Origin of the sequence: Pedococcus sp. 2YAF34 (assembly GCF_052114585.1) — a bacterium.
Classification (GTDB): Bacteria; Actinomycetota; Actinomycetes; order Actinomycetales; family Dermatophilaceae; genus Pedococcus.
Window position 1 is genome coordinate 1 of record NZ_JBFRFA010000025.1, and the last position, 54,838, is coordinate 54,838.

The 54,838-nt window shown below is 72.2% G+C and carries 44 protein-coding genes; 31 read left to right on the plus strand and 13 right to left on the minus strand.

Annotated features, from left to right (window positions below; genetic code table 11):
• Positions 1–1,181 precede the first annotated feature (1,181 nt).
• From AB4Z02_RS13300 to AB4Z02_RS13315, 4 genes are all read left to right on the plus strand, one after another.
• Entirely contained in the window at positions 1,182–1,523 is a 342-nt protein-coding gene (locus tag AB4Z02_RS13300; protein ID WP_056881861.1) for a hypothetical protein, read from the plus strand.
• Positions 1,524–1,680: 157 nt separating this feature from the next.
• Complete coding sequence (locus tag AB4Z02_RS13305; RefSeq protein WP_441971484.1) at positions 1,681–3,801, plus strand: fibronectin type III domain-containing protein; 2,121 nt, start codon at positions 1,681–1,683, stop codon at positions 3,799–3,801.
• 56 nt (positions 3,802–3,857) lie between these two features.
• Entirely contained in the window at positions 3,858–5,375 is a 1,518-nt protein-coding gene (gene glmU / locus AB4Z02_RS13310; protein ID WP_441971486.1) for a bifunctional UDP-N-acetylglucosamine diphosphorylase/glucosamine-1-phosphate N-acetyltransferase GlmU, read from the plus strand.
• Entirely contained in the window at positions 5,372–6,352 is a 981-nt protein-coding gene (locus AB4Z02_RS13315) for a ribose-phosphate diphosphokinase (protein ID WP_056881859.1), read from the plus strand. Before glmU ends, AB4Z02_RS13315 begins: the two co-directional genes overlap by 4 nt.
• Before the next feature lie 56 nt (positions 6,353–6,408).
• Here the strand turns inward: AB4Z02_RS13315 and AB4Z02_RS13320 are convergent, their stop codons facing one another.
• Positions 6,409–6,960 (minus strand): CGNR zinc finger domain-containing protein, encoded by a 552-nt coding sequence (locus tag AB4Z02_RS13320; protein ID WP_441971488.1) that lies wholly within the window; start codon positions 6,958–6,960, stop codon positions 6,409–6,411.
• 115 nt (positions 6,961–7,075) lie between these two features.
• Between AB4Z02_RS13320 and AB4Z02_RS13325 the strand changes: the two genes are divergently transcribed.
• From AB4Z02_RS13325 to AB4Z02_RS13365, 9 genes are all read left to right on the plus strand, one after another.
• Positions 7,076–8,050, plus strand: coding sequence for an EamA family transporter (locus AB4Z02_RS13325; RefSeq protein ID WP_441971490.1), 975 nt, complete (start codon positions 7,076–7,078; stop codon positions 8,048–8,050).
• A 133-nt stretch (positions 8,051–8,183) separates the two neighbouring features.
• Positions 8,184–8,864, plus strand: a complete 681-nt coding sequence (locus AB4Z02_RS13330; RefSeq protein WP_441971492.1) for a 50S ribosomal protein L25/general stress protein Ctc — start codon at positions 8,184–8,186, stop codon at positions 8,862–8,864.
• 80 nt (positions 8,865–8,944) lie between these two features.
• Positions 8,945–9,547 carry an aminoacyl-tRNA hydrolase gene (gene pth, locus AB4Z02_RS13335; protein ID WP_441971493.1) on the plus strand — a complete coding sequence of 201 codons (603 nt, stop codon included), beginning with the start codon at positions 8,945–8,947 and terminating at the stop codon, positions 9,545–9,547.
• Between the two features lie 253 nt (positions 9,548–9,800).
• Positions 9,801–11,495: a sugar transferase gene (locus AB4Z02_RS13340; RefSeq protein WP_441971495.1), complete on the plus strand. Its 1,695-nt coding sequence runs from the start codon at positions 9,801–9,803 to the stop codon at positions 11,493–11,495.
• Complete coding sequence (locus AB4Z02_RS13345; RefSeq protein WP_056881853.1) at positions 11,495–12,307, plus strand: 3'(2'),5'-bisphosphate nucleotidase CysQ; 813 nt, start codon at positions 11,495–11,497, stop codon at positions 12,305–12,307. The genes AB4Z02_RS13340 and AB4Z02_RS13345 overlap by 1 nt, the downstream gene beginning before the upstream one ends.
• The gene (gene cysD, locus AB4Z02_RS13350; protein WP_056881852.1) at positions 12,304–13,221 is read left to right on the plus strand and encodes a sulfate adenylyltransferase subunit CysD; all 918 of its coding nucleotides are present in this window, start codon (positions 12,304–12,306) and stop codon (positions 13,219–13,221) included. The genes AB4Z02_RS13345 and cysD overlap by 4 nt, the downstream gene beginning before the upstream one ends.
• A 1-nt stretch (position 13,222) precedes the next feature.
• Positions 13,223–14,479: a sulfate adenylyltransferase subunit CysN gene (gene cysN / locus AB4Z02_RS13355; RefSeq protein WP_056881851.1), complete on the plus strand. Its 1,257-nt coding sequence runs from the start codon at positions 13,223–13,225 to the stop codon at positions 14,477–14,479.
• 7 nt (positions 14,480–14,486) lie between these two features.
• Positions 14,487–15,746 (plus strand): glycosyltransferase family 4 protein, encoded by a 1,260-nt coding sequence (locus AB4Z02_RS13360; protein ID WP_441971497.1) that lies wholly within the window; start codon positions 14,487–14,489, stop codon positions 15,744–15,746.
• On the plus strand, positions 15,743–18,103 hold the full coding sequence (locus tag AB4Z02_RS13365; protein ID WP_441971498.1) for a delta-60 repeat domain-containing protein: 2,361 nt from the start codon (positions 15,743–15,745) through the stop codon (positions 18,101–18,103). Before AB4Z02_RS13360 ends, AB4Z02_RS13365 begins: the two co-directional genes overlap by 4 nt.
• Before the next feature lie 131 nt (positions 18,104–18,234).
• Here the strand turns inward: AB4Z02_RS13365 and AB4Z02_RS13370 are convergent, their stop codons facing one another.
• From AB4Z02_RS13370 to AB4Z02_RS13380, 3 genes are read right to left on the minus strand one after another with little or no spacing between them, the layout of a single operon-like run.
• Complete coding sequence (locus tag AB4Z02_RS13370; RefSeq protein ID WP_441971500.1) at positions 18,235–19,143, minus strand: sulfotransferase family protein; 909 nt, start codon at positions 19,141–19,143, stop codon at positions 18,235–18,237.
• Positions 19,144–19,154: 11 nt separating this feature from the next.
• Positions 19,155–20,177 (minus strand): sulfotransferase, encoded by a 1,023-nt coding sequence (locus AB4Z02_RS13375; protein ID WP_441971501.1) that lies wholly within the window; start codon positions 20,175–20,177, stop codon positions 19,155–19,157.
• A complete protein-coding gene (locus AB4Z02_RS13380; RefSeq protein ID WP_441971503.1) occupies positions 20,174–21,448 on the minus strand; it encodes a glycosyltransferase in 1,275 nt (424 codons plus the stop codon). Before AB4Z02_RS13380 ends, AB4Z02_RS13375 begins: the two co-directional genes overlap by 4 nt.
• Before the next feature lie 197 nt (positions 21,449–21,645).
• Here AB4Z02_RS13380 and AB4Z02_RS13385 point away from each other — a divergent pair, with 197 nt between their 5' ends.
• The 6 genes from AB4Z02_RS13385 to AB4Z02_RS13410 are packed head-to-tail and all read left to right on the plus strand — an operon-like array spanning position 21,646 to position 27,956.
• Entirely contained in the window at positions 21,646–22,386 is a 741-nt protein-coding gene (locus tag AB4Z02_RS13385; RefSeq protein WP_441971505.1) for a hypothetical protein, read from the plus strand.
• Between the two features lies 1 nt (position 22,387).
• Complete coding sequence (locus AB4Z02_RS13390; protein WP_441971507.1) at positions 22,388–23,368, plus strand: sulfotransferase family protein; 981 nt, start codon at positions 22,388–22,390, stop codon at positions 23,366–23,368.
• Entirely contained in the window at positions 23,365–24,870 is a 1,506-nt protein-coding gene (locus AB4Z02_RS13395; RefSeq protein WP_441971509.1) for a hypothetical protein, read from the plus strand. The genes AB4Z02_RS13390 and AB4Z02_RS13395 overlap by 4 nt, the downstream gene beginning before the upstream one ends.
• Complete coding sequence (locus AB4Z02_RS13400; RefSeq protein WP_441971511.1) at positions 24,867–25,721, plus strand: sulfotransferase family protein; 855 nt, start codon at positions 24,867–24,869, stop codon at positions 25,719–25,721. Before AB4Z02_RS13395 ends, AB4Z02_RS13400 begins: the two co-directional genes overlap by 4 nt.
• A gap of 14 nt (positions 25,722–25,735) precedes the next feature.
• Positions 25,736–26,896, plus strand: coding sequence for a hypothetical protein (locus AB4Z02_RS13405; protein WP_441971512.1), 1,161 nt, complete (start codon positions 25,736–25,738; stop codon positions 26,894–26,896).
• Positions 26,897–26,942: 46 nt separating this feature from the next.
• Positions 26,943–27,956: an alkaline phosphatase family protein gene (locus AB4Z02_RS13410; protein WP_441971514.1), complete on the plus strand. Its 1,014-nt coding sequence runs from the start codon at positions 26,943–26,945 to the stop codon at positions 27,954–27,956.
• A gap of 126 nt (positions 27,957–28,082) precedes the next feature.
• Here the strand turns inward: AB4Z02_RS13410 and AB4Z02_RS13415 are convergent, their stop codons facing one another.
• Genes AB4Z02_RS13415 through AB4Z02_RS13425 form a run of 3 tightly spaced genes read right to left on the minus strand, consistent with a single transcriptional unit; the run spans position 28,083 to position 30,991 of the window.
• Entirely contained in the window at positions 28,083–28,904 is an 822-nt protein-coding gene (locus tag AB4Z02_RS13415) for a sulfotransferase family protein (RefSeq protein WP_441971516.1), read from the minus strand.
• A gap of 12 nt (positions 28,905–28,916) precedes the next feature.
• Complete coding sequence (locus AB4Z02_RS13420) at positions 28,917–30,143, minus strand: hypothetical protein (RefSeq protein WP_056881838.1); 1,227 nt, start codon at positions 30,141–30,143, stop codon at positions 28,917–28,919.
• 2 nt (positions 30,144–30,145) lie between these two features.
• Positions 30,146–30,991: a sulfotransferase family protein gene (locus tag AB4Z02_RS13425; protein ID WP_162253873.1), complete on the minus strand. Its 846-nt coding sequence runs from the start codon at positions 30,989–30,991 to the stop codon at positions 30,146–30,148.
• Positions 30,992–31,241: 250 nt separating this feature from the next.
• On the opposite strand from AB4Z02_RS13425, the gene AB4Z02_RS13430 reads away from it, so the two are divergent.
• Positions 31,242–31,922 (plus strand): hypothetical protein, encoded by a 681-nt coding sequence (locus AB4Z02_RS13430; RefSeq protein ID WP_056881836.1) that lies wholly within the window; start codon positions 31,242–31,244, stop codon positions 31,920–31,922.
• A 46-nt stretch (positions 31,923–31,968) separates the two neighbouring features.
• On the opposite strand, the gene AB4Z02_RS13435 is transcribed toward AB4Z02_RS13430, so the two are convergent.
• The 4 genes from AB4Z02_RS13435 to cysC are packed head-to-tail and all read right to left on the minus strand — an operon-like array spanning position 31,969 to position 37,425.
• Entirely contained in the window at positions 31,969–33,513 is a 1,545-nt protein-coding gene (locus AB4Z02_RS13435; RefSeq protein WP_441971519.1) for a flippase, read from the minus strand.
• Entirely contained in the window at positions 33,510–35,042 is a 1,533-nt protein-coding gene (locus tag AB4Z02_RS13440; protein ID WP_441971521.1) for an O-antigen ligase family protein, read from the minus strand. The genes AB4Z02_RS13435 and AB4Z02_RS13440 overlap by 4 nt, the downstream gene beginning before the upstream one ends.
• On the minus strand, positions 35,039–35,995 hold the full coding sequence (locus AB4Z02_RS13445) for a sulfite exporter TauE/SafE family protein (protein WP_056881833.1): 957 nt from the start codon (positions 35,993–35,995) through the stop codon (positions 35,039–35,041). Before AB4Z02_RS13445 ends, AB4Z02_RS13440 begins: the two co-directional genes overlap by 4 nt.
• Positions 35,992–37,425, minus strand: a complete 1,434-nt coding sequence (gene cysC, locus AB4Z02_RS13450; RefSeq protein ID WP_441971522.1) for an adenylyl-sulfate kinase — start codon at positions 37,423–37,425, stop codon at positions 35,992–35,994. The genes AB4Z02_RS13445 and cysC overlap by 4 nt, the downstream gene beginning before the upstream one ends.
• A gap of 416 nt (positions 37,426–37,841) precedes the next feature.
• On the opposite strand from cysC, the gene mfd reads away from it, so the two are divergent.
• Genes mfd through AB4Z02_RS13465 form a run of 3 tightly spaced genes read left to right on the plus strand, consistent with a single transcriptional unit; the run spans position 37,842 to position 42,988 of the window.
• Positions 37,842–41,438: a transcription-repair coupling factor gene (mfd, locus tag AB4Z02_RS13455; protein ID WP_056881831.1), complete on the plus strand. Its 3,597-nt coding sequence runs from the start codon at positions 37,842–37,844 to the stop codon at positions 41,436–41,438.
• A 46-nt stretch (positions 41,439–41,484) separates the two neighbouring features.
• Complete coding sequence (locus tag AB4Z02_RS13460; RefSeq protein ID WP_441971524.1) at positions 41,485–41,994, plus strand: hypothetical protein; 510 nt, start codon at positions 41,485–41,487, stop codon at positions 41,992–41,994.
• 7 nt (positions 41,995–42,001) lie between these two features.
• Complete coding sequence (locus AB4Z02_RS13465) at positions 42,002–42,988, plus strand: MazG family protein (RefSeq protein WP_441971526.1); 987 nt, start codon at positions 42,002–42,004, stop codon at positions 42,986–42,988.
• On the opposite strand, the gene AB4Z02_RS13470 is transcribed toward AB4Z02_RS13465, so the two are convergent.
• Entirely contained in the window at positions 42,970–47,193 is a 4,224-nt protein-coding gene (locus AB4Z02_RS13470) for an nSTAND1 domain-containing NTPase (RefSeq protein WP_441971528.1), read from the minus strand. The genes AB4Z02_RS13465 and AB4Z02_RS13470 overlap by 19 nt on opposite strands.
• Positions 47,194–47,505: 312 nt before the next feature.
• On the opposite strand from AB4Z02_RS13470, the gene AB4Z02_RS13475 reads away from it, so the two are divergent.
• On the plus strand, positions 47,506–47,826 hold the full coding sequence (locus AB4Z02_RS13475) for a hypothetical protein (RefSeq protein ID WP_056881827.1): 321 nt from the start codon (positions 47,506–47,508) through the stop codon (positions 47,824–47,826).
• A 94-nt stretch (positions 47,827–47,920) separates the two neighbouring features.
• Here the strand turns inward: AB4Z02_RS13475 and AB4Z02_RS13480 are convergent, their stop codons facing one another.
• Positions 47,921–48,445 (minus strand): 2'-5' RNA ligase family protein, encoded by a 525-nt coding sequence (locus tag AB4Z02_RS13480; RefSeq protein ID WP_441971530.1) that lies wholly within the window; start codon positions 48,443–48,445, stop codon positions 47,921–47,923.
• A 74-nt stretch (positions 48,446–48,519) separates the two neighbouring features.
• Here AB4Z02_RS13480 and AB4Z02_RS13485 point away from each other — a divergent pair, with 74 nt between their 5' ends.
• The 7 genes from AB4Z02_RS13485 to AB4Z02_RS13515 all read left to right on the plus strand — a co-directional run.
• The gene (locus AB4Z02_RS13485) at positions 48,520–49,653 is read left to right on the plus strand and encodes a PfkB family carbohydrate kinase (RefSeq protein WP_441971532.1); all 1,134 of its coding nucleotides are present in this window, start codon (positions 48,520–48,522) and stop codon (positions 49,651–49,653) included.
• A gap of 104 nt (positions 49,654–49,757) precedes the next feature.
• Complete coding sequence (locus tag AB4Z02_RS13490; protein ID WP_441971533.1) at positions 49,758–50,681, plus strand: pseudouridine-5'-phosphate glycosidase; 924 nt, start codon at positions 49,758–49,760, stop codon at positions 50,679–50,681.
• Positions 50,682–50,789: 108 nt separating this feature from the next.
• On the plus strand, positions 50,790–52,079 hold the full coding sequence (gene eno, locus AB4Z02_RS13495; protein ID WP_441971535.1) for a phosphopyruvate hydratase: 1,290 nt from the start codon (positions 50,790–50,792) through the stop codon (positions 52,077–52,079).
• 41 nt (positions 52,080–52,120) lie between these two features.
• Complete coding sequence (locus AB4Z02_RS13500) at positions 52,121–52,723, plus strand: FtsB family cell division protein (RefSeq protein ID WP_082589817.1); 603 nt, start codon at positions 52,121–52,123, stop codon at positions 52,721–52,723.
• Positions 52,720–53,253: a DUF501 domain-containing protein gene (locus tag AB4Z02_RS13505; protein ID WP_441971538.1), complete on the plus strand. Its 534-nt coding sequence runs from the start codon at positions 52,720–52,722 to the stop codon at positions 53,251–53,253. Before AB4Z02_RS13500 ends, AB4Z02_RS13505 begins: the two co-directional genes overlap by 4 nt.
• Before the next feature lie 17 nt (positions 53,254–53,270).
• Positions 53,271–54,248 carry a Ppx/GppA phosphatase family protein gene (locus tag AB4Z02_RS13510; protein ID WP_441971541.1) on the plus strand — a complete coding sequence of 326 codons (978 nt, stop codon included), beginning with the start codon at positions 53,271–53,273 and terminating at the stop codon, positions 54,246–54,248.
• A gap of 86 nt (positions 54,249–54,334) precedes the next feature.
• On the plus strand, positions 54,335–54,838 hold a 504-nt coding region (locus AB4Z02_RS13515; RefSeq protein ID WP_441971540.1), incomplete at its 3' end, for an MlaD family protein.

Here is a 54,838-nt window from a genome sequence, read left to right on the forward strand (position 1 = left end):
CCCCGCGCTGCGGGCGGCGCTGGCGCGCCGTCCTCGCGCACCCCACCGCACCCCGGCATTTCCAGTGGCATCGCCGACGTTCGAAGAGAATTCAGAACCGCACTCAAGGAATGGCTGCCACCTAGGGGAAGGATCCATCGGGCGTCCGCTGCGCAGATGCGTGCAGCAACGTCCTTGAGCCCAGTGGCGTCTTCAAGTCGACATAGCCCTGGGCAGTCCGCAGGCTGGACTGACAGTTGCTGCCGCCCTTGACCACTCGCGTCGTCGCCGTCAGGGTCACCGTCTTCGCTGACTCCTCCACGACTACCCCAGCACTCTCGGAGCACGGGTCGCCGAGCGCATAATCGATGAACAGTCTGCGCCCGTCAGCATCCATTCCAATCAGGGTCCACCCCTCGCTGTGGGTGCCCGCCGCCATGCGAGCAGCTAGCGGAGCAGCAGGCACGGAACCACTCACGCTGGTCGTGGCGGTCAGCGGATCCGGTTCGCCCGATGGGACGGACGAGCACGAGGCAAGGAAGAAAGCCTCAGTGCAGATCAACGTTGCCGCCGCAAGCCGGCACCCGGCTGTGACCAGCTGCGGCCCCGCTGCCGCCTGCCCGGTCCCCATTCTCCGAGGATAGGGCGGAGGGCGGTCGAGACGTACATCTTTGGCTTCCTCCGAGCCGCCGACCCGGCGCGGCAGCATCCGGCACGCGCTCCGAGCCGGTCAAGCCCTCGCTCCCAGCCCGGTCCAAGTGCACACTCCGTGTGCCCCGCACCACCTTGGGTGCAGCAGAGGGCCCGACAGTCTCTCCGGCCTGCCTACTTGCTCCGCTATGGGTCGGTGGCTCTCCCTGGTCTACCGCAGGGCGTCCTTGCTAACAGATTTGCTAACCAACGGGTCTCCGACGGCGGACCCCGGCGGAATGAAATCCGTTCTCCTGAGCACGAATCAAAGACAACCGGAACCCAGAATCGGGGCCGGAGCGATCTTTGAATCAGGACAAGCGACGTAGGTTCGATTCCTACCCGGGGAGCCGAGCGAGCCGGCGCCCGACACCATCACTTCGCCGAGACCCTTGACGGGGCGGCTGCGGCTTCTCAGGATGGGAAGTGCCGTCGAGCAGTGTGCGGCCAGCGCGACTGCTCTGGCCCGGGGGCAGTCGGCTGGGTAGCTACTCGGGTGACCGGGAGCAGCCATGAGCACGACCCACTCCACCCCGCGTGACACGCCCGCGCACCCCGCGCCCGAACGCGCCGCCGACGGGACGACACCGCACCAGCCCGTCGAGCGGGCGCCGCTGAAGAACCTCACCGTCCGCGAGCTCCTGGGGCAGCTGACGCTGGTCGAGGACGAGCTGCGGGCGACGCCGTTCTGGATCAGCCCCGAGGGGAACCGCAGGGTCAACCCCGAGGTCGCCCAGCTGCTCGCCCGTCAGCGCGCCGTCGCCGAGCAGCTGCGCGCCAGGCGGGTCTCGTGGGCGTCGGCGGAGGGCAGTCGCCACCAGTCGGCGGCCTGGCCGCGGCCGCCCTGGGTGTGAGCCACCCGGGTGTGAGCCGACCGGGTGTGAGCCGACCGGGTACGTGCCGCCACCTCCACCACCTGGTGTAGTCCGCGCTCCCACGGAGGTCTGGACCGGTGGCCCGGCTCCAGGAGTCGAATGGTGCCCACACGCGGGTTCTCGAGAGGTGCCGGACATGAGGTCGACGACGTCGTCAAGGATGCGGCACCTGGCTGCCGGGGTGGTCATGGGCCTGCTCGTGGTCGCGCAGGGGCTGGTGGCGTCCACCAGTGCTGAGGCCGCCCTGCTGGACACCCCGGCGCGCACCTGGGGCGTGGGTCCGGCCGGCCCGACCGCGGCCACGGACGGGAGCCCGCGGGTCCTCGCGATCCTGCCGGTGGGCGACCGGATCGTGGTGGCGGGCACGTTCGACAGCGTCATCGACCCGGCGGGCAAGCTCTACCCGGCCAAGAACATCGCCGTCTTCTCCGCCAGTACTGGTGCCGCCGACCTGACCTTCGCCGGGTCCGCCAACAACACGGTGACGAGCCTGGCCACCGACGGCACGAGCACCGTGTACCTCGGCGGCACCTTCGGCACGGTCAACGGTGAGGTCCGCAAGGGGCTGGCCGCGCTCGACCTGAACGCCGGCGGGCAGCTCCTGGGGTGGGCGCCGGCGATCGTGGCCCCCGGGCAGGTCGACTCGCTCACCTATGCCGGCGGTGCGGTGTTCGCAGGGGGCAACTTCGCGGGCATCACGAGCACGGTCGCCGGCACGTCGGCCACCTCGCGCCCCTACCTCGCCAAGGTCGACGGGGTGACCGGAGCGGTGGCCGGCAGCTGGGTCCCCACCCCCAACGACCGGGTACGCAGCGTCACGCCTGCCGTGGACGGCACCGGCCGCCTCTTCGTCGGCGGCGACTTCACGACGGTCTCGGGGCGCGCCTCGACCAACAAGATCGCGGCCGTGGCGCAGGCGGGGACCGGTGCGCTCGACCCGACCTTCAAGGCCGTGGCGAACAACCAGAAGACCTACTCGCCGGTCTACGACCTCGTCTCCGACGGCACGCGCCTCTACTCGGCCGTCGGCGGCAGCGGCGGGGCGTGCACGGCCATGAGCGCCACCACGGGTGCCCTGGCGTGGAGCGACCGCAGCAACGGCAACCTGCAGTCGGTGCGCCTCTCCGGCGGCCTGCTGTACTGCGGCGGCCACTTCAGCGGCACCGGCTCCTTCGCGGGGCAGGCGCGCCAGAAGCTCGCAGCGGTGACCCCGGCGACGGGTGCCCTGACCGCCTTCGCCCCCAACATCAACAGCAGCCAGGGTGTCTGGGCCATGGCCTCGGACGCGACCCGCGTCTACATCGGCGGCGACTTCAGCTCGGTCTCGGGGACGCCCCAGCCGCACTTCGCCATGTTCATCGACTCCGCGGCCCAGACCGCGCCGCAGGCGCCGGCCGGGGTGGTCGCCGCCGGGGGTGACGCGGTGGTCCACCTGTCGTGGTCGCCGCCGTCGAGCGACGGAGGGTCGGCGCTGACGAAGTACCGCCTGTACCGGGCCACGACCCCCGGCGGGGAGAACCTCACCAAGACACCTCTGGCCAGCCTGTCGAAGACGACGCTGGCCTACGACGACCTCGCCGTGACCAACGGGACCACCTACTACTACGTGCTCGTCGCGACCAACGCGCTGGGGACCAGTCCGACCTCACCAGAGGTCGTCGCCAACCCGCACCAGGCTGTGGTCCTCACCGCCCCCGGTGCGCCGACGGGAGTGACGGCAGCCGCGGCACCCGGGTCGGTCAACGTGAGCTGGTCGCCCCCGGCGAGCACCGGCGGCACCTCGATCACGCAGTACCGCGTCTACCGCGGCACGACCGCCGGTGGTGAGGACCTCGCCACCCCCGTCGCGACGACGACGGGCACGACGGTCGACGTCCCGACCAGCACCGCGGGCCAGACGTACTGGTACGTCGTCACGGCGGTCAACGCGGTGGGCGAGGGGCCGGCCTCGGCCGAGGCGAGCGCGGTGTCCCAGGCCGGGGGGCCGGGGGAGTGCCAGATGTCGGGCAGCATCGACCCGACGGGGGCGCCGGTGCTCACGTGGACGATCCCCGCGGACGGCGGCTCGCCCATCACCAAGTACGTCGTCCTGCGCGACTCGGTGCGACTCGTCACCCTCTCGGCGACGCCGACCGGGCCCACGACCTACACGGACACGACGCTCACGCCGGGGTCCACCGGCGTCTACCAGGTCAAGGCCGTCAACGCCGTCGGCAGCGGCCCGCTGTCCTCGAAGGTGACGCTGACGGCTCCCTGAACGGCTCGGGCGGCCCGCGACGGCGAGCGTCGGGGCACCCGCGACCGGCGGGTAGCATGAGCCGACCGCCGCACCCGACCAGATCTCTGGAGCCCTCGCGCGTGAACGCCCCCCACGGCACTCCCGGACTCGCCGCCGTCATCGTCCTCGCCGCTGGTGAGGGCACCCGGATGAAGTCCTCCACCCCCAAGGTCCTGCACCGGATCGGCGGACGGACCCTCGTCGGCCACGCCATCGCCGCTGCCCGGGCCGCCGGCCCCGAGCACCTCGCCGTCGTCGTGCGCCACGAGCGCGACCTCGTCGCCGCCCACGTGGCCGAGGTCGACTCCGGCGCCGTCATCGCCGACCAGGACGACGTCAAGGGCACCGGCCGCGCCACCGAGTGCGCGCTCGCGGTGCTCCCCGAGCTCGAGGGCACCGTGCTGGTGACGTACGGCGACGTGCCCCTGCTCGCCGGCGACACCCTGCTCGCCCTGCTCGACGAGCACGTGCGCAGCAGCAGCGCGGTCACCGTCATCACCGCCCACCTCGACGACCCGACCGGGTACGGCAGGATCCTGCGCGACGCCGACGGTGGTGTGGCGGGCATCGTGGAGCAGAAGGACGCCAGCGACGAGCAGCGCGCCATCACCGAGATCAACTCCGGCATCTACGCCTTCGACGCCTCGGTCCTGCGCACCGCGCTCGACGAGGTCGGCACCGACAACGCCCAGGGCGAGAAGTACCTCACCGACGTGCTGGCCATCGCCCGCGAGGCCGGCGGACACGTCAGCGCCCACGTCGTCGACGACCTCTGGCAGACCGAGGGCGTCAACGACCGCGTGCAGCTCGCCCGCCTCGGCAAGGAGCTCAACCGCCGCACCACCGAGCGCTGGATGCGCGAGGGCGTGACCATCGTCGACCCCGACACCACGTGGATCGACTCCGACGTCACCCTCGGCCGCGACACCACGATCCTGCCCGGCACCCAGCTCCTGGGCGCGACGACGGTGGGCGCCGAGGCCGTGATCGGCCCGGACACGACCCTCACCGACACCGAGGTGGGTGACGGGGCCGAGGTCAAGCGCACCGAGGCGCTGCTGGCCGTCATCGGCGCCGGTGCGACGGTCGGGCCGTTCAGCTACCTGCGACCCGGCACCGAGCTCGGTGCGAAGGGCAAGGTCGGCGGCTTCGTCGAGACCAAGAACGCCAAGATCGCCGACGGCGCGAAGGTCCCGCACCTCACGTACGCCGGCGACGTCACCATCGGCGAGGGCGCCAACATCGGCGCCGGCACGATCTTCGCCAACTACGACGGCGTCGCCAAGCACCACACCACCGTCGGCAAGCACAGCTTCGTCGGTTCCAACTCGGTGCTCGTCGCACCCGTCACCGTGGCCGACGGGGCCTACGTCGGCGCCGGCTCGGCGGTGACCGAGGACGTGGAGCCCGGCCAGATCGCGGTGGCCCGCGGCCGCCAGCGCAACATCGACGGCTGGGTCGCCAGGGCCCGCGCCGGCACGAAGACCGCCGAGGCCGCCGCCGCGGCCCCGCGCCACACCGAAGACTCCACCGAAGGGCAGGGCCAGGCGTGACCGGCATCCTCAAGACCACCGAGAAGAACCTCATGGTCTTCTCGGGTCGCGCGCACCCGGAGCTCGCGCAGGAGGTCGCCGCGATGCTCAAGACCGAGCTCGTGCCGACCAGCGCCTACGACTTCGCCAACGGCGAGATCTACGTGCGCTACGAGGAGTCGGTGCGCGGGTCGGACGCCTTCGTCATCCAGAGCCACACCGCCCCGCTCAACGAGGCGATCATGGAGCAGCTCATCATGATCGACGCGCTCAAGCGCGCCTCGGCCAAGCGCATCACCGTGGTGCTGCCCTTCTACGGCTACGCCCGCCAGGACAAGAAGCACCGCGGTCGCGAGCCGATCTCGGCCCGCCTGATGGCCGACCTGTTCAAGACCGCCGGGGCCAACCGCCTCATGGCCGTCGACCTGCACACCGCGCAGATCCAGGGCTTCTTCGACGGCCCGGTCGACCACCTCATGGCGCTGCCGATCCTGTCGGAGTACGTGCGCGAGAAGTACGGCCACGAGCAGCTCGCGGTCGTCTCGCCGGACGCCGGCCGGATCAAGGTCGCCGAGCAGTGGTCCGAGCGGCTCGGCGGTGCACCGCTGGCGTTCATCCACAAGACCCGAGACATCAACCGGCCCAACGAGACCGTCGCCAACCGCGTCGTCGGTGAGGTCGAGGGCCGCATCTGCGTGCTGGTCGACGACATGATCGACACGGCCGGCACCATCACCAAGGCCGCCGACGCGCTCATGGCCGACGGAGCCGCCGGGGTGGTCATCGCCGCGACCCACGCGATCCTCTCGGGACCCGCGATCGACCGGCTCAAGGCGTGCACGGCCAGCGAGGTCATCGTCACCAACACGCTGCCGATCGACGAGGCGCACGACTTCGACAAGCTGACGACGCTGTCGATCGCTCCGCTCATCAGCCGGGCGATCCAGGAGGTCTTCGAGGACGGCTCGGTGACGAGCCTGTTCGACGGCCACGCCTGAGCACAGGGACGGCCACGCCTGAGCACAGGGACGGCCACGCCTGAGGCGAGGACGCCTCAGGCCGTGGCGGCCTTGCGGGCGCGGTAGGCGGCCACGTTGGTGCGGTTGCCGCAGCCCCCGTCGCAGTAGCGCTTCGAGCGGTTCTTCGACAGGTCGACCACGACGTCCTCGCAGTCCTCGGCGGCGCAGACGCCGAGCCGTCCGAGCTCGTCGGCCCGGATGACGTCCACCATCGCCATCGCGGCCTCCACCGCCATCCGCGTCGCCAGGGGTGCCTCCGGCGGCGTGGCGTGCAGGTGCCAGGACCACTCGTCGTGCCGCACGAGCTGGGGGAGTGCGCGGGCCTCGGCCAGCAGGGTGTTGACCACCTCCACGGCGCGGTCGGTGTCGGCGGTCCAGAGCTCGCGCAGCCGGGGCCGCAGCGCCCGTACGGCGTCGAGCTCGGCCTCGTCGTGCGCCCGGGAGCCCGTCCACTGCCACTCGCACGCGAACGTGTCGAGGTCGTCGGCGGTCGCCAGGTCGTCGGTGTCGGTGGGCAGGGTGGCGGCGGTGTTGACCAGTGCCGCCATGCCGCGCAGCGCTGTCTCGGTGTCATGGGCGAACAGCATCTTGACTCCTGACGAGGTAGGTCGCTAGCGTCATGAGTATAAGACGTTTGACTCATGACGAGCGCTTGGGGCGCCAGCTGCGGCGACGGCCCCCGGAAGAAGGACGAGGGCGGCCATGGTGACACGGTCCAAGGGGTTCGGCCTCTGGTTGGCGCTGGCCTCGGCGGCGACCTTCGGCAGCAGCGGCCCCTTCGCCAAGTCGCTGCTCGTCGAGGGCTGGAGCTCGGGCGCCATCGTCCTGCTGCGCGTCACCGGCGCCAGCCTCGTGCTCGCCGTGCCGGCGGTGCTCGCCCTGCGGGGTCGCTGGTCCCTGGTCCGCGAGCACCTCGCCACCGTCCTCGCGTACGGCGCCGTGGCCGTCGCCGGGTGCCAGGTCGCCTACTTCTACGCCGTGCAGCGGCTCGACGTCGGGGTCGCCCTGCTGCTCGAGTACCTCGGGGTGGTGCTCGTCGTGCTCGTCGTGTGGGTGCGCACCCGCCGCGCGCCGAGCGCGCTCACGGGGCTCGGCATCGTGCTCGCCCTCGTGGGGCTCGTGCTGGTGCTCGACCTCGGTGGTGCCGTCCGGCCGGACCTGGTCGGCGTCGCCTGGGGACTGGTCGCCGCCGCGGGCCTGGCCACCTTCTTCGTGCTCGCCGCTGAGGACAGCCACCTGCCGCCGGTCGCGCTGGCCGGGCTCGGCATGGGCGCCGGGGCCGTCGTGCTCGCCGTCCTCGGTCTGGTGCACGTGCTGCCCATGCACTTCGTCGCCACCGACGTCACGCTGCTGGGTGGCCAGGCACCCTGGTGGGCCGCGGTCGGCGAGCTCGCGCTCGTGGCCGCCGCGGCGGCATACCTGCTGGGCGTGACCGCTGCGCGGGTCCTGGGCTCGACGGTCGCCTCGTTCGTGGGCCTCACCGAGGTCCTGTTCGCGGTGCTCTTCGCGTGGCTGCTCCTCGGGGAGCTGCCCGGCCTCGTGCAGCTGCTCGGAGGTGTCGGCATCGTGGCCGGCGTCGTCGCCGTACGGCTCGGGGAGCTCCGGCGCGAGCGCGCCGACAGGGCGACCGCCGCGGCGGACGAGGCGGATTTCCCTCTGCCCTCGGGCGTCGCCTAGACTCTCGGGGTTGCCTCGGCGAGGGACACCGTACGGCGCAGGCCGACGAGTCCGTGATTCGACGCGGTGTGGTCTCCGTGCTGCGCCCCGCGTCGAGGCCCACCGCATCCTCGAGTTCCCACAGGAGTCCCCCGTGTCTGACCACGACCTCAAGCTCGTCGCCGAGAAGCGCACCCAGTTCGGCAAGGGTGCCGCGCGCAAGATCCGCCGCGACCACAAGATCCCCGCCGTCATGTACGGCCACGGCGCCGAGCCCGTGCACATCACGCTGCCCGGCCACGACACCATGATGGCGCTCAAGACCGCCAACGCCCTGCTCACCATCGTCGTCGACGGTGACGAGCAGCTGGCCCTGGCCAAGGACGTCCAGCGCGACCCGATCAAGCCGGTCATCGAGCACGTCGACCTCGTCATCGTCCGCAAGGGCGAGAAGGTCACCGTGGACGTGCCCGTGCACCTCGAGGGCGAGGCCGCCCCCGAGACGGTCGTCACCCTCGACGCCCAGACCCTGCAGCTCGAGGTCGAGGCCACCCACATCCCCGAGAACCTCGTCGTCTCCGTCGAGGGCCTCGAGGCCGGCACCCAGATCAAGGCGTCCGACGTCGAGCTGCCCCGCGGCGCCGCGCTGGTCGTCGACGAGGAGACCCTCGTCGTCAACGTCACCCAGCAGATCTCGCAGGAGGAGCTGGAGTCCGAGCTCGCCGAGGCCGAGGAAGAGGCCGGTATCGAGCGCGAGGAGTCCGAGGAGGCTGCCGAGGGCGGCGAGGCCGCGGAGTCCACCGAGGCTGCCGAGGGCGAGTCCGCGGAGGCCTGAGCCACCACGCACCGCACCACTGCTCCACACCGGAAGGCCGGGTCCACGACGGACCCGGCCTTCCGGCATACTTGCCGCCCGTGAGTGCAGACGGAACCTGGCTGGTCGTCGGGCTGGGCAACCCCGGTCCCAAGTACGCCGGGAACCGCCACAACGTCGGCGCCATGGTCGTCGACGAGCTCGCCTCGCGCGGCTCGACGTCGCTGACCACCCACAAGGCGCGGGCGCTGGCCGCCACGATGCGGATCGGCACGCTGCCGGGCGGCGCACCCGGGCCCCGGGCCGTGCTCGGCGTGCCGCTCTCGTACATGAACGAGTCCGGCGGACCCGTCAAGGCGCTGATGTCGTTCTTCTCCGTCGAGCCCGACCACCTCGTCGTGGTCCACGACGAGCTCGACATCCCGGCCGGCGACGTCCGCCTCAAGCAGGGCGGCGGCGAGGGCGGCCACAACGGCCTGCGGTCGATCAGCTCCTCGCTCGGCACCAAGGACTACATCCGGGTGCGGGTCGGCATCGGCCGGCCCCCGGGCCGCATGGACGCAGCCGACTTCGTGCTGCGCGACTTCTCCGCGACCGAGCGCAAGGAGCTGCCGTTCCTGCTCGGTGACGCCGCCGACGCCGCCGAGATGGTCGTCACCCACGGGCTGCTCGCCGCGCAGCAGCGCTTCCACAGCCCCGTCTGACGCGGCCGACAGCTCCCTCCGGCGCGGCCAGGAGCCCCGCTCGAGGCCCTCACCTGCAGCGCTGTGCTCTCCGCCGACCGTGTCTAGGCCGAAGACATGAGTGGTCTACGACGCAGGACGTAGTCCGCGTGTCCTGTCCTGACCTCCCTCTCCTCCTGTACCTGTCGCATCCCCTGCGCTGAAAGCATTTCGGTCAACCGGACGGTGAACGCAAGCCGAACGGTGGGGGACCAGCGCAGCACAGGGGAGCGACATGACGGATCTTGCAGGGTCGGACGGAGTTCCTTCGCCGCAGGCTGAGACCGCCCGCTCCGCGCAGGAGCCGTCGGCGGTCGAGGCGCCGGCCGAAGGCGTGGCCAGTGGGTCGGAGCTCCAGTCGGGGCTCGAGCCAGGACTGGAGCCGGGGCTCGAGGCAGGGCTCGAGCCAGAGCTGGACTCGGGGCTCGACTCGGGGCTCGAGTCAAGGGACGAGTCGACGCAGGACCCGGTGCCGGAGTCCGCCCTGGACTCGGTGGCCGGGATCGGCACCGAGGGTGCGCGGCGTCCGTGGCACGTGAGCTACACCCGCCACGCCATCGCCGTCGACGCCGTGGCTGCCCTGGTGGCCGGGGTGATCGGCTCCCTCGTGCCCGTGACCCGGTCCTCGGTCGAGACACGCGTGCTCGTCACCCTCGCCCTGCCCCTGCTCTACGTGCTGGCGGTGCTGCTGGCCCACGGCTACGAGCGGCGCTACCTCGGCACCACCGCCAACGAGTACCGCGCCGTGGTGCGGGCGGCACTGGGACTGGTCGGTACAGCCGCCGGGCTGTCGTGGATGTTGCAGGCCGAGTTCACCCGCGGTCTCGTGGTCACCGTGACGCCCGCCCTGCTCCTGCTCGGCCTCTCGGCGCGCCACCTCCTGCGGCGACGGCTCCTGGCACGGCGCATGGCCGGGCGGGACACGGCACGGACGCTGGTGATCGGTGACGTCCGCACCGTGGGCCCGATGATCCGCCAGCTGCGCCGCGCACAGGGCGCCGGGATGGAGGTCGTCGGGGCCTGCGTCTCCGGCATCGTCACCGGCACCGACCGCAGCAGCCTCGTCGAGGGTGTGCCGGTCTTCGGCTACCCCGAGGAGGCGATGGAGGCCATCTCGCTGCTGGAGGCGGAGGTCGTGGCGGTCTCCAGCGACCCGGAGCTGAGTGGCGCCGGCCTGCGCCGCCTCGCCTGGAGCCTCGAGGAGCGCAAGGTCGACCTCGTCATCGCCCCCGGCCTGTTCGAGGTGGCCGGTCCCCGCCTGAGCATCCGCCCGACAGCGGGTATGCCGCTGCTGCACGTCGAGCGGCCGGCGATGTCCGGGGCCCGCCGGGCGTGCAAGCGGGTGGTCGACGTCTGCGCGGCGAGCGCGTTCCTCCTGCTGACCTTCCCGCTGACCCTCGCCATCGCCCTCCTCATCCGGTGGGACTCCCCGGGGCCGGTGATCTTCCGCCAGACCCGGGTCGGGGCGAAGGGCAGGACGTTCAACATGCTCAAGTTCCGCACGATGTGCACCGACGCCGAGAAGAAGCGGGCCGAACTGCTCGCCTTCCAGGGCGCCGATGCGGGCAACGACATCCTCTTCAAGATGCGCCGCGACCCCAGGGTCACCCGCGTCGGTCGCGTCCTGCGGCGGTTCTCCGTCGACGAGGCGCCCCAGCTCGTCAACGTCCTGCGCGGCGAGATGTCGCTGGTGGGCCCGCGGCCACCGCTGCCGGAGGAGGTGGCCCGCTACGAGCCCGACGCGGCCCGCCGGCTCCACGTCCAGCCCGGGCTGACGGGGCTGTGGCAGGTCAGCGGCCGCAGCGACCTGCCGTGGGACGAGTCGCTGCGCCTGGACCTCTGGTACGTCGACAACTGGTCGCTCGTGCTCGACCTGCAGATCCTGACCCGCACCCTCCGAGCCGTCCTCAAGGGACAAGGGGCCTACTGATGACCGCACTGACCGACCACGGCGTGACCGCGCTGGCCGCGCTCGACGACCACCGGCTCGCGAGGGCCCTGGCCGACGCCGCCGGTGAGGTCCTGCTGGCCCTGCGCAGCCGCGCCGACGACGGGGTCGACCCCGCGCAGCTCAAGGCCGACGGTGACCGGCAGTCGCACCTGTTCCTCATGGACCAGCTGGCGGCCGCCCGGCCCGACGACGCGGTGCTCAGCGAGGAGGGCAAGGACGACCCGGTCCGCCTCCGCGCCGAGCGCGTCTGGATCATCGACCCGCTGGACGGCACCCGCGAGTTCGGCGAGGTGCCGCGCGACGACTGGGCCGTGCACGTCGCCCTCTGGGAGCGAGGCGACCTCGTCGCCGGTGCGGTCGCGCGTCCCGCTCGGGGAAGCACCCTGGCCACCGACGACCTGCCCGGGCCACCGGGCCCCGGCGTGCAGCCGTCCGGTCGGCTGCGCCTGGCTGTGAGCCGCAGCCGCCCGCCGGCCTTCGTGGCCCGGCTGGCCGAGCGCCTCGACGCCGAGCTGGTGCCCATGGGCTCGGCCGGCATCAAGGCCACCGCCGTCGTCGACGGCACCGTCGACGCGTACGTGCACGCAGGTGGCCAGTACGAGTGGGACTCCGCGGCCCCGGTGGCGGTGGCGCGGGCCGCGGGCCTGCACACGAGCCGGATCGACGGGTCGCCGCTCGAGTACAACCGCGAGGACCCGCTGCTGCCGGACCTCCTGATCTGCCGGCCCGAGGTGGCCGACCACCTGCTCACCGTCATCAGCGAGCTGAACAACGAGGGGAACTTGACGTGAACACCAGCACCGGCCCGGACTACCAGCTGAGCCAGCTCGACATCCTCGAGTCCGAGGCGATCCACATCATGCGTGAGGTCGTGTCGGAGTTCGAGCAGCCCGTCCTGCTGTTCTCGGGGGGCAAGGACTCGATCGTCATGCTGCGCCTGGCGCAGAAGGCCTTCTTCCCGGCGCGCATCCCGTTCCCGGTGCTGCACGTCGACACCGGCCACAACTTCGAGGAGGTGCTGGCCTTCCGCGACAAGCGCGTCAAGGAGCTCAGCCTGCAGCTCATCGTCGCCAGCGTGCAGGAGGCCGTCGACAACGGCCGGGTGTGCCTGCCCCCGGACGGCACCCGCAACCGGGTGCAGACGCCGGTCCTGCTCGAGGCGCTCGACAAGCACCAGTTCACCGCGATCTTCGGCGGCGCCCGGCGCGACGAGGACAAGGCCAGGGCCAAGGAGAGGATCTTCTCTTTCCGCGACGACTTCGGCCAGTGGGACCCCAAGAACCAGCGACCGGAGATCTGGAACCTCTACAACAGCCGGATCCACGCGGGGGAGAGCATCCGCGTCTTCCCGCTCTCCAACTGGACCGAGCTCGACATCTGGCACTACATCAAGCGCGAGCAGATCGAGCTGCCGTCCATCTACTACGCGCATGAGCGCGACGTGTTCGAGCGCCAGGGCATGCTCTACGCCGTCCACGAGCACAAGGCGCCCAAGCCCCACGAGCAGGTGTTCCGGGCCAAGGTGCGCTACCGCACCGTCGGCGACGCCAGCCTCACCGCTGCGGTCCTCTCGGACGCCGACACCATCGACAAGGTCATCGCCGACGTGGCGTCCACGCGGATCACCGAGCGCGGGGCCACCCGTGGCGACGACAAGTTCAGCGAAGCAGCCATGGAGGACCGCAAGCGTGAGGGGTATTTCTAAGATGGACATCCTGAGATTCGCCACTGCAGGGTCGGTGGACGACGGCAAGAGCACCCTCATCGGCAGGCTGCTGTACGACACCAAGACGGTGTTCAGCGACCAGATCGACGCCGTGGAGCGGGTGAGCCGCGAGCACGGGGACGAGCACGTCAACCTCGCGCTGCTCACCGACGGCCTGCGCGCAGAGCGCGAGCAGGGCATCACCATCGACGTCGCCTACCGCTACTTCGCCACGCCCAAGCGGAAGTTCATCATCGCCGACACCCCGGGCCACGTGCAGTACACGCGCAACATGGTGACCGGGGCCTCGACGGCCGACCTCGCCCTCGTCCTCGTCGACGCCCGCAAGGGCGTCCTGGAGCAGAGCCGGCGCCACGCGTTCCTCGCCACCCTGCTGCAGGTGCCGCACATCGTCCTGTGCGTCAACAAGATGGACCTCGTCGACTACTCGCAGGAGGTCTACGACGAGATCAACGCCGACTTCACCGCGTTCGCCGCCAAGCTGCGGGTGCCGGACCTGACGATCATCCCGATGTCCGCCCTCGCCGGCGACAACGTCGTGACGAGGTCGACGAACATGCCCTGGTACGAGGGTGGCAGCCTTCTGCACCACCTCGAGAGCGTGCACGTCGCCAGCGACCGCAACCTCATCGACGTGCGCTTCCCGGTGCAGTACGTCATCCGCCCGCAGTCCGACGACTGGCACGACTACCGCGGCTACGCGGGCCAGGTCGCCGGTGGGGTGCTGCGCAAGGGCGACGAGGTCATGGTGCTGCCCTCCGGATTCACCAGCCGGATCAAGTCGGTCGAGACGGCCGACGGCGAGGTGGACGAGGCGTTCCCGCCGATGTCCGTCACGGTCCGGCTCGAGGACGACATCGACGTCTCGCGCGGTGACATGATCTGCCGCCCGACCAACATGCCGACGGCCTCCCAGGACATCGACGCGATGGTCTGCTGGATGGACGAGACGGCGCCGCTGCGGGTCGGTGGGAAGTACCACATCAAGCACACGACGCGGACGGCACGCACCATCGTCAAGGGCCTGAGCTACCGGCTCGACGTCAACACCCTCCACCGTGACGAGGAGGCGCAGACGTTGGGGCTCAACGACATCGGCCGTATCCAGCTGCGCACCACCCAGCCACTCATGTGCGACGCCTACGGCCGCAACCGGACCACCGGCGGGTTCATCCTCGTCGACGAGGCCACCAACCGGACCGTCGCCGCCGGCATGATCTCCGAACCCGCGATGTAGGAGTGACATGAACAGCCAGGGCAACGAGGCCCCGGTGGACAGCGGGGACCACATCGCGTGGTCCCCGCTGCACATCGCGATGGTGGGCCAGAAGGGGCTCCCCGCCACGTTCGGGGGTATCGAGCACCACGTCGAGAACATCGGCGCCCGCCTCGTCGAGCGCGGGCACCGCGTGACCGTCTACTGCCGCAGCACCTACTCCGAGGTCGTCGTGGAGGAGCACCGCGGCATGAAGCTGGTCGCCGCGCCGACGATCGGCACCAAGCACCTCGACGCGATCGTGCACAGCGCCACGTCGACGGGCAAGGCCCTGTCGGCAGGGGCGGACGTCGTGCACTACCACGGCATCGGCCCGGGCCTGCTCGCGCCGATCCCGCGGTTCCTGTCGCGGTCCTCGGTGGTGATGACCGTCCACGGGCTCGACCACCAGCGGGCCAAGTGGGGCACCGCCGCGCAGGCGGTCCTGGGTGCCGCGCACTGGATGAGCGGACGGGTGCCCGACGAGCTCGTCGTGGTCTCGCGCGACCTGGTGGAGCACTACCGCGGCCGCTCGGGCCTGGAGGCCACCTACGTGCCCAACGGCGTCGTGCCCCACCCGCGGGTGGGCGCCGACCTCCTCGAGCCGTTCGGCCTGCAGCCGGGCCGGTACGCCGTCTGCGTGGGCCGGCTCGTGCCGGAGAAGCGGGCGGACCTGCTGATCAAGGCTTTTCGGCAGGTGGAGGGCGACCACCGGCTCGCGATCGTGGGCGACTCCTCGTTCTCCGACGACTACTCGCGGCACCTGCGCGACCTCGCAGCCGACGACCCGCGCGTGGTCTTCACCGGCTTCGCCTACGGCGCCACCCTGGCGGCGCTCTACCAGCACGCAGGCGTCTTCGTGCAGCCGTCGGCCCTCGAGGGCCTGCCGCTCACGCTGCTGGAGGCGGTCTCCTACGACAGCCCTGTCCTGGTCTCCGACATCCCCCCGCACCTCGAGGTCGTGGGGAAGGGGTCCTCACGGCACCGGACGGTGCCGGTGGACGACCTCGAGGCGCTGACCACGGCCCTGCGCCAGATGCTCCTGGCGGACCGTGCGCCCGACCCCGTGGCCGACGAGCTCCGGTCGGCGGTGGTGTCGCACTACTCGTGGGACACCGCCGTCATCGAGCTCGAGCAGATCTACCTCAGGTCACTCGCGAAGCGCCGGGGCTCGCCCGGGCGCCACCACGGCCCCCACCAGGGGACCAGCCGTGCCGATGACATCGTCCTCCAGAAGGGATCCCGATGAAGAAGCACCAGCTCGTGGTGGGCCTGGCGGTCTCCGCCCTCACCGTGGCCGGCGCCGTCGCGCCGGCCGCTGCGTCCAGCCCCGCCGCCGTGACGTCCCTGGCCGCCGCGGCCCCGCCGCCGTCACTGACCTACACGCCGGCACCCGGTTGGTGGTCCACCAACGGCCGGGTCAACGACATCAAGGTCGTCGGCGGCCGGGTCTACCTCGCCGGCGGTTTCGACTACACCGGCCCGACCACCGGTCACGGGGTCGCCGTCAACCGCACCGACGGCACCGTGCTCCCGGCGTTCCCGAAGATCGACGGCGTCGTGCGCGCGGCGGTGCAGGACGGCAAGGGAGGCTGGTACCTCGGCGGCGACTTCGCCAAGGTCGGCTTCCGCGTCAGGGGAAACGTCGCCCACGTGCTCGCCGACGGCACGGTCGACGCGACCTTCGGACCCAAGGTCCAGGGCGGCACCGTCAACGCGCTGGCGCTCACCCCGACCGGCCTGGTGCTGGGCGGCACGTTCACCGGCATCGACGCGGTGGCGGCCACCCGGCTGGCCAAGGTCGACGCGGTCAGCGGTGCCCGGGTCACCTGGAACGCCTCTGCCAACAACACCGTCCGCGCCCTCGCCTCTGCAGACGGCAAGGTCTACGTCGGCGGCGACTTCACCACGCTGAGCGGCTCGACCCGGTCCCGGCTCGGCCGGGTCAGCGAGGCGACGGGTGCCATCGACACGACGTTCGCCGGCTCCGCCGGTGGCGTGGTCCGCGCCCTGGCCGTGGACACCACGAACGCACGGCTGGTCGCCGCCGGTGACTTCACGACCGCTGCTGGGGGAGGCTCCTCGACCACGCGCCAGCGCGTCGCCGCCTACGCCCTGTCCAACGGCGCCCTCAGCACCTTCACGGCCAACGCCAACGCCTCGGTGCAGGCGCTCGCGGTGGGACCGACCGGCCAGCTCTACCTCGGTGGTCTCTTCACCACCGTCGGCACGACCGCGCGCGGCTACCTCGCCGAGGTCTCGCCCACGGGTGTCGTCGGACCGCTGAACGGTGCCTTCACCGAGTGCAACGCCCCCCACTCCACCAAGTACGCGCACGGCATGGTGCCGTGCACGCCGGAGGTCTCGGCGCTGACGGTCGACGCCGGGGTGCTGTACGTGGGTGGCCGCTTCGGGAAGTCCGGCGGGCAGCCGCGCCACGACGCGGCCGCATACAGCCTCGACACCGGGGCGCTGAACAGCTGGAACCCCGTGGCCAGTGACCGCCCGCTCGCGATCTCCGCTGGTGCGGCTGGTGGCCCGGTCTTCGTCGGCGGTGAGCTGGTGAGCGTGAACGGCTTGGTGCGCAAGGGAATTGCTGCCCTCGACGCGCAGACGGGTGCTGGCATCAGCTCGTTCAACGCCGACACCGACGAGTTCGTGGAGGCCATGGTGCCGTCGACCGACGGCAGCCGGATCTACCTCGCCGGCCAGTTCACCACCGTCCAGGGACAGGCGCGGCCGAGCGTCGCCTCCATCATCACGGCGACCGGCCTGGTCGACCCCGCGTTCCACCCGGCGTTCAACAAGGGCGCGCTCACCCTCGCCTACGCCCAGGGCTCGCTCTGGGTGGGTGGCAAGTTCACCAAGGTGTCCAAGGTCGCCCGCGCCCGGGCGGTCAAGCTCGACGCGGCCACCGGTGCCGTCGACACCGCCTGGGTGGCCAACACCAGCGGCCCGTCGGGTGCGCTGCGGGCCAACGGGATGGTCCAGGGGATGGAGGTCTCGCTCGACGGGTCGACGGTCTTCATGGGTGGCCCGTTCACCACGGTCAACGGCACGACCGTCCCGGGTGGCCTCGCCGTCGTGAGCGGCACCACCGGCGCCCTCGGGCCCAAGCAGCTCGGCGGCGTCCAAGGGTGCGGCAGCGTCGGCCCGTGGATCAACCGGCTCTACCTCAGCGCGGACGGCCAGCGGCTGTACGGCGGGGACGTGTGCCCCGACTACATCTACCAGTGGGACGCGGTGAACCTGTCCAGTGCCACCAACCCCACCGGGCTGATCTGGCGCAACCTGTGCAACGGCGGCATGCAGGGCCGGTTCGAGGTCAACGGCCACTTCTACTACGGCACCCACGGCGGTGACCGCGGCAACGGCGGCCGCTGCCAGGCCTACCCGGGTGGCCCGAACGTGGCCCAGCAGCGCTACTTCGTCTTCGACTCCGCGACGGGCACGCTGCAGCCGGACGCCCCCGACTTCGACACCGCGATGGGCGTCTGGTCCTTCGCGGCCACCGACGCGGGGCTCCTGGTCGGCGGCGACTTCACCTTCGCCGGCAACCGCAACAACGTGCAGCAGGGCCTGGCGTTCTTCTCCGGGACCCCCTGAGGCGCCGGCCCCGCAGTCCACACCGAGGTGGTGGCAGACCGTCGACTTCCGCGAGGAAGAGGGCGATCTGCCACCACCTCGGTGACTGTGGCGGCGTCACCCCGCTTCGTGCGGGGTCGGCGAACCGGGGTTTAGAGCGAGTAGCCCCAGCGGGCGAGGGGCTCGGCCAGGACGTCCTCGACGTCGGAGAGCTGCTTGGGAGTGAGCTCCTCCCGGTACGCCTGGCTGCGGCCGGAGGTGATCTGCTGGCGCTCGAACCCGGCCTGGAACTCGGGGCTCCAGTCCAGGCCGAGGAACTCGAGCATCTGCTTGCAGGTGGCCACAGGGTCGAGCAGGAAGTCCTCGTAGCGCACGTCGAGCCACTGGTCGGCAGGCGTGAGGGCGCGGGCGTCCTCGTAGGCCGCCATCAACATCTTCCACGCCAGCGCCGCGAGGACGGGGAAGGACCGTCGGTGGTCCACCCACTCCTGCTGCAGGTCAGCGGGCAGCGGGCCGTAGATCCACTTGTCGGGACCCTTCCAGCCGTCCCACCAGCCCATCTGGAGCCATGAGCTCGCGACGGCGCGTCCGTCCCTCACGACGTTGACGACCTTGAGGTCGGGCACGGCCTCCCGCAGGAAGCCGACGCGCGGCCAGCCGGTGAGGTGCTGCACCATCACGTCGCAGCCCTGCGCCCCCTTGCGGTGCTCGAAGAAGTCGACGACGCGCGGTCGCAGGTGGGGGGTCATGTCCTCGGCCAGCAGGTCACGACACGGGGTCGAGAAGCCCGACATCACGTGGCGGTCGAAGAGCTGGTAGCCCTCCGACGGCGCCACCCGCATCCGGCCGCGCTGGAACAGCGCTCCCTCGGCGAGGGCACGCATGCCCGCCGGGCGCTGGCCGCCGAGCCGGTAGAGGCGGCCGTTGTGGCGACCGCGGAGGTTGAGCCGGGGCAGCTTGTCGTCGATCCCGGAGATGAAGCCGGTCGCGGGATGGCGCGACAGCGTCTCCTGGACCAGTGTCGTGCCACTGCGGCCGGTACCGGTGACCAGAGCCAGCATGATGTCCTTTCTCAGCGCGCCCGGCCCGCCGAGGTGGCCGAGCGGCTCACCACACGACGGACCGTCCGCGGGCGCGGCGGGGTACGGGTGTCGAGCGGGTAGCGGAACCGGCGCAGGCCGGGAGCCGTGAGGAGGGTGACGACCGCACGGTCCCGCCGCGACATGGCCGTGCGCCACTGGTCGTCGGCCCGCAGCGTGATCTCGCCCGTGTCGTGGCGGTTGGGGTTGCCGGCGACCGAGTGGGTCGGCGCGAGCTGGACCCGGTCGGGCGCGAGGAACGGGAGGTCGGCCGGGTCGGCCCCGACCATCGCGGCGACCCGACCGAGCTGGCCGACGGGGTCGGCGATGAGGTCCTCGTAGCGCAGGCGGCACACCCGCGGGTCGCCGTCCCTCCACAGGCGCAGGGCCGTGAGGTTCCAGACGGTCCACAGCACCGAGCTCTTCCACGTCTCCTGCCGTTGCATCTGGGCACCTGCAGCGGTGTCGCGCGTCGGCTTCGACCGCAGCCAGGAGAAGGCGGTGGCCCGGGGGTCCCGCACGAGGTGCAGGACGTAGAGGTCGATCCCGGGCTGCTGCCGCAGCAGCAGGCCGTAGGGGGGCAGCTTCGAGCCGTCGATGACGAGGTCGGCCCCGGTCTGGTCGGCGATCGCGCGGTAGAGGTCGGTGACCGCGATGTCGTCGGGGTGGGCAGGCAGGGCGCGCCGGCCGAGGGCGTCGCGCAGCAGGGCGCCGGGCAGCCGTGCCATGCGCAGCCGCCCGAGCAGCCGGCGCCCGATCGCGGGCTCGTCGCGCTCGCTCCCGGCGTCCGCCCGCACCCGCGCCATCACCGCGGTCCACACGGGGCAGGCGCTGAACGGCTGACCGCACCCGCACAGGTGGTCCTGCTCGACCCCGCGCTGCCACAGGTAGCGCAGCTCGCCCGCGGCGAAGGCGCCCGGCAGCTGCCCGAGGATGTTGCTGACGACGGTGGTGCCGCTGCGCCCGCTCCCGGCGAAGTACAGGACGCGGACGGGCGGGTGCTCCTGCGGCGTCACGAGGCTCCTTCGAGGGTCTGGGCGCCGGCCTGCCACGACGTCGCACCGGCCGCGACCGGTTCGCCGCGGTAGATGGCGTCCAGGCGGCGCAGGTGCAGCTGCGGGTCGAACTCCTCGGCCAGCCGCTGCCGTCCGGCCCGGCCCATCGCGGTCGCCGTGGTCGGGTCGGTGCGCAGCCGCAGCATGGCGTCGGCCAGGGCGTGCGGGTCGTCGTGGGCGACGACCAGGCCGTCGACGCCGTCGCGCACGAGCTCGGGCATCCCGCCGAGGTCGGTGACGACGGCCGGCACCTCCGCGGCGTAGGACTCCAGGATCGTCATGGGCTGGTTCTCGTGCCACCGCGACGGGACGACCGTGGCGATGGACCCGGCCACGACCTCCCGGAGCCGCTCCTTGTCCAGGCGCCCGTGGAAGGTCACCTGCGCCGGTGCGACCTGCCTGGCGAGGACCGTCAGGTCGTCGCGCGCCGGGCCGTCACCGGCGATGTGGAGGTGGACCGTCGGGGGAAGCAGGGCCATCGCGCGGATGAGCGTGTCCACACCCTTCTCGGGGGACAGGCGGCCGGCGAAGACGAACCCATCCCGGTGCGCCGCAGGCATGACTGGCGCCACCTCGACGAAGTGGTTGAGCACCGCCAGCCGCTCGGGCGCCAGGCCCGTGCGCGCCATCACCCCGGCGAGGAACCGGCTGGGGCTGATGAAGACGTCGACGGGGCCGTAGGCGCGCATGGCCCGGTGCACCGACGACTCGAGCGACAGCAGGGTGCTCGCGGCCAGGGAGTCGCCCTTGCACCGGCGCCGGGCGGCGTTGAGGGCGCTGCCCCCCACACACGCGTCGCAGAGGCTTCCGTGGTCGAGCATCTGGTAGCTGGGGCAGGCCAGCTTGTAGTCGTGCAGCGTCATGACGCTGCGGACCCCGGCGCGGCGCACCGCGGCCAGCACCGAGGGGGACAGCTGGTGGTAGATGTTGTGGAGGTGCACGACATCGGGCTGGAAGCGCTCGAGGGCCCGCGCCATACCGCGTGAGCTCGACGGCGACCACACCATGCGGGCACCGGCGGCGAGGCCGGCGAGGCCTCCTGGTGCGGGCTCGAGCTCGACGTGCGGGGGGAAGGTGTCGGCCAGCGGCAGGTCCGGCAGGTTGTCCGGGTGCGCCATGCCGAACAGCTCGACCTCGTGGCCCGCGCGGCGCTGCAGCTCCACCACGTCGAGCATGTACCCCTCGGCCCCCCCGCGGCGGTACAGGAACTTGTTGACGTGCAGGATCCGCACCCTCGACTCCCTTCCCCTCGTACGGCTCGTCGACGCCGGACGCCTCTCGAGCACCACGCCGATTCTTGTCTCCCGCACGGGCGCCGGAGTACGTCGTTTGCACGGGTCCGTTGCACCCCACCTGCAGGTCCACCTCGTCTCCGGGCTGATGAATGGTGGAGGGGCGGTGTCGGGGATGGGCGGAGATCGGTGGAGTCGTGAAGCGGAGTGCAAGGGCCACGGCCACGAGGACGATCCGTCGCGCCCTGACGTGGCAGCCGAAGCGGCAGGGCGACGGCCCCCTCGAGGTGGCACAGCTGATCAGCCCCCTGCGCTACGACGTGCTCGTGCGCGCCCAGTTCTTCGAGTTCCTGACCCACCGCCCCGCCGGCGAGACCGCCGACCGGCTCGTCGCGGACGCGTGGGAGGAGCCGTACGCCGTGTGGTTCCGCGAGGTCGCGATGGCCCGGTTCCGGCCGTGGGTGCTCAAGGATCCCGTGGCCCTACGGTCCAACTTCGCCGAGCGGGTGCTCGCGAGCCGCGACCTGTTGAAGTCGTTCGACACCAACGGTTTCGACGCGCGGACGCCGGTCACCCTGCGGATGACCACAGGCGTTCAGGCCACGGACACCGGCGCACGGATGAGCCGGACCGTCCACGTCGGGGACGGCGGCCACCGGCTCGCGCTGCTGCTGCAGAGCGGGTCGGCCCTGCAGCCGCACATGTACCGCCTGGACCCCCGTCCTGTGCCGCTCATCGACAACACCGCGGTCCTCCTCGGGCCGCTCGGCCTCAGCGACGCCCAGTACTGCGCCTTCGTCGAGGCGGGCTACGGCCGCCACGGCTTCCGGGACGTCCACACGCTGCTCGCCGCCGTCGCCGCGGAGGACGCCGTCGCGGGTTCCGAGCTGCGCAGCGTGCTCGATGCCCACGCCCGCGCACCGCGGCCGGTGGTGTGACGTGACCGGCACCCCGACCCCGCACGCGGACCAGGCTTGGCTGCCCTACTACGTGGGCAAGGTCCGCCGACACCTGCACTGGGCCCGGACCGAGGGCATCGGCCGGCTCGTCGAGGAGGACCGCCTCGACCCGAGGGAGCGCATCGGCACGGCCCTGCGCAAGGCGCGGTGGCGCCGCGCCCACGGCGTCCCGCCCGGTGCAGCGCGACCGGTCTACGTGGTCGGACTCCAGCGCTCGGGCACCAACATGATCATGCGCGGGGTCGACCAGGCCCCCGAGGTGGACGTCTGCAACGAGAACGACCGCCGGGCCTTCTCGCGGTTCAGGCTGCGCCCGGACGAGACCCTCGTGTCGGTCGTGCGGTCGAGCCGGCACCGCATCGTGCTCGTCAAGCCGCTGTGCGAGTCGCACCGCGTCGACCAGCTCCTCGCCCTCCCGGGTCTCCCGGCGGGCCGGGCCGTCTGGGTCGTCCGCGACCCCGAGGACCGGGCGCGCTCGGAGGTCTCGAAGTTCGGCGACTCCAACCTGCAGGCGCTCCGGCAGGTCGCGGCAGGACACGGCGACGACATCTGGCAGGGGCAGCGGCTGCTCCGCGCGTCCGTGGACCTGGTGCGGTCCTTCGACCTGGAGACGATGACCCGGGAGACGGCCGCGGTGCTCTTCTGGGTGGTGCGCAACCAGCTGTGGTTCGACCTGGGCCTGGACCGCCGGCCCGACGTCATGCTGGTGTCCTACGACCGGTTCGTGGCCGACCCGCACGGCCAGATGCGCCGGCTCTGCGCGTTCATCGACCTGCCCTACCGCCCGGTGCTGTGCTCCCACGTGACGCCACGCACGAGCCACGGTTCCGCAGCCCTGCCGATCGACCCCGACGTGCGCCGCCTCGCCCGCGGCCTGCTGGCCCGGCTCGACGAGGCAGCCGCCCGCGCCCGGGGCACCGCTGCGACGCAGGCCCCGGTGCCGGCCGGGGGCGAGGGATGAGCCGTCGCCTCCGCACGGTCCGGGCCAGGGCGGCAGCGGCCCTTGTCGCAGGTGTCGCCGTCGTCGGGCTCGTGGGGTGCACGGCGCCCACCAGCGGCGACCAGTCCGTGGACACGGGCACCGCCGCGACGTCGACCGGACCGGCCTGGGGGACGTCCGGACCCTCGGGGAGCACCACCGGAGCGACGGGTCAGGCGACGCCGATGGGTGCCAAGTGGGACTGGGGACGCTTCACCGAGTTCGGGCCCTTCCTCAAGTCGGTGTCGGGGGGCACCACCTACTACGAGGTCGTGTGGTGCGACGTCGAGAAGAAGCAGGGGAGCCCCGACTGGTCCTCGCTGGACCGGATCGCGACCCGGAGCCGGGAGATCGGCACCACCCTCATGCTCAAGCTGCGGGTGGGCCGGTGCTGGGCCACGTCCGGTGACGCCCAGTACCAGCGTGGCAGCAAGGCCAAGACCGAGTCGGCCATGCCCACGGACCTCGGCGCCTACAAGGCCTGGGTCCAGGCTGCCGTGACGCGCTACTCCAAGCTCGGCGTCCACGAGTACGCGATCGAGAACGAGATCAACTCGGCGAGCTTCTGGGCGGGCACGCCGCAACAGTTCGAGACCCTGGCCCGGGCGGCCTCGGGTGAGATCCGGGCCAGCGACCCCGAGGCCAAGGTGGTCGACGCGGGCCTGAGCAGCACCAGCTACGGCTACGGCATCGCCGACTGGCTCCTGAAGCAGGGCAGGGACGCAGACGCGCTCTCGGCCTGGAACGCCTACTTCGAGCGTCGCATCGGCACCCGTGGCAACCAGATCGTCGCGGTGCACACGCGGGCCGACCTCGAGACCGCGCTGAAGTCGGAGCAGGGGGTGCGCAACCTCGCCTACCTCGACCTGATGCGCCAGCTCGCGGCCAGCAAGGTGACCGACGTGCGCCAGATCCACTTCTACGAGAAGTACTCCGCGGTGCCGACGCTCTTCGCCTACCTGAAGTCGCACACGCCGTACGGCACGCCGATCCAGGCCTGGGAGGTCGGCAGCTTCGACAAGAGCGGCGCCACCACCGACGACGCGACCAAGAGCGAGGAGGTCCTCAAGACCATGAGCCTCGTCCTGGCCGAGGGCGCCACCGTCGCGGTCTGGCTGCCGCTCGCCTTCGACCCGGGCGGCCGCAACGGTGACGAGCCGCGCTACGGCCTGCTCGAGCCCGACGGCCAGGTGCGCCAGGCCGGGCGGATCTTCCAGGCCATGGTGGAGGCCTCCCGGGGGGCCAAGGTCGTCAAGATCTCGGTCGCAGGCATGACGGGGGTGGGGTTCGACCGTGGCGGCACGGCCACCGCCTTCGTCTGGTCGGACGGGCACGCCGTCGTGCAGCTGCCGGACGGCGGCAAGGCCGCCTCGGTCGAGTCGCTCGACAAGCCCACCGCCGGCGCCACGACCACCCTCGGCGCCACGCCGCAACGGCTGACCCTCCCCGTACCCACCGCGACCTTCCTCAAGGAACAACGATGAGCGACCAGAGGCAGAGCCTGCTGTTCGTCGGCGGCCTGCACCGCAGCGGGACCACACCGCTCGCCAGGGCCCTCGCCACCCACCCCGAGATCAGCGGGCTGTCGGGCACCGGGGTGCGCGAGGACGAGGGCCAGCACCTGCAGCGGGTCTACCCCAAGGCCAAGGTGTACGGCGGCTCCGGCCGGTTCGCGAACGACCCGCGGGCGCACCTCACCGAGGACAGCCCGCTGGTCAGTGCCGAGAGCGCAGCGGCCCTGCGCCGGGCGTGGGACCCCTACTGGGACCTCGACCGGCGCTACCTGCTGGAGAAGTCGCCACCCAACCTCGTCATGGGGCGGTTCCTGCAGGCCCTGTTCCCAGGCGCCCCCGTCATCGTCGTCATCCGCCACCCCGTGGTCGTGGCGCTGTCCAACAAGAAGTGGCGCAAGGCCGTCTCGTCGGACCCGCGCAAGTTCGAGACCATCAGCGGCCTGGTCCAGCACTGGCTCACGGCCCACCGGACGTTCCTCGCCGACGCCCCGCACCTGGCGCCGCTGCACGTCCTGCACTACGAGGACCTCGTGGCCGACCCGGCCGGCGAGCTGGGTCGTGTCGAGGCCTTCCTGGGCCTGTCCTCGCCCATCGACGCGAACACCATCCGGGTCGGCGCCAGCCAGCCCTACGAGCGCACCTGGGACGACTGGAGGGCCTCCTGGTGGCGCCCCGGCCACTGGCAGCGCCGTCTCGTCGAGAGCCGGTTCGGCGACGACCTGGCGTCCTTCGGCTACGGGCTGGACGACCTGTCGAGACACGACGTGGGCGTGGGGTCGACGTCAGCCGTCCCCCACCCTCCGCGTCTCACCCAGGCCTGAAGAGAGGAACCGCCGTGCGCCACCGCCCACTGCTCACCGTCCTCGCGACCTGCGCCCTCGTGGCGGCAGGCGTCCTTCCGGCGCGGGCCAGCGTCGGCACCACCGTCGCCAGCCCCTGCGCACAGCCCAACGGCAGGGTCGCCGCCATGGCCGTCAGCGGGCGGACCCTCTACGTCGGCGGCAGCTTCACGAGCGTGCGCGACCGCGCCGGCGTCCTGCAGCCGCGGGCACACCTCGCCGCGGTCGACGCCGACACCTGCGACCTCCTCCCGTGGCGGGCGGACACCGATGCCGACGTCTACGCCCTCGAGGCGTCCGCGGGCGTCGTGTACGCCGGCGGCGCGTTCACCCACGTAGGCGGCGTCGCACGGGCCAGGCTCGCGGCCCTGGACGCGACCGCGAAGGTGCTCTCCTTCGACGGGGCGCTCGACAAGCCCGTCCGGGCCCTGGACGCGGTCGACGGCTCGCTCTACGCCGGCGGCGACTTCCTCAAGGCCCAGGGCGCCACGCGCACCCGTCTGGCTGCGTACGACCTCGCCACCGGCGCCGTCCGCGGCAGCTGGACCCCGGCAGCCAACGGGGCCGTGACGAGCGTCGAGGGCCGACCCGGGGCGGCGCAGGTCTACGTCGGCGGGAACTTCACCGGCGTCAGCGGCTCGTCCCAGCCGTACCTCGCGCTCCTGGCCACCGCCGACGGTGCCGTGGACGAGGGGTTCAGCCCGTGGGCCGGCTACGACCAGGCCCCGTTCCCGCTGATCGACCTCGCCGCCGACGGCCGGGGGCTCTACGCCGGTGGTGGCGGCTCCGGCGGGCACCTCGTCATCTGGAACCTCGACGGCACGCTGCAGCGACCGGTCTACCAGACCGACGGCGGGGTGCAGACGGTCGCGGTCGACGGCGACTCCCTCTACGTCGGCGGGCACTTCACCAACTACTGCGTGGGCAACACCGGGGCCGGCCACCCGTACATCTGCACCACCCCGCTCTCGCGGCGCAAGGCCTTCGAGGTCCGGCTGTCGACGGGCGAGCTCACCAGCTGGGCGCCCAGGTTCAACAGCCCGCACGGCGTGCTGACGGAGGCCGTCGACCCGGTCACCCACGGTCTCTGGACCGGCGGTGACTTCACCAAGATCGGCACCAAGGCCGTCAACCACCTGGCCGACTTCAGGCCGTAGCGCCACTGGTCTTGCACCACCACATCACCAACCCAGGGGAGATCCAATGAAGGTCAAGTCACTCGCGCTCACGTCAGCCCTCGCGCTGGCGTCGTCGGCGCTCGCCGTCGCAGGCGGGGCCGGCACAGCGGCAGGGGCCAGCCCGCCCAGAGCCGCCGCAGCCGTCGCCCCCACCGTGTCCGCACCGTGCGGCACGGGCGCGACGGCACCGACGACGTACACGCACGTCGCCCTGATCATGTTCGAGAACAAGCCGCTCAAGAAGATCGTCGGCAACACCACCGACGCGCCCTACCTCAACTCGCTCATCAAGGCCTGCAGCTACAGCAAGAACGACCTGTCGCTGTCGACCACGAGCCTGACGAACTACATCGCCCTGACGTCCGGCTACAAGGGCTGCAGGACGGCCGACAGCAACGGCGTCTGCACCAGCGAGCTGGAGATCACCTCCAACAAGGACACGACCGTCTGGCCCCAGGCCTCGAAGAGCATCTTCGAGCTCATGGGCAACGACGCCGTGGAGTGGGGCGAGTCGATGACGACGAACTGCCAGCTCAAGAGCAGCGGCGACTTCGTCATCAACCACACGCCGTTCCAGTACTACACGCGGACGCAGGCGACGCTGTGCAAGGCGAACGCCCGGCCGTTCCCGGCCAACGCCGCGGACACACTGTCGGCCAAGTTCAACCTGATCATCCCCAACAAGCCGCACATCATGCACCTGGTGCCCAACACCACGGTCAGCCAGCGCATCCAGAACGGCGACAACTGGGCGAAGACGTTCATCCCCCAGCTGCTGAGCTCGGCGGCGTACCAGTCCGGGAACACGGCGATCATCATCACGTGGGACGAGGGCAACGGCAGCAACTTCTACGTGCCGCTCATCGTCATCACGCCGTCCACCCAGGCCGGTGGCGTCTCGTCGGTCGCCTACAACCACTACTCGGTGCTCAAGGGCGTCCAGCAGATGGTCGGGTCGGCCTCGCCGCTGCTCGGCCACGCGGGCGACGCGGGGGTCGGTTCGATCCGGGACGACGCGGTCTTCAGGATCAAGCCCTGACGGACACCGCGCACGGATGAGGCCCCCTCCCTTCGGAGGGGGCCTCGCTCGTGTGGTGGACCGGCGGTGGGCGGCCGCCGCAGCCAGCGGCGCCGCAGCCGCGCGCCCGCCATCCGCGCCACCTCGCTACTGGTAGCCGAGCTCGCGCAGGGTACGTCGCGCCGTGAGCTGGAAGAGCAGGCGCATGAACGGGTCCAGCTCCTTGCGGTAGGTGCCGACGCGGGAGGAGTAGACCGCCGCGTCGGTGCCCTCGCCGGCCCGGCGCGACGTCGCCTGCGCGTGGTAGCGGGCGGGCACGTCGTGGGAGTGCGACTCGAAGTCGAGCATCCCCGGCTCCCACGGCTCGCCCAGGAAGTCCATGAGGGACCGCAGCGTCGCCTCCTGGTCGGTGACCAGGTCCTCGTACCGGAGCTCGTGGTACTGGTGCGCCGGGAGCGCCACGCCCCCCGCCCTGGCCTGGGCGATGTAGCGCGGCCACTTCACGGACGACTTGACGCACGACCAGTACCCGAAGCGCTTGCGGTGCGACACGGCGACGTCACGGCCGTCACGGATGACGTGGACGATCTGCGCGTCGGGGAAGAGTCGCAGGATGAAGTCGAGCTTCATGGCGTAGCGCGGGCTCTTGTCCGCCCAGCGCTCCTTGCCCCGACCTGCGGCGTAGTCGGACTGGATGCCGCCGAAGAAGCCCGCGATGCGGCTCAGCCACTCCTCCTGGCTGAAACCGTACTGCGACAAGCGTTTCCAGTCCGACCCGACGATGCGCTCCATGTCCTCGAGGAACCGCGTCTCGGGCCCACAGCTGATCCGTGAGTGCGAGTCGAGGATGAGGCGCAGCATCGTCGTGCCGGACCGCTGGCAGCCGACGACGAAGATCGGCGCGGTCGAGGTGCGGGGGAGCGACGACTCGGACTCGGACGTGCGGGTCCCGGGTTCGGAGATCGACATGGTGGTCGCCCGTCAGCTCCTGTTGGCCGGCCGCGGCACGGACGGCCCGGTGACGTTGTCCGCCCCGGTCTTCGCGCCGTTCGTGCTGCCGTTGGCGACCCCGTTCGTCGCAGCCGTGGCACCGTTGCTGGCGGCGCTCGTGCTGCCGTTGGTGGCGGCGCTTGCGGTCCCGTGGGGGGCCGGTGCGGCCGCCGTCCCGTGGGGTGCCGTGGCGGAGGGCGTGGACGCCTCGGTCGCCGCCGGCTGCACGGACACCTCGGAAGCGTCCTCGACCGTTGTCGCGGTCCCCGCCGCCTCTAACTCGCGGGCGCGACGGTTGCGGGCCAGCATCTCGAGGGCCAGGACCAGCACCAGGGCGAGGAAGAACGCTGCAGCGCCCACCGATGCCGTGGTGGTCAGGACCACCGGCACCCGGTCGACGGTGTGGGCCCCACCGATGAACACGATCTTGGTCGGGTCGGCGTTGGCGAGCTGGACGGTCGCGGTCGACAGCTTGGCGTTGGCCGCGTCGAGGCCGGCCACGGCGGTGTCGCGCGCCGTGGTGAGCGTCGTGAACTCGTTGAGGATGGGCCCGAACTTGGCCAGGTCGGCCCTCGCCGAGGCGATCGGGCTGCCCAGCGCCGCGGCGCCGACCGAGTTGCCGGCGGCCGTGAGCGACGCCTGCTGCTGCACGAGGCTGTTGACCCGGGCGAGCTGGGCCTCGTAGGCCTTCTGCGGGTCGGCCATCGAGTACTTGGCCGTGAAGGTGCCGATGGCCGTGCTGGCGTCGTCGACGGCCTTCTTGGCGGCCTCGACGCGGCCCTGCGCCGACTGCACCTGGCTCTCGAAGAGCGTGCGCAGCGTCGCGGTCGTCACGCCGTTGAGCACGGGCACGACGGTGTCCTTCTTGGTGGTCGTGTAGGTGACGGCCAGGCTCGCGCTGGTGAGGCGCTGGGTGACCACGAGCCCGTCGTTCAGGGTGGCGGTGCCGACCCCGGTGTCCAGGGACACGAGGCGTCGCACCACCGGTCCGGACGCCGTCGCCTCGAAGGCGGAGACGAACTGGTTCACGCCCTGGGCGCCCGTGTACTGCGAGTCCAGGCTCCCCACGAGGGCGGGCGGGTCCACCACCGCGGTCGCCGTGTAGGACGGCGGCTGGCTGAGCAGGAGTCCTGCCGTGGCCACCATGCTGATGAGCGGCAGCAGGATGACGAGCGCCAGCCGGCGCCGGGCTGCCTTGAGGAAGTCGATGATCTCCACGGTTATGAGTCCCCTCGGGTGGTGGTGTCGGACCACGTGAACCCCACGCCGGGCAACTTCGCCAGGCGGTCGTTCCACGGCCGGTAGTGGTGGTCGAGCTCGCGCGCCAGGTCATCGCTGATGTCCAGCGGGCGGTGGGTGGGCTTGAGGCGGTCGAGGCCGTCCAAGGTCACCGGTGAGAGGCCCAGGTGGGCCCAGACACGGTCCAGCTCACCGTGGGGGTCGGTGAACATCGACTCGCTGCGCAGGACGAGCACCTGCGCCGGGTCGAACAGCGCGTAGAGACGCTCGAGCTGTTCGGCGTAGTGCCCCCGTCGCAGGTAGGCGTGGTGGCGGTGCGAGAAGCTCTCGTACGAGGGGTCCCGGCGCAGCCGCTCCTCCTCGCCGGCGAGGCGCTCGTCCTCGAGGCGCAGCGCCTCCTCGAACGGCTGGTCCTCGTAGCCCTGCTGGGTCTCGTACTGGTGGTGCGACCAGGCGCGCGCGACGGGCTCGCGCAGGCTCACCACGAGGCGCACGTCAGGGAGCTCGCGCGCGATCCACTCCGGAGCAAGGGGGTGGAACATGTAGTAGGGGCTCGCCTCGCCGGTGAGCCGCTGCCCGCTCGTCGCAGGCGGGAAGCAGGAGAGGTACCAGGACCACCCCCGGCCGTGGTTCACGTCGAAGTAGTGCGTGCCCTTGCTGCTGCGGCAGGGCGCCACCTCGGGGTGCTGGTTGATGTAGTGCGCGATGGAGGTCGACCCACCCCGCTTGGTGCCCACCACGAGGTATCCCGGCACCATCCCCGTGCGCCGCGGCAGGGCCGCACGCAGCGGAGCGAGGACGCGGCCGGCGGCTCTGCGAGTGTTCATCCTGCCTCTTTCCCCGTGCTGCGGGGAGGGGGCGTCGACGACGCCTGGGCCCGCCGGGAAAACGATAGTTCCGCCGTCCTCCCGAGAAGCGGGATTGATTGGTTTCACAGGCGATTCCGATCTTTCGGATGATCCAGGGAGGGCGTTCGTGCAGTCCTGCGCGGTATCGCAGGATTCGCCCCCGGAGAGCGGTGCGGGGTGCGAGGATGTGGGCGGGGCACGACCGACGACGTGATGAGGGGTTCCTGCCATGCGACGCAACACACTGGTGACCACGGCACTGGCCGTCTGCCTCCTCGCGGGGTGCGCTTCGGGGGACGGGACGGCACCGCCGACCACGACCTCCTCGAGCTCCTCCACCTCGTCCACGACGACGTCCCCGAGCTCGACGACCTCGTCGTCCTCCTCTGCCGCGGTGCCGACCACGAACCCGGCCCTGGCTGCCGCGCTCAACACGCTGGCGGCACGGTCGCGGGTGCTGAAGTCCAACGCCACGCTGGACGCGCTCAGGACGTCGTCCACGGCGGGCACGGCGTCGGCACGCAACGGGCTCAAGGCAGTTCGCGCCGCGGCATACCCCATCGAGACCCGCAGCTGCTCGCGCATCGCGTCCGGGCTGAGCCTGACCCGCTGGGGCTCGGCCAAGGCCTCGGCCGCAGGCGCGAAGGTGCCGGCCGCAGCCGCCACCCGCAGGTCGCAGATCGCGGCGCTGCGGTCGGCCACTGCCGCCGTCGCCAAGCTCGCGTCCTCGCAGCCGGCGGGCGCCTCCCCGACCCCGGCCGAGATCGGCGCGGCGGTGAAGGCGGCCACCGCGCAGGCGTCGGCGGAGACGACGTCGCTCAACACGCTCGTGGCAGGGGTGTCGGACAACACCGCGAGATCACGCGACATGGCAGCCACGGCGGCGTCGATCTTCGCGAAGGTCTGCTGAGGAGCGCTGCCCTCGTCGCTGCCGAGGCGTTCGCGTGGTGCGGCGGTCATGCCCGTCCCTCCACGGCCCGGCGACGGAATGCCTTGCCCCGCAGCAGCGATCGCGTGAGCGCCTTGTCCTCGGCATCGAGTCCCAGCGCAACCAGGGCGCCGAAGAACACGACGACGACGGCTGGTGCCGCCACGAGCAGGACGTCGGTCCACGTGGCCACCCAGCGGCTCACCAGCCAGGCCGCCCCGACCGCCGGGACGGTCGCGGCGGCGACCTTGCCCAGCCCCGCGCCGGCGGCGTGGATGCCGACGACGAGCTGCGCCTGCAGCACCTTGACGACGTTGGCCGTGACGAGGCTGGCACTCCATGCGATGGCCGCCCCCACGACGCCGTAGCGGGGGATGAGCACGAGGTTGAGGACGATGTTGAGGACCAGGACGCCGACGTTGTCCAGCATGTTGAGCATCACGCGGCCCGACATGTTGAGCACCGTCCCGCACGGCCCGGCGGCAGCGCTGACGAGCTGTCCGAGCGCGAGGATCGCGGTGACGGCCGCGGCGCTGCGGTAGCCGCGCCCGAAGTAGCCGAGCAGCTGCTCGCTGAAGGCGACCAGGAGGATGAACGAGGGCATCGACAGCACGAGGATCCAGCGGGCCGCGCTGCCGTACGCCCTGGCCGCCTCCTCACGCTGGTCGGTGTGCACGAGGTGGGCGAGGTGCGGGGTGAACGACGCGTTGATGGGCGCCATCACGAACACCGCGAGCATCACCAGCCGCGTGGCCACGTTGTAGGCACCGACGTCGTGCTGTCCGCGCAGGGCGCCGAGCAGCAGGGTGTCGACCCAGATGAGCCCGGTGGCGGCCAGTGCCGAGACCCAGCTGACCATGGAGAACCCGAAGATCTCGCGCACCTCGTAGCGGGCCGGCACCCGCGGCACGGGGCGCAGGCGCTTGCGGAGGGACCGCAGCGCCAGGATCGCGCTGGCCCACGACGAGATCGCCAGCGCCCACAGCGCGCCATCGACCCCGAGGCCTGCGGCCAGCGCCAGCGCCGTCAGGACGAGTCGCGCCACGGGGTCGACGATGCGGCCGATGACGGTGAAGGGCACCTGGGTGCGCCACCCCTGTGTGGCCGCGAGCGCGGCGTCGGAGATGGTCGCGGCCGGCAGGGTCAGGCCCACCAGCCGGATACCGGTGGTGAGCCCTTCGTCGCCGAGGGCCGGTGCCAGCCAGGGGGCCGACAGGGCGAGGGCGGCGCCGATGACCACGGAGGCGGCGACGGTCAGGCCCAGGCCGAGGCGTACGGTGCCGCGCAGCCGCCGCGCGTCGTCGTCGGCGACGTGCATGGCGACGAAGCGCGTCATCGCCGAGCGGAAGCCGGCCAGCGACAGCAGGCCGAGGAGCGACAGCAGCGCGAAGCACGAGGCGTAGCGCCCGACCTCGCGCTCGCCGAGCCCCGCGAGGACCGAGATGATCGCGAAGAGCGACAGCTGGTTGCACACGGCTCCGACGAGGTTGAGGCCCCCGCCGCGGCCCATGCGGTTGATGGTCGAGCGCGACGGCTGCGCGCGCTCGAGCCGGCCCCTCGCCTCGGTGGTCACGACGACGACGCCGCCTGGCTCGCGTGGGCGGGTGCCGGCGCGCTGGTGCGGCCCGCCGGGTAGAGCCCGTCGACGCGCCCCGTCACGGGGTTGCGCCGGGCGATGTACGAACCCGCAGCCGAGAACGTCGCGAGGTACCACAGGCTCACGACGTTGGACATCACGTTGGCGCCCGCGCTGCCGAGCAGGAAGCAGACGGCGCACCCCAGTGCGCCGGTGGCCACCGCGTGCTCGAACGTGCCCCGGACCGAGTTGCGGATCGCGGCGATCCCGTTGCGCAGCAACAGTGCGTGCATCGCGAGGTAGGCGAGGAGGCCGGCGATGCCGGTCTCGACGTAGGCGCGGATGAAGTCGTTGTGCGGCTGCTTTGCGGCGTCGGTCTGGTACTGCGTCATGTTGAGCCCGATGCCGGTGACCGGGTTGCTGTTGGCCAGCGGCAGCACCTCGGTCCAGTACTTCAGGCGCCACTCCAGGCTGTTGCCGGTCTCTGGACCACCGGGCAGCTGCTGCTGGGTGTCGGTCACGGTGGCGAAGCGGGCGCCGAGCCCGGGCACCAGCGCGACGGCGAGCAGGGCGGAGGCGGCGAACCCGACGAGCACTCCCTTGCGCCGTTGCACCACGGCGACGAGGACCACGCCGACGACGGCGGCGAGGATGGCGCCCCGGGTCAGCGTCATGAGCAGGAACATCGACGACAAGCCGAGCAGCGGCACCATGGCATAGCGACTGCGGCGCGAGAGCGACGGGTAGATCGCCACCCCGAACACGACCATGAAGGCCAGGTAGCGGGCGAAGGTGTTGGACTGCAGGAACGGCCCGGTGATGCGCGTGAAGCTGCCCTTGACCTCCGAGGGAGGGCTCCCGAAGACCATGAGCGCCAAGGTGTAGCCGAGGGGGAAGAGCAGGCCGGCGTACGCGGCGTACAGCACCTTCTCGAGCGTCCGTCGGTCGACGATGACCTGCTCGAGGACGATGAACATCATGACCCAGGAGAGGATGCGCATGGCCTCCATGGCCGACGCTCCCGGCACCTCCGAGGAGATGACGCTGACCGTGCCCGCGGCCACCAGGCTGAGCAGGGCGATGCGCAGCGGCGAGCCCTTGAGCCGGCGCTCGTCGGAGTACTGCGCGAGCAGCCACAGCATGGAGGCGACCAGGAACAGCAGGGCGACGATGCTCGACGGGTCGAGGCCGCGCGAGGCGTTGTTGGTGGCGGTGTTGCCGGCCGAGGCGCCGGAGAGCTTGATGACGTCGAGGCTGGACCGGACGCCGAGGAGGAGCAGGACGAAGGGCGCGAAGCGCGTGAGCGCGAGGACCGCGACGCCGATGCCGACGACACCGACGAGCGGCAGCACCACCAGGCTCTTGTTGTCGCCACCGGCGGACAGGCCGGAGACCATGGCTGCAGCGCAGATCAGGACCGCGGCCCCGACCGTCGCGACCCTCCCGCCGAGGGAGGCGGGCAGCGCGGACGACCGCGGCCGGCGGTGGCTGCCGGCGCCGGGGTGGGTGGCGGGTAGGGCGCTCATGACGGCTGCCGTTCCGGGACGGGGGTGCGGGCGAGGCGGTGCCGGCGACTCGCCAGCGCGGGGAAGCCGTGCCGGTGCCGGACGACCATCCAGGCCGCGGGGGCAGCGAGGGCGAGGGCGAGGAGCGCGAACGCCGTCGTGACGGTGGGGACGCCGAGGAGCTTGAGCGACGACGCGAGCAGGACGAAGGCGAGGACTCGGCGGACCAGGCCGCCGGGCGCACGGGAGGAGACCCGGGCCCCGATCCAGGCGCCGGGCACGCTGCCGAGGATGAGCGACGCCGTGAGCGCCAGCTGGAAGTCGCCGAAGAAGATGTGCCCCAGGGCCGCCGACATCACGAGCGGCACAGCCTGGACGAGGTCGGTGCCGACGAGGGAGTTGGCCTTGAGCGTCGGGTAGAGAGCCATGAGCGCGATGATGATGAGCGATCCCGAGCCCACCGACGTCATGCCGACCACGAGGCCGCCGACCACGCCGATGGCCACCGTCGGGAGGATGCGCGGCGTGACCCGCGGCGGGCCCACCGGTAGCGGGTCGGCGGTGCCGTCGCGTCGCGCGGCCCGCTCGAGCAGGCGCATGTAGGCACGGACCGCCAGTCCGGTGGCGGCGATGAGCAGGGCCACGCCGAGGGCCACCTGCACCACGTGCTGGAGCTGCTCGCCGTCACCCAGCATCCGCATGACCAGGACGCCGCCGAACGCTGCCGGCACGGAACCCACCACGAGCCACTTCACCAGGCCGAGGCTGACCGTCCCGCGGCGCAGGTGGACGACCGACCCGACGGGCTTCATCACCGCGGCGGCGACGAGGTCGCTCGACACGGCCGTCAGCGGTGGCACGTTGAAGAACAGGACGAGGACGGGCGTCATCAGGGCGCCGCCGCCCATGCCGGTGAGGCCGACGACGATGCCGATCCCGAAGGAGGCCGCCACCATCAGGGGGTCGATGTTCATTCGCGTTCCTCCGAGAGCCAGCCACCCTCGATGAGGGTGTCGAGGACCATGCGCGCGGCCTGCGGCCGCTCGGTCCGGGAGGTGTCCACCCGGAGGTCGGCATCCACCGGCACGTCGTACGGCGCCGAGATCCCGGTGAAGTGCGGGACGGTGCCCTGGCGCGCGGCGGCGTACAGGCCCTTGAGGTCGCGCCGTTCGCACTCCTCGAGGGGGGTGGAGACGTGGACGAGCAGGAAGTCGCCCACGCACTCGGCCATCGCGCGCACCTCGGCACGCACCGTGGCCGTCGGGGCGATGGGGGAGCAGATGGCGATGCCGCCGTGCCGCGCGACCTCGGCTGCCACGTAGCCGATCCGGCGGACGTTGAGCTCGCGCGAGGCCTCGTCGAACCCGAGACCGGACGACAGCAGCTGCCGCACGCGGTCGCCGTCGAGGAGGGTGACGGTGCGGCTCGAGTGGGTCGCCACCCAGTCCGCGACGTCGCGTGCCAGCGTCGACTTCCCCGAGCCGGAGAGGCCGGTGAACATCACGACGAGCCCGCGGCGCGACCGGGGCAGGCGCCACGCGTGGAGGAGCTCGTGGGTGGTCTCGGGAAAGCCCTCCAGCCCCGCCTCGTCGTGGCCGTCGAGCAGTGCCGCCCTGGCCTGTCGCCAGGCCTGCGCGCTCGGGGCCGGGGCGTCGTCGAGCAGGAGGCGGACGTCCACCGCACGCAGCCGGGCGGCGACCCGACGGGCGAGCCCGGTGTCGCTGCGGGCGTCGCGCCCCTCCAGGGGGACGGTGAGGATGTCGGCAGGGGTCCCCAGCTCGGCGACGAGCGCCTCCGCGAGCCGCAGCAGCGTGGCCGTGCCCACGCGGTCGTGCCGGTCGCTCTGCTCCATGACCAGGACCACCGGCCGGTCGACGCCGGCGGCCCAGGCGGACAGGGCGGCGACGTCGGCGGTCGTCGCGGGCCGGCCCATCACGAGGACGGGCCGGTGGTGCAGGCTCTCGAGGTCGAAGTCCACCTCGGGGTGCGACGCGGCCCGTGACTCGCGGGTCCGCAGCGGGCGGGGGAGCCCGGTGAGGGCTACGTCGCTGCCCTCGACCGCGGTGAGCGACTCCAGCAGGGCGAGCGGTGTGTGCTCCTCGTCGCGCAGCACCAGCCGGCCGCTCGCGAGGGCCCGCTGGGCGGCCTCCGCCGTGGGCAGGACCAGGGTGACCTCCCCGGCCCTGCCCCGCACGGGGTCCGCAGCGCGTTCGGCGAGCGGCCCGCCGAGCACCTGGCCGCGGGGCAGCACGCCGGCCAGCCCGAGCAGCAGGTCGTGCACCAGCGCCGGTGGCAGGGTGAGGTCGGGCAGGTCGCCCAGTGGTGGCGCGGGTGGTGGCGGCGTGGTCGCCTCGGGTGTGTCGGCCCGGCCCGGCGGGGTCTGGCGGTCGGAGACGAGCGTCATGAGCCCGCTCCCGCAGGCCGGAGGGCGCCGGCAGCCGCGGCGCGGGGTGCGCCACTGCTCTGGTTCGGTCCCATGTCCACCACCCCTGCGGACGACACTGCGTCCGAGCTCGATACCTCTGCTCCACCGGTCCTCGCGACGTCCCTCCCGCCGCCGCAGGAGCTGCTTCCTGCGTGTCCCGCTCGGTGGGCCGAGAGCGCTCGAACGAGGTGCGCGCCGGTCCACCACCTGCGCGTCAATCCTCTGAGGAGCGGTCCAGCGGTGGCTCATCCAAAGGGATGAGCGTGTGGCCCACCGGCCGCCCGAGGTCCTCCGCCGAGCACCCTGTCGGGCGCGGTGGTTAGGGTTGGAGACACCCCATCGGCAGCTGCCGTGGGGCGTTCGTGCTGTACCCAGCCGTGAGCAGGAGCCCCTCCATGACCCTCGCCCCGCTGCTCGACGCGCTCACCGCCGACCCCGGCGTGGCCCGCGCCCTCGCCGCAGCCCGCGCCGGTGAGCCCACCGTCGACATCTCGGCGCCCACCGGTGCCCGGGCCGCCCTCGTGGCGGCGTTCGCCAAGGAGGCCGGGCGGCCGCTGCTCGCCGTCACCGCCACCACGCGGGAGGCCGAGGACCTCGTGTCGGCCCTGGGCTGCTTCCTCGACCACGAGCGGGTGGCCGACTTCCCCGCGTGGGAGACCCTGCCCCACGAGCGGCTGAGCCCCCGCAGCGACACCGTCGGCAAGCGCCTGGCCGTCCTGCGCCGGCTGCGCCACCCCGATCCCGACGACCCCACCTACGGCCCCCTCGACGTCGTCGTCGCCCCCGTCCGCGCGGTGCTCCAGCCCGTCGCCCGCGGGCTGGGCGACCTGCGACCGGTGGCCCTGCGCGCCGGCGACGAGGCACCCCTGGAGCAGGTCGTCGAGGACCTCGCGGCGGCTGCCTACTCCCGCACCGACCTGGTCGAGCGCCGTGGCGAGTTCGCCGTGCGCGGCGGCATCCTCGACGTCTTCCCGCCCACCGAGGACCACCCGGTCCGGGTCGAGTTCTGGGGCGACACGGTCGAGGAGATCCGCTGGTTCAAGGTCGCCGACCAGCGCAGCCTCGAGGTGGCCGAGCACGGCCTGTGGGCACCCCCGTGCCGCGAGGTGCTGCTCACCGAGTCGGTTCGCGCCCGCGCGGCAGCGCTCGTCGAGCAGCTGCCCGGCGCCGCCGACCTGCTGACCAAGCTGGCCGAGGGCATCGCGGTCGAGGGCATGGAGTCCCTCGCCCCGGCGCTGGTCGACGGCATGGAGAGCGTCCTGGACACCTTGCGCGAGGGCACGGCCGTGGTCGTCTGCGACCCCGAGCGCGTGCGCACCCGCGCCCACGACCTCGTCGCCACCAGCCAGGAGTTCCTCGACGCCGGCTGGGCCAACGCCGCTGCCGGCAACGCCGTGCCGATCGACCTGCAGGGCCTGCTCGGCACCGCCTCGTTCTGGAACCTGTCCGACCTTCGCGCGCACGCCCGCGAGTCGGGGATGCCGTGGTGGGACCTGGGCCCGTTCGTGGCCGACGAGGAACTCGCCGACGACGACGCCGTGGTCGTCAACACCGGTCTCGAGGAGGTGGCGCGCTACCGCGGGTCCACCCCCGAGGCGGTCGCCGACCTCCAGCGCTGGGTGGGTGACGGCTGGCGCGTCGTGGTGGTCACCGAGGGCCCCGGTATGGCGCGACGCGTCGCCGAGGTGCTCGCCGGCGAGTCGGTGCCCGCCCGCCTCGACGCCGACCTCGGCGACCTGACGGACGGCATGGTGCACCTGACCACCGGGTCCGTCGGCTCGGGGTTCCTCGCGCCCGGCAGCCGGTTCGCGCTGGTCACCGAGACCGACCTGACCGGCACCCCCGGCCAGGGCGGCTCGACCAAGGACATGCGCAAGATGCCCTCGCGGCGGCGCAACCAGGTCGACCCGCTGCAGCTGAAGCCCGGCGACCACGTCGTCCACGAGCAGCACGGCGTCGGCAAGTTCGTCGAGATGGTGCAGCGCAAGGTCGGTGACGCGACCCGCGAGTACCTCGTCATCGAGTACGCCCCGTCCAAGCGGGGACAGCCCGGTGACCGGCTCTTCGTGCCCACCGACCAGCTCGACCAGGTCACGCGCTACGTCGGGGGCGAGATGCCGGTCCTGAGCAAGATGGGCGGCTCCGACTGGAAGCAGACGAAGTCCAAGGCCCGCCGCTACGTCAAGCAGATCGCCGCCGAGCTCATCCAGCTCTACAGCGCGCGGATGGCGACCTCGGGCCACGCGTTCGCGCCCGACACCCCGTGGCAGCGCGAGCTCGAGGACGCCTTCGCCTACGTCGAGACGCCCGACCAGCTCAGCTCGATCGACGAGGTCAAGGCCGACATGGAGCGCACCGTGCCCATGGACCGCCTGATCTGTGGCGACGTCGGCTACGGCAAGACCGAGATCGCCGTGCGGGCCGCGTTCAAGGCGATCCAGGACGGCAAGCAGGTCGCAGTCCTCGTGCCGACCACCCTGCTGGTGCAACAGCACTTCCAGACGTTCTCCGAGCGCTACGCGCAGTTCCCCGTGACGGTCAAGGCGCTGTCGCGCTTCCAGTCCGACAAGGAGGCGAGGGAGACGATCGCGGGACTGGCCGACGGCTCGGTCGACCTCGTCATCGGCACCCACCGCCTGCTGTCCAAGGAGATCCGCTACAAGGACCTCGGCCTGGTCGTCATCGACGAGGAGCAGCGGTTCGGTGTCGAGCACAAGGAGCAGCTCAAGGCGCTGCGCACCGCCGTCGACATCCTCGCGATGTCGGCCACCCCGATCCCGCGCACGCTGGAGATGGCCGTCACCGGCATCCGCGAGATGTCGACCCTGGCCACGCCACCGGAGGAGCGCCACCCGGTGCTCACCTACGTCGGGGCCTACGAGGAGAAGCAGATCGTCGCCGCCATCAAGCGCGAGCTGCTCCGCGAGGGACAGGTGTTCCTCGTCCACAACAAGGTGTCGAGCATCGAGCGCGCCGCTGCCCGGATCCGCGAGCTCGTGCCGGAGGCCCGCGTCGCCACGGCTCACGGCAAGATGGGCGAGCACAAGCTCGAGCAGGTCGTCGTCGACTTCTGGGACAAGAAGTTCGACGTCCTCGTCTGCACGACGATCGTCGAGACCGGCCTCGACATCTCCAACGCCAACACGCTGATCGTGGAGCGGTCCGACGTCCTCGGCCTCTCCCAGCTCCACCAGCTGCGTGGTCGTGTCGGCCGAGGGCGCGAGCGGGCCTACTGCTACTTCCTCTACCCGCCGGAGAAGCCGATGACGGAGACGGCGCACGACCGCCTCCAGACCATGGCCAGCCACACCGACCTCGGCGCGGGCATCCAGATCGCGATGAAGGACCTCGAGATCCGCGGCGCGGGCAACCTGCTGGGCGGCGAGCAGTCCGGCCACATCGCCGGCGTCGGGTTCGACCTCTACGTCCGGCTCGTCGGCGAGGCCGTGGCCGAGTTCCGCGGCGACGGCGAGACCGCGCCGACCGAGATCAAGATCGAGCTGCCCGTCGACGCCCACCTGCCCCACGACTACGTGCCGGGGGAGCGGCTGCGGCTCGAGGCCTACAAGAAGCTCGCCAGCGTCGTCGACGAGGCGCAGCTGGGCGAGATCGAGGCCGAGCTGGTCGACCGCTACGGTCCGTTGCCCGAGCCGGTCCGCAACCTCATGGAGGTGGCCCGCCTGCGCACCGTGGCGCGGGCTGCCGGGGTGGGTGACATCTCCGTGCAGGGGAACTTCGTGCGGTTCGGCCCGGTCGACCTGCCGGAGTCCGCCCAGCTCCGGCTTCAGCGGCTCTACCCCAAGTCACTGGTCAAGGACACGGTGCATACGATTCTCGTGCCGAAGCCGATGACGGCGAGGGTGGCTGGCAAACCGCTGCGTGACACGGCAGTCTTGCAGTGGGCCAGCGACCTGATCCGCGCCGTCATGCTGGGCAGCGTCGCCGACGCCGCCCGGGTGGGCACCCGCGAGGGTGCGGTGCCGGCCCGGTGAGCGTGCACCTGTTGAGCACCTTTGTGAGCTTGGAGAGAGGGAAGTCGTGAAGGCATTTCGCGTCCTGCGTGGGTCGCTCGTGGCCGGGGTCGCCGTCGTCGTGCTGGGGGTGTCGGGCTGTGCGTCCGCCGACACCGCTGCCGTCGTCAACGGCCAGCGGATCACCGAGCAGGAGGCCCAGGAGGCGTCGCGGCAGATCCTCGCGGCCCAGCCCGACTCCGGCATCACCACGGCCAACGCCGTGGCCAGCCTCATCATGGCCGGCTTCATCAACACCGTCGCCGACGGCGCCGGCAAGGGCCTGTCCGACTCGGCCGCCCGGCAGGCCGTGGCCGCGATCGAGGACCCCTCGCCCGCGACCCTGGAGCTCGTGCGGGCCAGCCTGGCCTTCAACCAGATGACCAGCGAGGAGCAGGGCCGCGCGGTCGACCTCGCCTCCAAGGCGAAGATCACCATCAACCCGCGCTACGGCAAGTTCGACCCGAAGAAGATCAGCTTCGACGCCAGCAGCCCCAACTGGATCAAGGCCGAGCCCTCCGCCGCGCCGCAGGGCTGACCGCCCGGTGGCCCGGCGCCTGACCCTGCTCGTCGGCAGCCCCCGCATCGCGCCCGGGCTTCTGACCCGGGCGGCGTGGCAGGCGCTCGAGGCGGCGCAGGTCGTGCTCGCCCGTGACCCCGCGGAGCCCTTCGCCGACGCCCTGGTGCAGGCCGGCCTCGAGGTGGTGGCGGCCGCGGACCCCTCCGCCCCGGCGCTCGCCCGTGACCTGATGGACCGTGCCGCGTCCGGTGAGGTGGTGTGGGTGGCCTCCGCCGACGGCGACCCCGGCCTCACCGACGCCGTGGCCTCGGAGGTCTCGCGCCTCGGCGACCCGCCTGAGGTCGAGGTGCTCGTCGGGTCGTGGGACGTCCCGGGCTCACGCCTCCTCGACGTCGTCGCCGTGATGGACCGGCTCCGCTCGCCCGGCGGCTGCCCATGGGACGCCGAGCAGACGCACGAGTCCCTGGTGAAGTACCTCATCGAGGAGGCGCACGAGGCGGCCGAGGCGATCGCGTCCGGCGACCTCGACCACATCCGCGAGGAGCTCGGCGACGTGCTGCTCCAGGTGGCGTTCCAGTCGCGGGTCGCGCAGGACGACCCCGTGGCGCCGTTCGACATCGACGACGTGGCGGGCGTGCTCGTCGACAAGCTCGTACGGCGCCACCCCCACGTATTCGCCGACGGCGGCGCCTCGACCCCCGGTGAGGTCGAGGTCGCCTGGGAGCAGATCAAGGCGCAGGAGCGGGCGGCCAAGGCGCAGCACGGCGGCGGCGAGGCGGGGCACGAGGGGCTGCTGCACGGCATACCGAGCTCGCTGCCCGCCCTGCTCGCGGCGGAGAAGGTGGTGGCGCGATGGGAGCGCTCCGGGCGTGGGCCGCTCCCTGTCGGGCACGGCCTCGGCCACGAGCTGCTGGCGCTCGTGGCCCGGGCGAGGACCCAGGGCCTGGATGCCGAGGCAGAGCTGAGGGGGGCTGTCGCGGCGCTCGCTGCCACTCAGCCGCAGATCGACTGAGTGGGACGCCCCGGCAGGTAGCTGCGCCACTCGGCGACGGTGAGGTCGCGGCCGGCGGTGAGGCAGGCCGCCCGCACCCACTCGGCTGGGTCGAGGTCCCAGGTGTGGACACCGCCCTGGTCGTCGGCGACGTGCAGTCGTCGCCCGTCGTCGGAGAAGGCCACCGAGGCTGCGTCCGGGACCTTGATCGACCCCTGGAAGGTGCCACTGCGGTCCCACCACCCGACCTGTCCTTCGTTCGTCGTCGCCACGCGGCTGCCGTCCGGGGACCACACCACCGAGTACCCGGGGAAGGGAGGCACCGCAGCCGGCTGGGCCAGCCACCGTCGCCTCGCGGTGTCGACGATCCCCACCTCACCGCTGGAGGTGCCGACGAGGGCCCTGCCCCCCCGTGGTGCGAAGGCGATGGTGGCGCGGTCGCCGCCGTAGCCCAGGGGCGGCTCCACCACGCCGTCGACGTAGTCCACGACCCGGGTCTGGTCGCCGAAGGTGACGACGGTGCGCAGGTCCGGGCTGGGCTCGAGGCCCTGGACCGGCGGCGTCCTGCCGCCCTCCTTCGACGAGGTCACCTGCACGGGCTCGTGCACCGGCGCCAGGGTACGCCCGTCGAGCACGTGCAGGCGGCCGGTCGTGCTGCCGACGAGCAGGAACCGGCCGTCGAGGGACCAGAACGCGATGCTCGCGCCCTCCGTCGCGCCCGTCGGGCCCGGTCGCGTGGTGCTGCCCTCCGCCTGGACCAGGGTGTGGGACGCGAGGTTGCGGCCGGTGGTGGCGTCCCAGATGCCCACCGTGCCATCACCCGTGGTGACGTTGAAGTGTCTGGAGTCCGGGCTCCAGGCGAGGTCGATCCAGCTCCGCTGGCGCAGCCTGACGTCGATCAACGGTCCCAGCGCCCCCGTGGCCCCGTCCCGCACCTGGACCGCGGCAGGGGAGCCCCACACGTAGCCGATCTTGCGGCGGTCGGGTGAGAAGCGGATGACCGCGGGCGCTTCGCGCGCGAGGGCCTCTCCCGGGTGCGTGCGCAGGAAGCTCCGATCACCGTCGAGGTCCCAGGCGAGCAGGAGGCCGCTCTGCTCCACGGTGTAGAGGGTCCTGGCGTCAGGGCTGAACCCGAGCGAGGCGCCGGACGGGTCCTCGTGGCGCAGCAGCTCGCGCGGCTGTCCGCCGGACAGGTCCCACGCCACAACCTCCTCCCCGGCGGAGGCCAGCCGACGGCCGTCCCGGGAGAAGGCCAGGGCGTCGGTCCGACCGTGGCCACTGAGGACCGCCCGGGTGGTGAGACTGTGCGTGTCGAGCAGCGCGACCTCGTCCCCGGCGCCCACCGCCAGCGTGCGCCCGTCGGGGTGCAGGCGCAGCTGGTCGCCGACCTCCCGGACGTCAAGGTCGGCCGCGTCCAGCATTACCGGTCCCCTGCCTCCGGCGAGGTCCACCACCCGCACGTGCCCACCTCCGGCGCCGTAGAGCGTGCGACCGTCGTCGGACACGACGGGTGAGTGGTCCTGGTCCCCGAGCTGCACGAGGGCGGCGGGCCTTCCGGGGGCGGTCAGGTCCCAGACCACGGTCACCGGTGGGGCTGCGCCCTCGCGGTGCAGCAGGCCGACGACGAGCCACCGGCCGTTGGGGCTGAACGACAGCTCCTGCTGCGCGTAGCGGTTGGACGGGACGCCACCGAGCTGGACGCTGCTCACGGCGCCGCGCTCGTCGAGCAGGGTGACCGCAGGTGGGTCGGAGGCTTCCCCGGTCAGCTCAGGCATCAGGGAGGCCGCGTACAGGTGGCCGTCCGGGCTCGACACGAGGCCCGGTCCGCGGACTTGGGGGTCGTGGTGCAGCTCCTGAAGGGTGCTCCCGTCGAACAGGGCCACCCCGTCGAAGGGCATCGCCAGGGCCACCTGGCCGGTCGCGGGATTCACCGTGAGGTTCACGGCCGTGCCGGTGCGGTGGGTCCGGAGCAGCTGGTGGGCCCGGTCGAGCGTCGCGAGCAGGTTCGTACGGGTGTCGACCGAGTCGTGGAGCCGGACCCCGGCTGCCGACAGCAGCAGGGAGCGGTCGAGGTCTGCCGCCCGCAGGCCCTCGGCACCCAGTCGACGCGCGTCGGCGGTGAGTGCCTGCTCGTCCGCGGCCACGGCCTGCTGGTCCGCGCGGTTCGCGGCGTTCTTCGCCAGGGCGCCTGCGACGATGGCCACGGCGAGAAGGACCGCGACGGTGGCCAGGCCTGCCCGCAGTCGTTGGTTCGACCTGCGCTCGGTGCGCACCTGGGCCTCGGTGGCCTCCTGCTCTGCGGTGTGCAGCCGGTCGGACGCGTCCAGGAAGTCCTGCTCCACCGCTGACAACGAGGGGTGGGTCCGTTCGCGCCACTCCTGCGCCGCGGCCCTGCGGACACCGCGGTAGAGCTCGCTGTCGGGACGGCCAAGCCCGTCCCAGCTCGTGGCCGCGAGGGTGAGCTGGCGCACGATGCGCAGTCCGTCGACGTCGTCGTCCAGCCAGGACCGCAGCCTCGGCCACGCCACGGCCAGGGTCTCATGAGCGATCTCGACGGTGTCGCCGTCGGCACTGAGCAGGCGCGCCGACACCAGCCGTTGCACCACCAGGCTGTGGTCCTCGTCGGTCTCGACGGCCCGGCGCGGCAGCCGCTGTCGGACCGGCTTGCCCGAGTCGTCCCGCCCCACCAGTCGGACCATGAGGTCCCGGAGGACCCGTCGCTGCGCCGCGGTGAGCTCCCCGAAGAGGCTCTCCGCGGAGTGCGAGATGGCACCCTGGATCCCACCAGTGGACTGGTATCCCGCGACGGTGAGGGTCTGCCCCTCCCGGCGACGCCAGGTCTGCCTCAGCACGTGCGAGAGCATCGGCAGGGCCGACGGCTCCCCTGCCACCTCACGGACGAGCAGGTCGACGAGCCCGGGTTCGAGCCGGAGCCCGGCCTGCTGTGCGGGCCCCTCGATGGCCAACCGGAGGTCGGGTGGGGTCATGGCTCCCAGGAGGTAGAGCCCGCGCTCGACGAGCCGGGCGAAGTCGGGGTGGGTGGCGAGCTCGCCGAGCCGGTCCGCGCGCAGCGACACGACGAGGAGACACCGGCCGTTGTCGGCGATCTCGCCGAGACGGTCGAAGAACTCGGCTCGGTCGGGCGAGTCGGAGTCGGCGTTGAAGGCCTCTTCGCACTGGTCGACGACGAGGGCATCGAGGGCAGCGAGGTCGACCGCCTCGAGGGAGGTCAGGGGATCGACGCCCGGTGTCATGACCGTCACTCGTCGGCCGTCGGCCGTCAGGGCCGCTGCGACGCCGGCGCGGACCAGGGAGGACTTGCCGCAGCCGGACGGCCCCACGACGGCCAGCGCCCCCGTCCCGTCCAGTCGCCGGAGGCACGCCGCGGTGTCGGGCCGACGTCCGAAGAAGCCGGGCGCATCGTCGATGTCGTAGGCCGCGAGCCCCAGGTAGGGGCACTCGGTGCTCGTCGGTGGGACGGCCGGCGGCGGCAGCAGAGCGGGGTCCTGCCGCAGGATCCCCGTCTCCAGGTCGGTCAGGTCTCGACCGGGGTCCACGCCGAGCTCGTCGACGAGCAGGGCCTTGGCGCGCTGCAGGGTCTGCAGCGCGTCACCCTGGCGCCCGGCCTGGTACTGCGCCAGGGCCAGGAGACCCCAGCGGCGCTCCCGCTGCGGCTCCTCGGCCACGAGCCGGACTGCCTCGCCGAGGACGTCCTCGTAGCGGCCGACCCTGAGCAGGGCCTCTGCGTGCAGCTCCTCGGTGTCGCGCCACAGCTCCGTGAGCTGCTCGGCGGCGATCCGCCCCGGAGCCCAGTCGGCGAGGTCGACCAAGGGTTCGCCCCTCCACAGCCCACGCGCCAGACCGGTCACGTACAGGGCGCGCTCGGGGTTCCCGTCGGCCAACAGGTCGCGAGCCCTGGACACCAGGTGCTCGAAGTAGAGGTGGTCCAGCTCGTCCCGGTGCATGAGCAGCCGGTACCCGCGCGGAGAGGTCTGGATCGCGTCGGCACCGACGGCCTTGCGCAGGCGGACGATGCACCCCTGGACGACCTTGTGCCACGTCTCGGGCACGTGCTCGCCCCAGAGGCAGTCGGCCAGGGCCTCGGGGCTCACGTCCGTCCCGGGCCGGACGGCCAGGGCCTGCAGGACCACCCGGTCACGCTTGCCGAGGGTCGTGCGACCGCCGTCGACCTCGAGGGAACCGAGCAGCGCTATGCGCACGCTCATGACAGTGGTCCTGCGCAGGACGTGCGTCAACCGGTTTGCGACCCGGTCGTCATGCGCTGCCCGTCGCCGAAAACCGCTGGAGCACAACGGCACTCGACGTTATGCGGACGTACGGGAGGATGCTGCCAAAGGCCTCATGCCCTCCGATGCACCCACACATCGGCGGTTACCCGTCCTCGGCCGACCACGTCTGGTGCCAGACCTGACACCGGACTGACACCGGTCCGGAGCCGCCCCGGAACCGGTCCGTGCCACAACGGTCGTGGACACCCCGTCCGGCACGACACGACCACCCACGAAGAGGACAGGACCATGTCGCACACCACCAACATCCGCCGGGCGGCCTCCATCGCCGGAGCCACCGGCCTCGTAGCCCTTTCCATGGCCGGGCCGGCCAGCGCCCGCCCGGACCCCGGGAGCGGCAGCCCGGGCGAGCAGCACTGCACCACCTCCTGCTTCGAGGGAGGGACGGTCGGCGGCTCCTCCGGCGTAGGGACGGTCCTGACCGTCAACGACAACGGCGTGCAGGTCCTGCAGATCGGCGCCGGGCTCCTGGCCGGCGTCGCCCTCGCAGGTGCCGGGATGGCCGTCGTCTCGCGGCGCAGCCACGCCCACGCGGCGCACCCGGCCTGAGTCGGGACCAGGCGGCCCGCGGCCCGGTGCCCTCGGCGCCGGGCCGCCGGCTGCCGCGCTCAGACCAGTGGCCGCTGCGGCGGGGGGCTCCCGGTCAGGGCAGGTTCGGGAGGGGCACGTGCCGACCCGTGCCGCTGTCGATGAGCGCCGCCCGCACGGCGCGGCCCTCGAGGGGGAGCACGTCGAACGCGTGGACGGCGGCCGTCGGCAGCAGGTCCTGGCTGGTCCCGGTGGTGAGGCTGCAGTGCGGCACCCAGCGCCCCGGCCGGTAGTGCCAGTGCAGGTCGGCGCCGGTGCCAGTGACGGCCTCGACGACCGCCTCCTGCCGCGCGAGCAGAGCGGGCGTGACTGCGGGGAGCAGGGCGGCTCGGCCGCGGGGGAAGAGCCCGACGGTGTCGAAGCGCAGGGCCAGCGGCGGCCCGTCGGGCAGCGAATCCACGGCGGCGGCCACGCGGTCCTCGTCGAACGTGCGCAGCACCGCATACGAGACGTGCGGCACGTGGCGGCGGTGGGTGTGCGTCAGCAGGGTCGGGATGCCGGCCGCCTCGAGCCCCGACCAGAGCCGGCGGACGGCGTGGTCGGTGTCGGGGTCGAGCAGCAGGCAGACCGCGAGTGCCACGGGTGCAGTCTGGCCGTGGAGTGGAGCGCGTGGCTACTTGCTTGATGTTCCAAGCAAGCCTTAGAGTTTCAAGCATGGGACTGACCGAGCGCGAGCGGGAGATCGTGGACCTCCTGCGGGCCGAGCCGCTCCTCGACGCCGCCGCGCTGGCCGAGCGCACCGGGTCCACCCGGGCAGCCGTCTCCGTGCACCTGTCCAACCTCACCCGCAAGGGCGCGATCCTCGGCCGGGGCTACCTCGTGCGGCCCGAGACCAGGTCCGTGGTCGTGGTCGGCGGGGCCAACATGGACATCAAGGCGCACTCGAGCCGCGCGGTCGAGCTGCACACCTCCAACCCCGGTGCGACCACCAGCACGCCGGGTGGGGTGGGGCGCAACATCGCCGAGAACCTCGCGCGGCTGGGCAGCCCGACCCACCTCGTCGCTCCCATCGGCCGCGACGCGTTCGGCGAGGAGGTCCTCGCGGCCACCCGTGCGGCAGGGGTGGTCGTCGACCACGTGGTGGCTACCACCGAGGCGACCGGCACCTACCTCGCGGTGCTCGACGCCTCGGGCGAGCTCGTCGTGGCCGTCTCCAGCATGCGCGCGACGGACCTGCTGACCGTCGCCCAGCTCCTCCGCTCGCGGGACCTCATCGGCCACGCCGACCTGGTGGTGCTCGACGGCAACGTCCCCGCGGAAGCCGCCACGTGGGTCCTCGACCAGGCGGCTGCCGGTGGCGTACCGGTCGTGGTCGACCCCGTGAGCGTCGCCAAGGCGAGGCCGCTGGCCAACGTGCTGTCCCCCGAGCGGCCCGTGCTCGCCCTCACCCCCAACCTCGACGAGCTCGGCGCGATCGTGGGGGAGCCGGTCGCGCAGGCCCGGCCAGCGATCGCCCGGGCTGCGCGGCAGCTCCACGAGCGCGGCGTCGAGCACGTGTGGGTCCGCCGCGGCGTCCGCGGCAGCCTGCTCAGCTCACGCGAGCCCGGCGGCCGCGTCGCCGTGACCGTCATGCCCGCGCCCGGCGCGGAGGTCGTCGACGTGACGGGTGCGGGCGACTCGATGACGGCGGCGTTCGTGCACGCGCTGCTGCGCGGGGACTCCCCGGTCGACGCCGCACGGTTCGGCCAGGCGGCCGCCGCCCTCACCGTGGCGAGCGACCGGACCGTGCGGCCCGACCTCACCGCCCGTCTCGTCGACGCCGAGCTGCGTACGGCGCAGGGCTCCTGACGCCCGCGCCGAACCGGTCCGCCCACGACCCCGCCCCAGCCACGACCCCACCCCAGCCACACCACACCACAACCACACCAGACCAGACCAGACCAGGAGAACCGATGACCACGCCCCACCCCGCACTGCGCCTCTCGACCGAGGTCGCCCAGGCCCTGGCCGCAGGCCGCCCCGTGGTGGCGCTGGAGAGCACCATCATCAGCCACGGCATGCCCTACCCGCGCAACGTCGCGATGGCCGTCGAGGTGGAGCAGATCATCCGCGACGGGGGTGCGACTCCCGCCACGATCGCGGTCCTCGACGGCGTACCGCGCATCGGCCTGGACCGCGACGAGCTCGAGACCCTCGCCACCCACCCCGACGTCGCCAAGGTGAGCCTGCGCGACCTCCCGTACGTCGTGGCCCGCAAGGCGCACGGCGCGACCACGGTCGCCGCGACCATGCGGCTGGCCGCGCTGGCGGGGATCAGGGTCTTCGTCACGGGCGGCCTGGGTGGCGTGCACCGTGGCGCCGAGACCTCCTTCGACATCTCCGCCGACCTCACCGAGCTGGGCCAGACCGACGTCGCCGTCGTGTCGGCCGGGGTGAAGTCGATCCTCGACATCGGGCTCACCCTGGAGAAGCTGGAGACCCTCGGGGTGCCGGTCGTCGTCCACGGCAGCCACGAGTTCCCGTCGTTCTACTCCCGCTCCAGCGGCCACGCGGCGCCCCTGCGCGCCGACTCGGCCGACGAGCTGGCAGCGATGATGCAGGCCAAGTGGGACCTCGGCCTGCACGGCGCCCTCGCCGTGGCCAACCCCGTCCCCGTCGAGGACGAGATCCCGGCCGACGAGATCGGCGTCCTCATCGACCGGGCGCTCGCGGAGTGCGACGAGCGCGGGATCCACGGCAAGGACATCACGCCGTTCCTGCTCGGGCGCATCGTCGAGCTGTCCGAGGGCCGCTCGCTCGACACCAACATCGCCCTGGTGCGCAGCAACGCCCGCCTCGGCGCCGCGCTGGCCGTCGCATACCAGCGCCTCTCCTGAGGGCGGCCGTCCGGCCTGCGGGTCGGTCGCCGACGGGGGAGCGGGCAGCGGGTAGCCTCGTGACGTACCCCTGTCCGGCACCCAGTTCAAGCACCGATGGAGAAGTCTGTGGCCACCATTGACGCAGTAGGCGCCCGCGAGATCCTCGACTCCCGGGGCAACCCCACGGTCGAGGTCGAGGTGGCCCTCGACGACGGCACCATCGCCCGGGCCGCGGTGCCCTCTGGCGCCTCCACGGGCGCGTTCGAGGCCGTCGAGCGCCGTGACGGCGACAAGAAGCGCTACCTCGGCAAGGGTGTCGAGCAGGCGGTGGACGCGGTCCTCGACGAGATCAACCCCAAGCTCGTCGGCTACGAGGCGAGCGAGCAGCGCATCATCGACGGCGTCATGCTCGACCTCGACGGCTCCGACAACAAGGGCAAGCTGGGCGCCAACGCGATCCTCGGGGTGTCCCTGGCCGTCGCCCGTGCCGCCGCGGAGTCCTCGGGCCTGCCGCTGTTCCGCTACGTCGGTGGCCCCAACGCGCACGTGCTGCCCGTCCCGATGATGAACATCCTCAACGGTGGCAGCCACGCCGACTCCAACGTCGACATCCAGGAGTTCATGATCGCCCCCATCGGCGCGGGCTCCTTCAAGGAGGCGCTGCGCTGGGGCGCGGAGGTCTACCACTCGCTCAAGGGCGTCCTCAAGGAGAAGGGGCTGGCCACCGGCCTCGGCGACGAGGGCGGCTTCGCCCCCAACCTCGAGTCCAACCGCGCCGCCCTCGACCTCATCCTCGAGGCCGTCGAGAAGGCCGGCTACGAGGCGGGCACCCAGATCGCCCTCGCCCTCGACGTCGCCGCCAGCGAGTTCCGCAACGAGGACGGCACCTACCAGTTCGAGGGTGTCGCGAAGACCTCGGCCGAGATGGTCGACTACTACGCCGACCTCGTCGACTCCTACCCGCTGGTCTCCATCGAGGACCCGCTCGACGAGGAGGACTGGGACGGCTGGAGGGCCATGACCGACCGCCTCGGTGAGCGCGTCCAGATCGTCGGCGACGACCTCTTCGTCACCAACCCCGTGCGCCTGCAGCGCGGCATCGACTCCCGCACCGCCAACGCGCTCCTCGTCAAGGTCAACCAGATCGGCTCGCTGACCGAGACCCTCGACGCCGTCGACCTGGCCCACCGCAACGGCTACCGCTGCATGATGAGCCACCGTTCCGGCGAGACCGAGGACGTCACGATCGCCGACCTCGCCGTCGCCACCAACTGCGGCCAGATCAAGACCGGTGCCCCCGCGCGCTCCGAGCGGGTCGCCAAGTACAACCAGCTCCTGCGCATCGAGGAGGAGCTCGACGACGCCGCCCGCTACGCCGGCGCCGGCGCCTTCCCGCGCTTCACGCCCAAGGCCTGAGCCCGGCACGACCGGACCGGCAGACACGACCGAGGGGACCCATGGCAGGCACGGGACACGGCACGAACGGGCAGGGCAGGCAGCCCGCCCGTCGTCCGTCCGCACCCCGCTCCGGTGCAGGTGCACGGGGTACGGCGCGAGGCACCTCCGCGCGCCCCGGCGCCGGCCCGGGCCGGTCGCGTGCCACGGCCTCGGGTGCCGTCCGCAAGGCGGCGTCCGCGCAGGTCGCCACCGAGCGCAAGGCCTCCCGTGCCGTGCTGCGCGGCGTGGTGCTGGCCTCGATCGTGGTCCTGCTGGCCGTCATGCTGGTGCCGACGCTGCGCTCCTACCTGCGCCAGCAGGGCGAGATCGACGCGCTGCGCGGACAGGTCGGCGACCAGCGCTCGCAGGTCAGCGACCTGCAGAAGGAGCAGGCCCGCTGGAACGACGACGCCTACGTCCAGCAGCAGGCCCGTGAGCGGCTGAAGTTCGTCAAGGTCGGCGAGAAGTCCTACACCGTCATCGACGGCAAGCCCTCCGCGAAGGCGCTCCCCGGCGTGGCCAAGGCCCCCGCCGCCTCGAGCGACCACCCCTGGTACGGCCAGCTGTGGGAGTCGGTGAAGGTGGCCGACTCCGGACCCGCGGCGACCGGTACCGCCCCGTGACCGAGCAGCCCGGCACTCCCGCGGACGCACCCACCCAAGCCGACCTCGACGCCGTCGACGCCCAGCTCGGCCGCGTCCCGCGCGGCGTCGTGGCGGTGGCGCACCGCTGCCCGTGCGGACGGCCCGACGTGCTCACCACTGCGCCGCGGCTGCCCGACGGCACGCCCTTCCCCACGACCTTCTACGCCACGTGCCCCAAGCTGACCGGTGCCATCTCCACGCTCGAGACGAGCGGGCTGATGAAGGAGATGACCGAGCGGCTGGGCGCCGACGAGGACCTCGCCGCACGGTATGCCGCCGCGCACGAGGACTACCTCACCCGCCGATTCCGGCTCGGCACCGTCGCAGAGATCGAGGGCACGTCGGCCGGCGGCATGCCGACCCGCGTCAAGTGCCTGCACGTGCTGGTGGCCCACTCGCTCGCGGCCGGGCCGGGGGTCAACCCCCTCGGCGACGAGGCGCTCGCGCTGCTCGGCGACTGGTGGGCCGCGGGCTCGTGCGTCCCCGACGCGGCCGGCCCCCAGACGTGACCCACGACGTGACCCGAGTGACCCGCGTCGGCGCCGTCGACTGCGGCACCAACTCGATCCGCCTGCTCGTCGCGGACGTCGACCCCGGCACCGGCGCGCTGACGGACGTCCTGCGCCGCATGGAGGTCGTACGGCTCGGCCACGGCGTCGACCGCACCGGCCGGATAGACCCCGAGGCCATGCGACGCACGCTGTCCATGGCGGCCGAGTACGCCGCGCAGTGCCGCGAGCTCGGGGCCTCGGCCGTGCGCTTCGTGGCCACCTCCGCCTCCCGCGACGCCGACAACGCCGACGAGTTCGTGGCCGGGGTGCGCGACGCCTTCGCCCACTACGGCACCGCCCCGGAGGTCGTCTCCGGCGACGAGGAGGCGGCGCTGTCCTTCCGTGGCGCCACGGGCGACCTGCGCGCGGCCGGCATCCCCGGCCCCTACCTCGTCGTCGACCTCGGCGGCGGCTCGACCGAGCTCGTGCGCGGGGAGTCGACGGTGGAGGCGGCTAGGTCGGTCGACATCGGCTGCGTCCGCCTGACCGAGCGCCACCTGCACTCCGACCCGCCCTCGGAGGCGGAGCTCGCCGCGGCCACCCGCGACGTCGACGAAGCCCTCGACCTCGCCGCCGAGCGCGTCCCGCTCGAGGGCGTCGCGACGCTGGTCGGCCTCGCCGGCAGCGTCACCACCGTGACCGCGCACGCCCTGCACCTGACGGAGTACGAGCCCGGCCGCATCCACCTCGCCGCGCTCACCCCGGCCGAGGTGGTGGCAGCCTGCGACTCCCTGGTCCACCTGCCCCGCGCCGAGCGGGCCGCCCTGGGCTTCATGCACCCCGGCCGGGTCGACGTCATCGGCGCCGGTGCGCTCGTCTGGCGCGAGATCGTCCAGCGGCTCGCCGGCCTCGGGGTCGAGCGTGTGGTCGCCTCCGAGCACGACATCCTCGACGGCATCGCGCTGTCCGTGGCCGACGCAGACGCGACCACCTCTCGGGGGCCGGCCGCATAACCTTCGACCTCTCCTTCTCGTTGGCGTGGTGAGGCACATCACGCAGCGAAGGGTGGTGAGGTCCGGTCGACCAGCGCACCCGACCGGTGCCGGGGCACGGCGACGCCGACCCCGGGCGGCTGCGGGCTGCCCCGCTGCCGACCACACCACGGTCGCCGCTCGGGCCCGCGACCGGTGGCCTGGCGCGGTTGGGTGACCGGACGTACGGCGTGGTCTTCCTCCTCGTCGTCGGGGTGCTCTGCTCGCTGTCCGTCGCGGCGTACGGCCACGCCTTCACCCGCGTCGTCCGCGTGACGCTCGAGACCGACCGGATCGGGTCACAGCTCCGCACGGGGTCCGACGTCAAGATCCGCGGGGTCATCGTGGGGGAGGTGCGTTCGATCGAGGTGACTGCGAGGGGGGCGCGGTTGGGGTTGGCGTTGAAGCCGGAGATGGTGGGGGTGGTCCCGGCGGGTGTGTCGGCGCGGTTGTTGCCCAAGACGTTGTTCGGTGAGCGGTTCGTGGACCTGGTGACCCCGCCTGCTGGTGCGGCAGGCGCCGCGGGGGCGGGTCGGGCGATCCGGGCGGGGGATGTGATCGGTCAGGACCGG

Excerpts from the sequence above, each read along its gene's own strand:
- AB4Z02_RS13300 (WP_056881861.1), top strand. The coding sequence starts at position 1,182 with ATGAGCACGACCCACTCCACCCCGCGTGACACGCCCGCGCACCCCGCG.
- AB4Z02_RS13305 (WP_441971484.1), top strand. The coding sequence starts at position 1,681 with ATGAGGTCGACGACGTCGTCAAGGATGCGGCACCTGGCTGCCGGGGTG.
- glmU (WP_441971486.1), top strand. The coding sequence starts at position 3,858 with ATGAGCCGACCGCCGCACCCGACCAGATCTCTGGAGCCCTCGCGCGTG.
- AB4Z02_RS13320 (WP_441971488.1), bottom strand. The coding sequence starts at position 6,960 with ATGCTGTTCGCCCATGACACCGAGACAGCGCTGCGCGGCATGGCGGCA.
- AB4Z02_RS13325 (WP_441971490.1), top strand. The coding sequence starts at position 7,076 with ATGGTGACACGGTCCAAGGGGTTCGGCCTCTGGTTGGCGCTGGCCTCG.
- AB4Z02_RS13340 (WP_441971495.1), top strand. The coding sequence starts at position 9,801 with ATGACGGATCTTGCAGGGTCGGACGGAGTTCCTTCGCCGCAGGCTGAG.
- AB4Z02_RS13345 (WP_056881853.1), top strand. The coding sequence starts at position 11,495 with ATGACCGCACTGACCGACCACGGCGTGACCGCGCTGGCCGCGCTCGAC.
- cysN (WP_056881851.1), top strand. The coding sequence starts at position 13,223 with ATGGACATCCTGAGATTCGCCACTGCAGGGTCGGTGGACGACGGCAAG.
- AB4Z02_RS13360 (WP_441971497.1), top strand. The coding sequence starts at position 14,487 with ATGAACAGCCAGGGCAACGAGGCCCCGGTGGACAGCGGGGACCACATC.
- AB4Z02_RS13365 (WP_441971498.1), top strand. The coding sequence starts at position 15,743 with ATGAAGAAGCACCAGCTCGTGGTGGGCCTGGCGGTCTCCGCCCTCACC.
- AB4Z02_RS13370 (WP_441971500.1), bottom strand. The coding sequence starts at position 19,143 with ATGCTGGCTCTGGTCACCGGTACCGGCCGCAGTGGCACGACACTGGTC.
- AB4Z02_RS13395 (WP_441971509.1), top strand. The coding sequence starts at position 23,365 with ATGAGCCGTCGCCTCCGCACGGTCCGGGCCAGGGCGGCAGCGGCCCTT.
- AB4Z02_RS13400 (WP_441971511.1), top strand. The coding sequence starts at position 24,867 with ATGAGCGACCAGAGGCAGAGCCTGCTGTTCGTCGGCGGCCTGCACCGC.
- AB4Z02_RS13410 (WP_441971514.1), top strand. The coding sequence starts at position 26,943 with ATGAAGGTCAAGTCACTCGCGCTCACGTCAGCCCTCGCGCTGGCGTCG.
- AB4Z02_RS13415 (WP_441971516.1), bottom strand. The coding sequence starts at position 28,904 with ATGTCGATCTCCGAACCCGGGACCCGCACGTCCGAGTCCGAGTCGTCG.
- AB4Z02_RS13425 (WP_162253873.1), bottom strand. The coding sequence starts at position 30,991 with ATGAACACTCGCAGAGCCGCCGGCCGCGTCCTCGCTCCGCTGCGTGCG.
- AB4Z02_RS13430 (WP_056881836.1), top strand. The coding sequence starts at position 31,242 with ATGCGACGCAACACACTGGTGACCACGGCACTGGCCGTCTGCCTCCTC.
- AB4Z02_RS13440 (WP_441971521.1), bottom strand. The coding sequence starts at position 35,042 with ATGAGCGCCCTACCCGCCACCCACCCCGGCGCCGGCAGCCACCGCCGG.
- AB4Z02_RS13445 (WP_056881833.1), bottom strand. The coding sequence starts at position 35,995 with ATGAACATCGACCCCCTGATGGTGGCGGCCTCCTTCGGGATCGGCATC.
- cysC (WP_441971522.1), bottom strand. The coding sequence starts at position 37,425 with ATGACGCTCGTCTCCGACCGCCAGACCCCGCCGGGCCGGGCCGACACA.
- mfd (WP_056881831.1), top strand. The coding sequence starts at position 37,842 with ATGACCCTCGCCCCGCTGCTCGACGCGCTCACCGCCGACCCCGGCGTG.
- AB4Z02_RS13470 (WP_441971528.1), bottom strand. The coding sequence starts at position 47,193 with ATGAGCGTGCGCATAGCGCTGCTCGGTTCCCTCGAGGTCGACGGCGGT.
- AB4Z02_RS13475 (WP_056881827.1), top strand. The coding sequence starts at position 47,506 with ATGTCGCACACCACCAACATCCGCCGGGCGGCCTCCATCGCCGGAGCC.
- AB4Z02_RS13485 (WP_441971532.1), top strand. The coding sequence starts at position 48,520 with ATGGGACTGACCGAGCGCGAGCGGGAGATCGTGGACCTCCTGCGGGCC.
- AB4Z02_RS13490 (WP_441971533.1), top strand. The coding sequence starts at position 49,758 with ATGACCACGCCCCACCCCGCACTGCGCCTCTCGACCGAGGTCGCCCAG.
- AB4Z02_RS13500 (WP_082589817.1), top strand. The coding sequence starts at position 52,121 with ATGGCAGGCACGGGACACGGCACGAACGGGCAGGGCAGGCAGCCCGCC.